The organism is Nocardia sp. NPDC060255 (assembly GCF_042727395.1).
Classification (GTDB): Bacteria; Actinomycetota; Actinomycetes; order Mycobacteriales; family Mycobacteriaceae; genus Nocardia.
In genome coordinates, this window is the sequence record NZ_JBHXAU010000035.1 from 1 (window position 1) to 57,671 (window position 57,671).

47 protein-coding genes and 1 pseudogene (1 of these 48 running past the window's edge) are annotated in these 57,671 nt (G+C 67.7%); 20 read left to right on the forward strand and 28 right to left on the reverse strand.

The window, feature by feature from the left end:
• Positions 1-305: 305 nt before the first annotated feature.
• Complete coding sequence (locus ACFWF1_RS39640) at positions 306-707, reverse strand: winged helix-turn-helix transcriptional regulator (protein WP_379290266.1); 402 nt, start codon at positions 705-707, stop codon at positions 306-308.
• Positions 708-774: 67 nt separating this feature from the next.
• On the opposite strand from ACFWF1_RS39640, the gene ACFWF1_RS39645 reads away from it, so the two are divergent.
• Positions 775-1,686 carry an NADP-dependent oxidoreductase gene (locus ACFWF1_RS39645; protein WP_379290268.1) on the forward strand — a complete coding sequence of 304 codons (912 nt, stop codon included), beginning with the start codon at positions 775-777 and terminating at the stop codon, positions 1,684-1,686.
• Positions 1,687-1,690: 4 nt separating this feature from the next.
• Here the strand turns inward: ACFWF1_RS39645 and ACFWF1_RS39650 are convergent, their stop codons facing one another.
• Positions 1,691-2,656 (reverse strand): TIGR03557 family F420-dependent LLM class oxidoreductase, encoded by a 966-nt coding sequence (locus ACFWF1_RS39650; protein WP_379290270.1) that lies wholly within the window; start codon positions 2,654-2,656, stop codon positions 1,691-1,693.
• Positions 2,657-2,724: 68 nt separating this feature from the next.
• Positions 2,725-3,384 carry a cyclodeaminase/cyclohydrolase family protein gene (locus ACFWF1_RS39655; RefSeq protein WP_379290272.1) on the reverse strand — a complete coding sequence of 220 codons (660 nt, stop codon included), beginning with the start codon at positions 3,382-3,384 and terminating at the stop codon, positions 2,725-2,727.
• Between the two features lie 121 nt (positions 3,385-3,505).
• On the opposite strand from ACFWF1_RS39655, the gene ACFWF1_RS39660 reads away from it, so the two are divergent.
• The gene (locus ACFWF1_RS39660; protein ID WP_379290273.1) at positions 3,506-4,543 is read left to right on the forward strand and encodes an LLM class F420-dependent oxidoreductase; all 1,038 of its coding nucleotides are present in this window, start codon (positions 3,506-3,508) and stop codon (positions 4,541-4,543) included.
• Positions 4,544-4,607: 64 nt separating this feature from the next.
• Here ACFWF1_RS39660 and ACFWF1_RS39665 read toward each other — a convergent pair whose 3' ends face one another.
• The 8 genes from ACFWF1_RS39665 to mftR all read right to left on the reverse strand — a co-directional run bounded on the left by ACFWF1_RS39665 (position 4,608) and on the right by mftR (position 10,854).
• Positions 4,608-4,946, reverse strand: coding sequence for an STAS domain-containing protein (locus ACFWF1_RS39665; RefSeq protein WP_379290455.1), 339 nt, complete (start codon positions 4,944-4,946; stop codon positions 4,608-4,610).
• A gap of 172 nt (positions 4,947-5,118) precedes the next feature.
• Positions 5,119-5,343 (reverse strand): hypothetical protein, encoded by a 225-nt coding sequence (locus tag ACFWF1_RS39670; protein WP_379290274.1) that lies wholly within the window; start codon positions 5,341-5,343, stop codon positions 5,119-5,121.
• Positions 5,344-5,390: 47 nt separating this feature from the next.
• Complete coding sequence (locus ACFWF1_RS39675; protein WP_379290276.1) at positions 5,391-7,736, reverse strand: SpoIIE family protein phosphatase; 2,346 nt, start codon at positions 7,734-7,736, stop codon at positions 5,391-5,393.
• Between the two features lie 13 nt (positions 7,737-7,749).
• A complete protein-coding gene (locus tag ACFWF1_RS39680) occupies positions 7,750-8,385 on the reverse strand; it encodes a SpoIIE family protein phosphatase (RefSeq protein ID WP_379290277.1) in 636 nt (211 codons plus the stop codon).
• Positions 8,378-8,803, reverse strand: coding sequence for an ATP-binding protein (locus tag ACFWF1_RS39685; RefSeq protein ID WP_150404521.1), 426 nt, complete (start codon positions 8,801-8,803; stop codon positions 8,378-8,380). The genes ACFWF1_RS39680 and ACFWF1_RS39685 overlap by 8 nt, the downstream gene beginning before the upstream one ends.
• Positions 8,781-9,170, reverse strand: coding sequence for an STAS domain-containing protein (locus ACFWF1_RS39690; RefSeq protein WP_107660644.1), 390 nt, complete (start codon positions 9,168-9,170; stop codon positions 8,781-8,783). Before ACFWF1_RS39690 ends, ACFWF1_RS39685 begins: the two co-directional genes overlap by 23 nt.
• A 14-nt stretch (positions 9,171-9,184) precedes the next feature.
• Positions 9,185-10,090 carry an STAS domain-containing protein gene (locus tag ACFWF1_RS39695; protein ID WP_040735778.1) on the reverse strand — a complete coding sequence of 302 codons (906 nt, stop codon included), beginning with the start codon at positions 10,088-10,090 and terminating at the stop codon, positions 9,185-9,187.
• Between the two features lie 128 nt (positions 10,091-10,218).
• A complete protein-coding gene (gene mftR, locus ACFWF1_RS39700; RefSeq protein ID WP_379290280.1) occupies positions 10,219-10,854 on the reverse strand; it encodes a mycofactocin system transcriptional regulator in 636 nt (211 codons plus the stop codon).
• 40 nt (positions 10,855-10,894) lie between these two features.
• Between mftR and mftE the strand changes: the two genes are divergently transcribed.
• Positions 10,895-11,650, forward strand: a complete 756-nt coding sequence (mftE, locus tag ACFWF1_RS39705; protein WP_379290282.1) for a mycofactocin biosynthesis peptidyl-dipeptidase MftE — start codon at positions 10,895-10,897, stop codon at positions 11,648-11,650.
• Positions 11,647-12,813, forward strand: a pseudogene (gene mftD / locus ACFWF1_RS39710) (pre-mycofactocin synthase MftD); the annotation flags it as partial. The gene mftE and the pseudogene mftD, both read left to right, overlap by 4 nt.
• Positions 12,814-13,909: 1,096 nt before the next feature.
• On the opposite strand, the gene ACFWF1_RS39715 reads toward mftD, so the two are convergent.
• Positions 13,910-14,380, reverse strand: coding sequence for a MarR family winged helix-turn-helix transcriptional regulator (locus ACFWF1_RS39715; protein ID WP_379290286.1), 471 nt, complete (start codon positions 14,378-14,380; stop codon positions 13,910-13,912).
• 297 nt (positions 14,381-14,677) lie between these two features.
• On the opposite strand from ACFWF1_RS39715, the gene ACFWF1_RS39720 reads away from it, so the two are divergent.
• Entirely contained in the window at positions 14,678-16,354 is a 1,677-nt protein-coding gene (locus ACFWF1_RS39720) for a fumarate hydratase (RefSeq protein WP_379290288.1), read from the forward strand.
• Positions 16,355-16,711: 357 nt separating this feature from the next.
• Here the strand turns inward: ACFWF1_RS39720 and ACFWF1_RS39725 are convergent, their stop codons facing one another.
• Positions 16,712-16,837, reverse strand: coding sequence for a hypothetical protein (locus tag ACFWF1_RS39725; protein ID WP_379290290.1), 126 nt, complete (start codon positions 16,835-16,837; stop codon positions 16,712-16,714).
• Positions 16,838-18,601: 1,764 nt separating this feature from the next.
• Positions 18,602-19,693 carry an alkane 1-monooxygenase gene (locus ACFWF1_RS39730; RefSeq protein WP_379290292.1) on the reverse strand — a complete coding sequence of 364 codons (1,092 nt, stop codon included), beginning with the start codon at positions 19,691-19,693 and terminating at the stop codon, positions 18,602-18,604.
• Positions 19,694-19,985: 292 nt separating this feature from the next.
• Between ACFWF1_RS39730 and ACFWF1_RS39735 the strand changes: the two genes are divergently transcribed.
• The 5 genes from ACFWF1_RS39735 to ACFWF1_RS39755 all read left to right on the forward strand — a co-directional run bounded on the left by ACFWF1_RS39735 (position 19,986) and on the right by ACFWF1_RS39755 (position 23,322).
• Complete coding sequence (locus tag ACFWF1_RS39735) at positions 19,986-20,858, forward strand: class I SAM-dependent methyltransferase (protein ID WP_379290294.1); 873 nt, start codon at positions 19,986-19,988, stop codon at positions 20,856-20,858.
• Positions 20,859-21,205: 347 nt separating this feature from the next.
• On the forward strand, positions 21,206-21,673 hold the full coding sequence (locus ACFWF1_RS39740) for a hypothetical protein (protein WP_379290296.1): 468 nt from the start codon (positions 21,206-21,208) through the stop codon (positions 21,671-21,673).
• 488 nt (positions 21,674-22,161) lie between these two features.
• Positions 22,162-22,422: a hypothetical protein gene (locus tag ACFWF1_RS39745; RefSeq protein ID WP_379290298.1), complete on the forward strand. Its 261-nt coding sequence runs from the start codon at positions 22,162-22,164 to the stop codon at positions 22,420-22,422.
• A 71-nt stretch (positions 22,423-22,493) separates the two neighbouring features.
• Positions 22,494-22,742, forward strand: coding sequence for a hypothetical protein (locus ACFWF1_RS39750; protein WP_379290300.1), 249 nt, complete (start codon positions 22,494-22,496; stop codon positions 22,740-22,742).
• 52 nt (positions 22,743-22,794) lie between these two features.
• On the forward strand, positions 22,795-23,322 hold the full coding sequence (locus ACFWF1_RS39755) for a M15 family metallopeptidase (protein WP_379290302.1): 528 nt from the start codon (positions 22,795-22,797) through the stop codon (positions 23,320-23,322).
• On the opposite strand, the gene ACFWF1_RS39760 is transcribed toward ACFWF1_RS39755, so the two are convergent.
• A complete protein-coding gene (locus tag ACFWF1_RS39760; RefSeq protein ID WP_379290304.1) occupies positions 23,323-24,159 on the reverse strand; it encodes an NAD(P)-dependent oxidoreductase in 837 nt (278 codons plus the stop codon). It lies immediately after the preceding gene.
• A gap of 142 nt (positions 24,160-24,301) precedes the next feature.
• Here ACFWF1_RS39760 and ACFWF1_RS39765 point away from each other — a divergent pair, with 142 nt between their 5' ends.
• From ACFWF1_RS39765 to ACFWF1_RS39780, 4 genes are all read left to right on the forward strand, one after another.
• Positions 24,302-24,952, forward strand: a complete 651-nt coding sequence (locus tag ACFWF1_RS39765; RefSeq protein ID WP_379290306.1) for a TetR/AcrR family transcriptional regulator — start codon at positions 24,302-24,304, stop codon at positions 24,950-24,952.
• Between the two features lie 53 nt (positions 24,953-25,005).
• A complete protein-coding gene (locus ACFWF1_RS39770) occupies positions 25,006-26,607 on the forward strand; it encodes an FAD-dependent oxidoreductase (protein ID WP_379290308.1) in 1,602 nt (533 codons plus the stop codon).
• Between the two features lie 136 nt (positions 26,608-26,743).
• Positions 26,744-27,751, forward strand: coding sequence for a hypothetical protein (locus ACFWF1_RS39775; RefSeq protein ID WP_379290310.1), 1,008 nt, complete (start codon positions 26,744-26,746; stop codon positions 27,749-27,751).
• Positions 27,752-27,779: 28 nt separating this feature from the next.
• The gene (locus ACFWF1_RS39780) at positions 27,780-29,171 is read left to right on the forward strand and encodes a serine hydrolase domain-containing protein (RefSeq protein ID WP_379290312.1); all 1,392 of its coding nucleotides are present in this window, start codon (positions 27,780-27,782) and stop codon (positions 29,169-29,171) included.
• A 56-nt stretch (positions 29,172-29,227) separates the two neighbouring features.
• On the opposite strand, the gene ACFWF1_RS39785 is transcribed toward ACFWF1_RS39780, so the two are convergent.
• From ACFWF1_RS39785 to ACFWF1_RS39815, 7 genes are all read right to left on the reverse strand, one after another.
• Positions 29,228-29,836 carry a type II toxin-antitoxin system HicB family antitoxin gene (locus ACFWF1_RS39785; protein ID WP_379290313.1) on the reverse strand — a complete coding sequence of 203 codons (609 nt, stop codon included), beginning with the start codon at positions 29,834-29,836 and terminating at the stop codon, positions 29,228-29,230.
• A gap of 245 nt (positions 29,837-30,081) precedes the next feature.
• Positions 30,082-31,413, reverse strand: a complete 1,332-nt coding sequence (locus ACFWF1_RS39790) for an FAD-binding oxidoreductase (RefSeq protein WP_379290315.1) — start codon at positions 31,411-31,413, stop codon at positions 30,082-30,084.
• The gene (locus ACFWF1_RS39795) at positions 31,410-32,420 is read right to left on the reverse strand and encodes a hypothetical protein (protein ID WP_379290317.1); all 1,011 of its coding nucleotides are present in this window, start codon (positions 32,418-32,420) and stop codon (positions 31,410-31,412) included. The genes ACFWF1_RS39790 and ACFWF1_RS39795 overlap by 4 nt, the downstream gene beginning before the upstream one ends.
• A gap of 23 nt (positions 32,421-32,443) precedes the next feature.
• Entirely contained in the window at positions 32,444-32,791 is a 348-nt protein-coding gene (locus tag ACFWF1_RS39800; RefSeq protein WP_379290318.1) for a RidA family protein, read from the reverse strand.
• Positions 32,788-33,885, reverse strand: coding sequence for an alpha-hydroxy acid oxidase (locus tag ACFWF1_RS39805; RefSeq protein WP_379290320.1), 1,098 nt, complete (start codon positions 33,883-33,885; stop codon positions 32,788-32,790). The genes ACFWF1_RS39800 and ACFWF1_RS39805 overlap by 4 nt, the downstream gene beginning before the upstream one ends.
• On the reverse strand, positions 33,882-35,303 hold the full coding sequence (locus ACFWF1_RS39810; protein ID WP_379290322.1) for an amino acid permease: 1,422 nt from the start codon (positions 35,301-35,303) through the stop codon (positions 33,882-33,884). Before ACFWF1_RS39810 ends, ACFWF1_RS39805 begins: the two co-directional genes overlap by 4 nt.
• Before the next feature lie 215 nt (positions 35,304-35,518).
• Complete coding sequence (locus ACFWF1_RS39815; RefSeq protein ID WP_379290323.1) at positions 35,519-36,688, reverse strand: hypothetical protein; 1,170 nt, start codon at positions 36,686-36,688, stop codon at positions 35,519-35,521.
• A 133-nt stretch (positions 36,689-36,821) separates the two neighbouring features.
• On the opposite strand from ACFWF1_RS39815, the gene ACFWF1_RS39820 reads away from it, so the two are divergent.
• Positions 36,822-37,403, forward strand: a complete 582-nt coding sequence (locus ACFWF1_RS39820) for a TetR/AcrR family transcriptional regulator (RefSeq protein ID WP_379290325.1) — start codon at positions 36,822-36,824, stop codon at positions 37,401-37,403.
• Here the strand turns inward: ACFWF1_RS39820 and ACFWF1_RS39825 are convergent.
• From ACFWF1_RS39825 to ACFWF1_RS39840, 4 genes are all read right to left on the reverse strand, one after another.
• On the reverse strand, positions 37,400-41,578 hold the full coding sequence (locus ACFWF1_RS39825) for a TIGR02680 family protein (RefSeq protein ID WP_379290327.1): 4,179 nt from the start codon (positions 41,576-41,578) through the stop codon (positions 37,400-37,402). The two genes, ACFWF1_RS39820 and ACFWF1_RS39825, sit on opposite strands and share 4 nt — an antisense overlap.
• Positions 41,579-41,582: 4 nt before the next feature.
• Positions 41,583-43,046 (reverse strand): TIGR02678 family protein, encoded by a 1,464-nt coding sequence (locus ACFWF1_RS39830; RefSeq protein WP_379290457.1) that lies wholly within the window; start codon positions 43,044-43,046, stop codon positions 41,583-41,585.
• A complete protein-coding gene (locus tag ACFWF1_RS39835; RefSeq protein WP_379290459.1) occupies positions 43,046-44,710 on the reverse strand; it encodes a TIGR02677 family protein in 1,665 nt (554 codons plus the stop codon). Before ACFWF1_RS39835 ends, ACFWF1_RS39830 begins: the two co-directional genes overlap by 1 nt.
• A 171-nt stretch (positions 44,711-44,881) precedes the next feature.
• On the reverse strand, positions 44,882-46,114 hold the full coding sequence (locus tag ACFWF1_RS39840; protein WP_379290329.1) for an XRE family transcriptional regulator: 1,233 nt from the start codon (positions 46,112-46,114) through the stop codon (positions 44,882-44,884).
• 236 nt (positions 46,115-46,350) lie between these two features.
• Between ACFWF1_RS39840 and ACFWF1_RS39845 the strand changes: the two genes are divergently transcribed.
• On the forward strand, positions 46,351-46,656 hold the full coding sequence (locus ACFWF1_RS39845) for a hypothetical protein (protein WP_379290330.1): 306 nt from the start codon (positions 46,351-46,353) through the stop codon (positions 46,654-46,656).
• On the opposite strand, the gene ACFWF1_RS39850 is transcribed toward ACFWF1_RS39845, so the two are convergent.
• Together ACFWF1_RS39850 and ACFWF1_RS39855 are read right to left on the reverse strand one after the other, a co-directional pair.
• On the reverse strand, positions 46,603-49,215 hold the full coding sequence (locus ACFWF1_RS39850) for an AMP-binding protein (RefSeq protein WP_379290332.1): 2,613 nt from the start codon (positions 49,213-49,215) through the stop codon (positions 46,603-46,605). The genes ACFWF1_RS39845 and ACFWF1_RS39850 overlap by 54 nt on opposite strands.
• A gap of 117 nt (positions 49,216-49,332) precedes the next feature.
• Positions 49,333-50,217 (reverse strand): PAC2 family protein, encoded by an 885-nt coding sequence (locus ACFWF1_RS39855; RefSeq protein WP_107657725.1) that lies wholly within the window; start codon positions 50,215-50,217, stop codon positions 49,333-49,335.
• 149 nt (positions 50,218-50,366) lie between these two features.
• Here ACFWF1_RS39855 and metH point away from each other — a divergent pair, with 149 nt between their 5' ends.
• The 4 genes from metH to ACFWF1_RS39875 all read left to right on the forward strand — a co-directional run.
• Complete coding sequence (metH, locus tag ACFWF1_RS39860; RefSeq protein WP_379290334.1) at positions 50,367-53,963, forward strand: methionine synthase; 3,597 nt, start codon at positions 50,367-50,369, stop codon at positions 53,961-53,963.
• Between the two features lie 476 nt (positions 53,964-54,439).
• Complete coding sequence (locus ACFWF1_RS39865) at positions 54,440-56,158, forward strand: protein kinase (RefSeq protein WP_379290336.1); 1,719 nt, start codon at positions 54,440-54,442, stop codon at positions 56,156-56,158.
• Between the two features lie 119 nt (positions 56,159-56,277).
• Positions 56,278-56,949, forward strand: coding sequence for an HAD family hydrolase (locus ACFWF1_RS39870; protein ID WP_379290338.1), 672 nt, complete (start codon positions 56,278-56,280; stop codon positions 56,947-56,949).
• Positions 56,950-57,098: 149 nt separating this feature from the next.
• Positions 57,099-57,671 carry the 5' portion of an arpA protein gene (locus ACFWF1_RS39875; RefSeq protein WP_379290340.1) on the forward strand. 291 nt of this gene lie beyond the right edge of the window, so the window shows 573 of its 864 coding nt (coding positions 1-573); its start codon is at positions 57,099-57,101; its stop codon lies off the right edge, out of view.

Consider the following 57,671-nt stretch of genomic DNA (forward strand, 5'->3'; position numbering starts at 1 on the left):
GGATCCAGTGTTTCGCTCATCATCGATCCTTCCCGCCAAGCAACGCTCGGCGTGTCAGACCAAGATCAAATCCACCGTTTCCCGGACACTCCCAATCTGCACCCTCACTTGGGATCTGCACTCAAAATAGGGCCCTATTCCGAGTGCAGATCCCGAGAGGGAGTGCAGATCTCGTCGCGGTGGGGCGGAGGGCCGTCGTTGATTGCCTCTGCGCGCTTTCTTGTCCGGCGCGTACGGAATTGCTGGCAATTCCGCGCGCGGCTGGATGATTTGCGCGCGGCGTGGTCCGGTTGTCGAGGAGGGGGTCAGGGGGTGAGGGGTTCGGGGGTGGGGCGGGTGTCGAAAGCTTTTCGGGCGGCGAGGATTTGGTGTTGGTGTTGGTCTGACCAGGTGCCGAGTGCTTGGCTGATGGCGGCGAGGCTTTCGCCGAGGGGGGTGAGGGAGTATTCGACCTTGGGTGGGACGGTGGGGTAGACGGCTCGGTGGACCAGGCCTTCGCGTTCGAGGGTGCGGAGGGTGCGGGTGAGCATCTTCTGGGTGATGCCGTCGAGGCGGCGGCGGAGGTCGTTGAAGCGGACGGGGGTTTTGTTGTCGCGCAGGACGACGAGGACGAGCAGGACCCATTTGTCGGCCAGCACGGCGAAGATCTCGCGGGCCGGACAATTGTGCACGTAGCTCTCGACCAGGGTCGGGGTCGCAGTATCCATTGGGTACCTCGGGATCATTAAAGTGCCTTCTTTCCAATAGATACTAGGTCGCCGCAGAATCGTGGGCATGTTGGTAATCATTCAACGCACATTCGGCGGTCCGGACGTTCTCGAAACGGTGGAGGTGGCTCGGCCGCAGCCGGGACCGGGGGAGGTGTTGGTGCGGGTCGTCGCGACCAGCGTCAATGCGGCAGACTGGAAGGTTCGGGTCGGACGGGTGCCCGATCTCGGAAGTCCGCCGCTGACATTGGGATTGGACGTTTCCGGGACCGTCGAGGAGCTCGGGCCCGGCGTGGCACAGTTCCAGATCGGCGCTGCCGTCTATGGGATGGTGATGGGCGGTGCGAACGCCGAATACCTAGTGGCACAGGCGCATACGTTGGCGCCGAAACCGGCGAGCCTGGACCACACCCATGCGGCGGCATTGCCGGTGGCGGCCTCGACCGCCTGGCAGGCGCTGGCCGCCGTCGGCGCGGGGCAGCGCATCCTGGTGCACGCGGCGGCCGGTGGCGTCGGTCACCTCGCGGTGCAGATCGCCAAGCATCGTGGCGCCTACGTGATCGGCACTGCCCGCGCCGCCAACCACGAGTATCTGCGGGAACTCGGTATCGATGAGGCGATCGATTACACCTCAGTCGATTTCGCCGACGCCGTCGGTGACATCGATGTCGTGCTCGACCTCGTCGGCGGCGAATACGGAGCGCGCTCACTGCGCGTGCTGCGCCCTAACGGTCGCTACCTCGACATGCTGGGCGATGCCGAGGCCGATCCGCGCGCCGCGAACGATCCGCGCTACGAACGCTTCTATGTCGAACCCTCGGGTGTCTCCCTGCGTGAGATCGCCACTGCGGTCGACCGCGGCCACCTGCGTGTCACGATCGATCAGGTCCTGCCCCTCGCCGATGTGGCAAAAGCCCACCAGCTCAGCGAATCCGGCCGAGTCCGCGGCAAAATCGTACTGACAGTGTGGAATTCGTAGCGGATCAGCTCGGCGTGAGCTGCCGGAGGCGGGGTTCGAGTTCCTGCTGATAGAAGTCGATGAACCCGTCCGGATCCGGCCCGGCATTCTGCATGACGAGGTGGTCGAAGCCCGCGTCGACGAACTGCTGGGCCACCTCGACATAGCGGGCCGGGTCCGGGCCGCAGGCGAACTGCTGCACCACGTCCTCGATGCGCACGGTCTTGGACGCGGCATCGAAGTTCACCGGATTCGGCAGCTCGCTCATCACCTTCCAGCCGGTCAAGGCCCAGCGGGTCGTCTCGAGCACGGCCTTGGCGGCGGTCTCCTCATCGGGCGCCCAAGCCATCGGAACCTCCGCATAGCGCGGCCCGGCACCGCCGGCCGCCTGATACCGCTCGACGATCTCGGATTTCGGTTCGGTGGCGAACAGCCCGTCCCCGAGCTCGGCGGCGATCCGCGCCGAGGGCGGCCCGCTGGCGGCCACCGCGATCACCGGAAGTTCGTCGGGCAGATCGAAGACCCGCGCGTCCGACAGCGACAGGTAGCGGCCGTCGTACGAGCGATACCCACCGCGCCACAGCAATCGAATGATCTCCAGCGCCTCACGCAACATCTCCTGGCGCTTACGCACCTCCGGGAACTCCCGCGCGACCACATGCTCATTGAGCCGCTCACCCGAGCCGACGCCGAGGGTGAACCGTCCATCGGACACCAGCGCCAGCGTCGCCGCGGCCTGCGCGATGATCGCCGGGTGATAGCGGACGGTCGGACAGGTGACCCCGGTCGCGAGGCCGATCCGCTCGGTCTGCGCGGCGATCGACCCCAACACCGTCCACGCGAACGGCGAATGCCCCTGGACGTCGAGCCACGGGTGATAGTGATCGCTCACCTCGACGAAGTCGAAACCGGCGGATTCCGCCCGAACCGCTTGACGCATCAGCTCTTTCGGCCCGAAGGCCTCTGCGGCCAACTTGTATCCGATCTGCACGGCTACCTCCTCGGCGTTGTCGGCTACCTGCCGCCGACATACCCGACCGTGCGGTGCGGAAACCAGGACTAACCGCGAACCGCGTGCACCACGTCGGCGTGCAGGCCGTCCGCGCGCGCCACGAGTTCCTCGATGCGCAGCAAAACGGGGGCGAATCGGTCGCCCTCCTCGGCGGGCAGCGAGGCCACGTTGATCTCGATATTGAGCTGCGAGCTGGCGGCCGCGGCCCGGCAGGCGTCGGCGGCGGCGCCGATATCGGTGACCACGTTCGGATTGCCGATCGGGAACAGCTCGGCGGCCAGCGAAAGCACCTCGTCGGCCTCATCGACCACCGCCGCGGGCACTCGCACGGCCTCGACCAGCGCGGCATTGATCGTCGCGGTACGCACGGCGACTTCCGCCGCGGTGTCCTTCGGCAGCTTGTAGGCGGCACCGACCGCGGTGAACGCGGCGGCATCGGCGTCGGCCAAGGCCAGCGCGCGAGCGCGGGCGGCGTCGGCGGCCTCGATGATCCGGTCGACCACCGGCCGGTTGTCCGCATCCTTGGCGCGGGTGGTGTAGCGCGCGACCATCGCGACGAGCGCGGCGGCCTGCGCGGCATGCAGCGCGGCGACGGCCCCGCCGCCCGGCGCCGGGATCTTGGCGGCCAGATCGGACAGGTACTGCGCGAGCGTGGCCTCGCCGAAGGAGGACGCAGTTTCCTGGGACGATGTGCTCGGCTGCGACACGGGTTGATGGCCTTTCATCGTGCGGCGCGGGTGGGGAGTGCGCGGTCAACGCTACCGGTTCGGCCGTCGCGGGACCCGGCCGGTGCGGCGCGAACCCGTAGCCGCCGTTATGTTGAGTGCTATGCGGATCGGATTGGGCATCAACTACTCGGGCGGTTTCAAAGAAGCGGCGGCCGAGGTCGCCGACCTGGAGCGGGCCGGCCTGGACATCGTGTTCGTCCCCGAGGCGTACTCGTACGACGCGGTGAGCGCGCTCGGCTACCTGGCGGCCAAGACCTCGCGGATCGAGCTGGCCTCGGGCATCCTGCAGATCTACACCCGCACCCCGAGCCTGACCGCGATGACCGCGGCCGGCCTCGATTTCGTCTCCGACGGCCGGTTCATCCTCGGCCTCGGCGCGTCGGGCCCGCAGGTGATCGAGGGCTTCCACGGCGTGCCCTACGACGCGCCGATCGGGCGCACCCGGGAGCTGGTGGAGATCTGCCGCAAGGTGTGGCGGCGCGAGCGGCTCGAATACCAGGGCAAGTACTACCAGATCCCGCTGCCCGAAGGTAAGGGCACCGGTCTGGGCAAGGCGCTGAAGCTGATCAATCATCCGGTGCGCGAACGCATTCCGGTGCTGCTCGCGGCGATCGGCCCGAAGAACGTCGAGCTGACCGCCGAGATCGCCGAGGGCTGGCAGCCGATCTTCTTCCTGCCGGAACAGGCGAACAAGATCTGGGGCGAGTCGCTCGAGGCCGGTTTCGCCAAGCGTGACCCGCAGCTCGGCCCGCTCGAGGTGTACGCGAGCCCGGCGCTGGCCATCGGCGACAACGTCGAGCCGCTGCTGGAATTCGTGAAGCCGCACCTCGCGCTGTACATCGGCGGCATGGGCGCCAAGGGCAAGAACTTCTATCACACGCTGGCCACCAAGTACGGCTACGGCGCCGAGGCCGACCGCATCCAGGAGCTCTACCTGGCGGGCAAGAAGGAAGAGGCCGCGAAGGTCGTGCCCGACGCCCTGGTCCGCGACATCTCGCTGGTCGGCCCCGCGAGCTTCGTCAAGGAGCGGGTCGCCGCCTTCGCCGAGGCGGGCGCCACCGTGCTGAACGTGTTGCCGATGGCGGCCACCCCGGCCGAGCGGGTCAAGCTGATCGAGCAGCTGCGCGAACTCTGCTGAGCGCGAACGACCGCGGCGTCTCGCCTCGAACGAGGGGAGACGCCGCGGTCGGTACGGATTCGGGTCAGCGGTCGCGGAAGCCCGCGAGCGCCGCCGCCAGGGTGGAATGCACGGCGAACACCTGATCGAGATTGGTCATCCGCAGCTGCCTGCTGGTGGCCGGGCCGTCGGCGACCACGGCGATCGCGGTCGAGTCGCCCGCGCGCTGGTGAGTTGCGACGAGCACCGCCATGCCCGCCGAGGCGAGGAAGCTGACCGCGGTCAGATCGATGATCAAGGCCGCGGGTTTGCCGTTGAGGATCGCCTCGATCGAGCTCTCCAGCGCGGGGGCCGTTGCCAGGTCGACCTCGCCTGCCACAGTGAGGACCGTCGCACCGTCTTGGGAAGCGACGGTGGTGGTCATCGTGTCCGCGAGGGGATACGCGTCTCCGGAAGTGTTGGTCACAACATCACAACACACAAGTAGCGGGAAATTCGCAACCTCGGCGCGTTCATAAGAACAAACACTACCGCAGGACGCTCACCGAAGTTGCCGTTGCGCCGCTTCAGAATAGGAGCGTTACCGGCGGGTCTGCTCAATGGCTGGTCGCGGGACTCGGGTTCTGCCACGCGGTGGCCGGCCGAGACGGATGCAACTGCCTGCCGTCGCCGAAGAACTCGCAGAACTTCATGATCAGCGAATCCCAGCCGACCTGATCGACATGCTCGGTGCCCGTAATGCTCAGCTCGTCGGCCACATGAGGGCGCCGGGTGCGCTCGGCGCGCACCTCGCCCTCGAGCTGAATCGGAGACTCGGGCACTGCGCGTGCACTCACGACACCGGGCGCGGCAGTAAAACGACGCGGCGTCAGCCCGAGGCGCGACGGTTGGTGCCGCGCAACGGGTTCGCCACCGGGAAGGCGATCGCGGGCAGCGTCACCGACATGCGGACGCGGGTGCCCGGTCCGGTGTGATCGATGTCGAGTTCCTCGGTGAGTGCGCGCATCATGTCGATGCCGCGGCCGCGGTAGCCGGGGTCGGCCGAGCGCGGCTTCCAGCTGCCCGTGTCTTCGACCGTGATCACCACCGTCTCGGTGTTGCAGGTGGCGGTCAGTTCGACGCGGTTGGTGTCGCCGGCCGGGTCGCGCAGGGCTCTGGCGACGCGGCCCATCGAGCGGTCGGTGCTCTCGGGGCGGCCGGTCGGCACCGCGCCGTTGCGGTAGGCGTGCTCGATGCTGTTGCTGCAGGCCTCGTTGGCGGCGGCCACCAGATCGGACGCCAGGTCGTGCGGCACCGCGGCGGCGGCCAGCCAGGCCTTGAGCGTACGGCGCAGTGCCGCAAGCTCATCCGCGTGCGCGGGGACCTCCAGCCGCAGCGGTGCGGGCGGTTGGCGATACACCACCATGGCGACGTCGTCGTCGTAGCCCGCGGCGGGCCGCAGGCGCGAGAGCACCGCATCGGCGACCTCGCGCGGCAGCTTGGCCGAGGTGTCGGCGAGCACGTCGGCGATCTTGGCGAAGCTGTCGTCGATATCGACGCCGCGCTGTTCGACCAGTCCGTCGGTGAACAGCACCAGCGTCGAGCCCGGCGTCAACGCGGTGGTCGCCTCCGGGCGGCGCGGGGTATCGAAGGTGGCCAGCGGGAACGAGCGCCCGCCCTCCAGCAGGCGGCCGGTCGCGTCGACATCGGCCAGGATCGGCGGCATGTGGCCCGCGCTGCTGTAGCGGACCAGGCCGCGCACCGGATCGAGCACCGCGGCGCACACGGTGGTGCACATCGCGCCCGGAATCCGGCCCGCGACGGTGTCCAGCTCGGCGAGCAGCTGCGCCGGACCGGCCCCGCGTATCAGCAATGCTCTTGCGGCCGTACGTAATTGGCCCATCACCACGGCGGCGGACAGGCCACGGCCGACGCAGTCGCCGACCACCACGCCGATGGTGCCGTCGCGCAACGGGACCACGTCGTACCAGTCGCCGCCGATCTCCAGCGGCGGCAGCGCGGGCTCGTAGTGCACCGAGAACCGTGGCGGCAGTTCGATCGGGCCGAGCATGGCCCGCTGCAGCGTCAGCGAGGTCGAGCGGGCCTGATCGAAGTTGCGTGCCCGCTGCACCGCGAGGCTGAGGTGCCCGATGAGTAGCGAGAACAACGTCCAGTCGGCGGCGCTGATCGCGCGCGGTGCGGCGAAGCGCAACCACAGTGCGGCATCACCGGTTTCGCCGAGCGGCGCGACGATGCCCTCGGAACTGTCGGTGCCCTCCGGGATCGCGAACAGGCTGCGGCCCGGTCTGCGTCTGGCTCGATCCAGCATTGCCCTTGCGCGCGCGTCCAATTCGGCGCTCTCGGGCCCGTTCGGCGTGCCCTCGGCACCGGAGACGTACACCTCCGGCTCGACGTGCCTGCTCGGCCACACCGACACCACCGCGGTCTGCGCGCCGACGGTGCGCCGCAATTCGTCGAGGCCGACCGCGAGCACCTCGACCACGCTGGTCGCCGCGCCCACCGCGGTGGCCAGCCGGGAGGCGGCCTGATCGCGGGCCTGCGCGTCGTGCTCGGCGGTGACGTCGCGGATGGTGCCGACGAAGATGCGTTCGTTGTTCTCCGGCTTGATCAGCGCGCTGGTGCTCACCGCCAGCCACACCGAGCGGCCGTCGCGGTGCCGGATCGGAATGACGAAACGCAGTGCCTCCGTGCCCAAATCGGGGTAGCGCGGCCCCTCCGGCATCGACCACGGATGCGGCAGCGGATAGGGCACATCGGCGGCGCCGTATCCGGTCAGCGCGCCGAACGCGGAGTTGACCTCGACGATCGCGCCGTGCGAGTCGGCGACGAAGAAGCCGTCCTGCAGCGACTCGACCAGGGCGGTGCGGAAGGCGTCCCGTCCGGCGAGATCGTCTGCGCGCGTGCGCTGTTGCTCGTAGCGGCCGACGCCGTCGAGATAGCCGCGGGTCGCGATATCAAGTGCGGCAAGGGTTTGCAGCAGGAACTCCAGCGCGGACTCGGCGAGGCGAACATCCCGCTCGGCGATGCCGGCGTCATGCTCGGCGGCCTGCACCACCCGGAAGTGGTTCTCGTTGAGGTCGAGCAGGCTGATGCCCTCGACCAGGGCCCGCCTGCCGAGCTCGTATCCTTCGGCGAGGGTGGCCTGGGTCGGTGAATCCAGGTGTCGCCGTAGTGCTTTCGCGTACTCGTCGAGGAAGTCGGCCAGTGCTGTCATCGGACACGGCCCCTCATGACGTCGGGCCCAGCGCAGCGCCGCGGTGCCGGGCCGCGAGCACCAACGCGTCGTCGGTGTCCTTGGCGTGCTTGCCGAGGATGTCCGCGGTGATGTCGGCGGTGGACTTCGACAGGTCGATCGCGTCGGCGGATTCGCTGACGATGCCGTCGGTGGACATCAGCAGCAGATCGCCGGGACGCACGTGAATGGTCTGCGGTTGCAGGTTCTGCGGCAGCCGGTAGCCGACGATCCCCGCCGTCAGCAGGATGGTCGCGCGGACGGCCAGCCCCGCCGGACTCACGGTGAGCACCCGGGACTCGACATTGCCGACGCCGAGCCAGCGCACCGTGTCGCTGGGATCGAACAGCGCCAGCGATACCGCGGCGCCTCGAGTGTCGGCCATGGCCCGATGACAGAGCACCATCAGCACGTCCAACGGTTCGGCGCGGTTCTCCGAGAGCACCTGCGCGGCTCGATCGGCGGCGTCGGCCGCGGCCGCGCCATGGCCGAGTCCGTCCAGCACGGCGAAAAGGACGGTGCCGCCGCCGGTATCGAGGATGAGGCCGCGATCACCGGAGACGCGTTGGCCGGGCAGGGCGCGACCGGCCACCGCCCACTCGATTCGGCCGATGAACCCGTCGTCATGCACCGTTGGGTACCCACTTCCACATCTCCACCAACGTGCCCTTGCCCGGCGCCGAATCGACGAGTAGCCGATCCATCAGCCTGCGGGCGCCGGGGAGACCGAGTCCTAGTCCGCGCCCGGTCGAATAGCCGTCCTCGAGCGCGCGGGGAATGTCGATGATGCCGGGTCCTTGATCCTCGGCCTGGACCACCAGTGCCTGACGACCCTCCCGGTCGTCGACCATCAGCCTGATCTCGCCGCTGCCCGCGTAACTGGTGATGTTGCGGGCGATTTCGGAGATGGCCGTCGAGATCATGGTGCGGTCTGTCAGTGTGAATCCGAGCTTCGCTGCCAGTTCGCGGCCTGCCTGACGTGCGATCACGATGTCGCCCGACACTCTGACCGCGATCACCAGGTTCTCAGCGGCCACTGTCACGACCATCCCGCTGGCGTGGGGAGGCGGTCTTCTTGTTGAGCCAGGCCAGGCCCTCTTCGAGGTCGAGGGCCGTGTGCATGTCCTCGAAGGTGAGCCCGAGTTGCACCATGGCGAACGCGACTTCCGGCTGCAGCCCGACGATCACCGTTTCGGCGCCGCGCAGCTGCGTCATGTGCGCGATGGTACGCAACGATCTCGCCGCGAAGGAATCCATGATGTCGATCGCGGTGACGTCGACGATGATTCCGTGCGCTCGATATTTGCTGACCTGTTTCATCAGGTCGTCCTGCAGGCGTTCGGTATCGGCGTCGGTCAACGCTGATTGAACCGACGCGATGAGATAGGTGCCCTGTTTGAGAATCGGTACCGGCATGTGCCCGCCCTGATCTAGCGGCCGTCGCGTTCGGTAACCCGTTCGGCGACTCGGGAAACCTCGTAACCCAGCAGACGTTCGGCTTCCTCGATACCGCCTTGGAGGTCGCCGACCGCATTCATCTTGGACAGATCGAGCCCGATGGTGACCAGCGTCAGCGCGATCTCCGAGGAGAGCCCGGTGATGATCACGTTGGCACCCATCAGGCCGGACGCGTCGACCGTTTGCACCAGGTGGTTGGCCACGGTCGAGTCGATCTGCGGCACACCGGTGATGTCGATGACGACCACCTTGGCGCGGTTGGCCCGGATCGCGCGCAGTAGCTGTTCGGTGAGCTGCCTGGCGCGTTGACTGTCCAGCACGCCGATGATCGGCAGGATGAGCAACTGTTCACGCACCTGCAGAACAGGCGTGGACAGCTCGCGGATCGCCTCCTGCTGCTGCCGGATCACGCGCTCGCGCTCCTGGACGAAGGAGACGCCCACGGTGTTGGCGATGCGGTTCGCGGCCGGCTCGTAGGCGTCGAGCACGGCGTTGAGTAGCTGGAAGTCGGCCTGGTACTTCTCGAACAGCGAGCGGGCCAGCACGTCACGCAGCAGCAGCACGATGCCGAGGACCTCGTCGGTCTCGACGCCTCGCGGAATGATGCGCTCGGACAGGTCGCGGGCGTAGGCCTGCAGCGCCTCGACGCTACCGGTCTCGAGCACCTCGACGTAGTTGTCGTAGACGGAGGTCGCCTCGGAGAAGATTTCCTCCGGGGTCATCGCGGTCAGGAGCTGAGCGTCGGTGATGCGGCGAGCCCACTCCTCACGCAGCGCGGTGCGGTTCTGACGCAGATGCTCGACCAACTGCGGAAGCAGGTTGTCGACCGGTCCCGCGGTCAGCGAATCCGCCGAAAGGCTCATGGACACCTCGGACATGGAAACTCCTGCCCCTTTCGACGGTTTGTTGAGTCGGATCATCGTGCGTTCGGCCGTGAGACCGACACCGAGCCTAGTCATACCCCAACCGTGTTGCGGATGAAACCTGCCCGTTGTTCGCTTGCGATTCACGACGGCCGTGTTTTTCCCGCCCCGCCGACTCCATCGGCTGCCGTCCCCGGCGCGAAACCGCGTTCCAGTCCACGCAGCGCTTCCTCCAGATAGACAGTGAGATCCGCGTCGGCGCGGGCCAGCCAGGCGTCGAAGGCGGCGCGCGCGGCGGCCAGTGTGGTGCGCCCGACGGCCAGCGGGATCAGGGCGTTGTTCGGTTCGCCGAGTCTGCGGGCGGCGAAGTCGCTGACCGCGCGTTCCCAGGCGTCATAGTGTGCGCCCGCGGTGGCGGCCAGCGCCGGGATGGTGGCGACCAGTTGCATGCGGGTGCGTAGCTCCGGCACGTCCTCGGCCCGATACCGATTGGCGTTCACGACAACTCGACGAACCGCGGTCATCATCGCAACATCGTCGGGCACTTCGGCGAACGCGGTGCGCAGAGCGGTGACTTCGTCATCGAACTGGTACCAGAGCACCTCGGCCTTGGTGGGGAAGTAGCGGAAGAACGTGCGGCCGCTGACGCCGGCCGCGGCGGCGATCTGCTCGACGGTGGTGTCCTCGAAGCCCTGCTCGGTGAACAGCCGCATGGCGATCAGTTCGAGTTCGCGTTTGCTGGTCCCGCGCGGGCGGCCGCGGGTGCTTCTTGCTGTCACGAGGATTGATTATGTCAGTGACTGACGATAATCTGGCGAGATGTTCGAAAGTGTCGCAGGCCACAGCCGCGTCGCGGCTGATTCGGCCCGCGCGGTGGCCGATCTCACCTGGCCCGAGGCCGGGAAGCGGGCCGCCGCCGATGCGATTCTGGCCGTCGCGATCGGCGCGACCGAACAGCACGGACCGCATCTGCCGCTGTCCACCGACACCGATATCGCTTCGGCCCTGTGTGCGCGGCTGGCCGCCGTGCGCTCGGATGTGCTTGTCGCTCCGGCGATTCCATACGGCGCCAGCGGCGAGCACGCGGGGTTTCCCGGCACGCTGTCCATCGGGCAGGCCGCGCTGGAACTGCTCGTCGTCGAATTGTGCCGCTCGGCAACGGATACCTTCGACCGCATCCTGCTGGTCAACTGGCACGGCGGCAACCTCGAACCGCTGCGGCGCGCGGAAACGCTGTTGCGCAGCGAGTCCCGCGACGTGCGCGTGTATCTGCCGCGCTACCAAGGTGATCTGCATGCCGGCCGCTCGGAAACCGGCGTTCAACTGGCACTTTCGCCGGATCGGGTGCGGCTGGACCGCGCCGAGGTGGGCGATGTCCGCCCGCTCGCGCAGCTCATGCCGCTACTGCGCGGCGCGGGGGTGCGCTCGGTCAGCGCCAACGGCGTGCTCGGCGATCCGACCGCGGCGAGCGCCGACGAGGGCGCGGCGCTGCTCGACCACCTGACCACCGACTTGCTCGACCGAACCCGGCTCTGGTGGCCGGCAGCTTCCTTGGAAAGGACCGTCCAACCATGAACCCGTGGTTCGAAACCGTTGCCGAAGCGCAGCGACGTGCGAAGAAGAGACTGCCGAAATCGGTGTACGGCGCGCTGATCGCCGGATCCGAGCGCGGGCAGACCATCGAGGACAATCAGCAGGCGTTCACCGAGCTCGGTTTCGCCCCGCACGTCGCGGGCAGCATCGGCGACCGCGATCAGTCGACTACCGTACTCGGCCAACACCTTTCGATGCCGGTGATGATTTCGCCGACCGGCGTGCAGGCGGTGCACCCGGACGGTGAGGTGGCGGTGGCCCGCGCGGCGGCGGCCCGCGGTATCGCGATGGGGCTCAGCTCCTTTGCCAGCAAGCCGATCGAAGAGGTGATCGCGGCCAACCCGGCGACCTTCTTCCAGATGTACTGGTGCGGAAGCAAAGACGAGATCCTGCAGCGGATGGCGCGGGCGAAGGCGGCGGGCGCGGTCGGGCTGATCCTGACCCTGGACTGGTCGTTCTCGCACGGCCGGGACTGGGGGAGTCCGGTGATCCCGGAGAAGCTCGACCTGCGCACCATGCTGAAGTTCGCGCCGCAGACCCTGGCCAGGCCGCGCTGGCTGGCGACCTACGCGAAGTCCGGGCACATCCCGGATCTCACCGCGCCGAACATGGCCATCGGCGACGGCCCGGCCCCCGGGTTCTTCGGTGCGTACGGCGAATGGATGGGCACGCCGCCGCCGGATTGGGCGGACGTGCAATGGGTTTGCGAGCAGTGGGACGGTCCGGTGATGCTGAAGGGTGTCATCCGGGTCGATGACGCGCTGCGTGCGGTCGATGCGGGCGTCGCGGCGATCTCGGTGTCCAACCACGGTGGCAACAACCTGGACGGGACCCCAGCGGCCATCCGGGCGCTCCCCGCGGTGGCCGAGGCGGTGGGCACACAGATCGAGGTGGTACTCGACGGCGGCATCCGACGCGGCAGCGACGTGGTCAAGGCCGTGGCGCTCGGTGCCCGCGCGGTGATGATCGGGCGCGGATACCTGTGGGGCCTGGCCGCGAACGGGCAAGCGGGCGTGGAGAACGTACTCGACATCCTCCGCGGCGGAATCGACTCGGCGCTGCTCGGATTGCGCAAGACGAGTGTCGCCGAGCTCGATCGCGGCGACATCGTGGTGCCCGCGGGGTTCGAGCGCGCGCTGGGGGTGCCGACTGGTTTTCGCGAATCGTTTGCTGGGGCAAGCGAAGTGGTGGTTGCCGCGGCTGGATCGAACGATGTCGGCACCGAATCAGCCGGTGTGGTAATCGAATCGAACGGCGAGGGAGCCGAGCCGGGGAGTGCGACAGCCGAATCGGACAGTGTGGCGGCCGAATCGGCCAGTACGGCCCGAGTCGGGTAGCGCGGCGGCCGGGTTGGGCAGTGTGGCGGCCGAATCGGCCAGTACGGCCCGAGTCGGGCAGTGCGGCGGTCGAGTCGAGCAGTGCGGCGGCCGAGTCGGGAAGTGCGGCAGCCGAATCGGCCAATGCGGCAGCCGAAACCGCCGACGTGGCAGTCGAGTCGGATAGTGCGGCAGCCGTATCGGCTAGTACGGCCTGAGTCGGTTAGTGCGTCGGCCAAATGCGGCCGAAGCCGCCGACGTGGCAGTCGAGTCGGTTAGTGCGGCAGCCGTATCGGCTAGTACGGCCCGCGTCGGATACCGCTGCGGCAGCGTTGGCCAGTGCGGCGGCCGCGTCGGATGGCGCGGCGGCCGAAGCGAGTAGTGCGGCAGCCGAATCGGCGGCGCAGCCGGAGGCGGCGAGTACGTCTGCCCGAGTGGTCAGTTAGTCGCTCGTCGTTTGGCGATGATGGGCGAGCAGTGTGTCGTAGATGTCGATGAGCGCGGTAGCCGAGCCGGTGGCGCGCTGGCCGAATTGGCCCGTGTCGCCACCCGGGTCGAATGACACTGCAGCCGAATCGGTGGGCACGGTGGCCGACTCAGCCCGTGTGGCAGCCGAGGATCCCAACGCGGTAACCGGATCAGCCAGTGCTGGATCGAATCAGGCGGCCTGGCAGCCGAGTCGGACGGTGCGATGACTGAATCGGGCAGCGCGGCAGTCGAACCGGACGGTGCGATCACTGGATCAGGCGGCACGGCAGCGAGTTGGGCAGCATAGTGACCTGATCGGGTCGCCAAGCAACCGAATCGAACGGTCCAGGCGTCGATTCAGCTGGCGCGGCAGCTGAGTCAGTGGTGCGGGTACCGAGTCGGGCGGCGCGGGAGTCCGCAGTGCGGCCGGAGGCGGCGAGTACGTCTGCCTGACTGGTCAGTTCTCGCTCGTCGTTTGGCGATGATGGGCGAGCAGTGTGTCGTAGATGTCGGCGAGCGCGGCCAATTGCTGGCGGTCGAGGATGTCGATCATGTGCTTGCGGACGCTGACGACGTGTGCGGGTGCGGCGCCGGTGAGGACCTCGGCGCCGCGTGGGGTGAGGCGGGCCGCGGTGCGGCGGGCATCGTCGGGGATCGGTTCGCGGACCACGAGTCCGCGCTTCTCCATCCGGGTGATCTGATGCGACAGCCTGCTCTGCGACCACTCGAGTTGCGCGGCGAGCTCGGCGAAGGTGCAGCGGTGTTCCGGGGTTTTGCTCAGGAACGCCAGCACCGAATATTCGACGTAGGTGAGGTTCGACTCGCGGGCCGAGTCTCGCCCGACCGCCGCGGCGATGAGGTCGCGGGTGCGCACAAAGCCCACCCAGGCACGCATTTCGACGTCATCGAGCCAATGGGGATCGGTCACGATAGCGCTCCAAACTCTGGCGTGTCATACATTGTCGCGCTCCGTTGTGCGGCACGCGACGGTGTTGCGGCGAACCGACGCTTGGACGTCCGAACGCTTTTGTGTGGAACGACAGGTAGCACCCTCGGGGTTGAACGTGCAACCTTTTGTGTCAACTGCCCGGGATAAGCCTTGCCTAACCATCGTGTGACGTAGCCGGGTGGATACGCTCGCTGTGCCTGTGACCAGCCCCGCTGAGCGCGCTCTGAAACCCGCGCCCAGTTTTTTGGCCCCGACCTGCCCGAAGGAGTGCGTCCCGTGACCGCGCCGGACTTCCACTATTCAGACCTGCTGCCGATCGGCGCCGACGACACCTCGTACCGGTTGCTCACCACCGAGGGCGTGCACACCTTCGAGGCCAACGGCCGGACCTTCCTGCAGGTGGAGCCCGAGGCGCTGCGCCTGCTGACCGCAGAGGCGATGCACGACATCAGCCACTACCTGCGGCCGACGCACCTCGCGCAGCTGCGCAAGATCATCGACGACCCGGAGTCCAGCGGCAACGACCGCTTCGTCGCGCTGGACCTGCTCAAGAACGTGAACATCTCCGCGGGCGGCATCCTGCCGATGTGCCAGGACACCGGCACCGCGATCGTCATGGGCAAGAAGTCCGAGGGCGTGCTGACCGGCGTGGACGACGCCGAATGGATCAGCCGCGGCGTGTTCGACGCCTACACCAAGCTGAACCTGCGTTACTCCCAGCTGGCCCCGATCACCATGTGGGACGAGAAGAACACCGGATCCAATCTGCCCGCGCAGATCGAGTTGTATTCCACGCCAGGCGATCCCGCGCAGCCGGCGTACAAGTTCCTGTTCATGGCCAAGGGCGGCGGGTCGGCGAACAAGTCGTTCCTGTACCAGGAGACCAAGGCCGTGCTCAATCCGACGCGGATGCTGGAGTTCCTGGACGAGAAGATCCGTTCGCTCGGCACCGCGGCCTGCCCGCCGTACCATCTCGCGGTCGTGATCGGCGGCACCAGCGCCGAATTCGCGTTGAAGACGGCCAAATACGCCTCGGCGCACTACCTCGACCACCTGCCGACCGAAGGATCGCTTGCCGCGCACGGGTTCCGGGATCTGGAGCTGGAGGAAGAGGTCTTCAAGCTCACCCAATCCTTCGGCATCGGTGCGCAATTCGGCGGCAAGTACTTCTGCCACGATGTGCGTGTTGTCCGGCTGCCGAGGCACGGTGCCAGCTGCCCGGTGGCCATCGCGGTGTCCTGCTCGGCCGACCGGCAGGCGCTGGCCAAGATCACGGCCGAGGGCGTGTTCCTGGAGCAGCTCGAGCGCGAGCCCGCGCACTACCTGCCGGAGCAGACCGAGTCGATCCTCGGCGGCGACGTGGTGCAGATCGACCTGAACCGGCCGATGTCGGAGATCCGTGCCGAGTTGTCGAAATACCCGGTGAAGACCCGGCTTTCGCTGACCGGTCCGCTGGTGGTGGCCCGCGACATCGCGCACGCCAAGATCAAGGAGCGCCTCGACGCGGGCGAACCGATGCCGCAGTACCTGCGCGACATGGCCGTCTACTACGCCGGACCCGCCAAGACCCCCGAGGGCTACGCGTCCGGCTCGTTCGGCCCGACCACCGCAGGCCGGATGGACTCCTACGTCGACCAATTCCAGGCCGCGGGTGGCTCTTTCGTCATGCTCGCCAAGGGCAACCGCTCCGCACAGGTGACCAAGGCGTGCCACGAACACGGCGGCTTCTACCTCGGCTCCATCGGCGGCCCCGCCGCCCGCCTCGCCCTGGACTGCATCAAGTCCGTCGAGGTCCTCGAATACCCCGAGCTGGGCATGGAAGCGGTCTGGAAGATCGAAGTCCAAGACTTCCCGGCCTTCATCGTCGTAGACGACAAAGGCAACGACTTCTTCGCCGAAACCCAGAAGCCCATCGCCCTACGCGTCCGCACCCGCTCAGCCGAACGGGTCTGAGCCGATATTCGCCGGTGATGCGCTCCGGCCGGGATCCTGGCAGTAGGGGAGCCGGGCGGCCGCGCGTTCCGGTCCCGCATTCGCGGCTTGCCAGCGCTCGAATAGCCCAGGCTGTCAACGGTTTCGATGGGTTAAGTGGTGGCTGTTGATGAGCGCGCCGGTGGGCGGGTTTCGTGATCGTCGACGGTGGACGCAGCGGATGTTGGACCGTGTCGGGTGACTTTCGTTGTTGGTTGCGTGCCGGGGTGTGGGGTGCGGTGCTGCCGAAGCAATAACCGTTCAGGAATGTCTGCTGGTCCGGGAATGATTGGGCAATGCTGGGCGCGTCGTGTGCCGTCCCCGGCCTTACCCTTACGGTCAGGCGCGCGACGTGATCTTCCAGCCTGGCTGGGTGGCTGTGGTGCTGTTCTCGAGATTCTCGGGCAGGTAGGTGTGTCGGGTGCGGTGTAGCCGGTGGTGCCGCGCGAGCCTGCGGATTGCCACTTGACGCACGGTGCATCGTCTTGATGCATGCTGCAGCTTGCGTCAAGAGGATGTCCCGTACGTCAAGTCGTCGTGGCCGCGTCGAGTCGAGTCACATGGCCGGGGGCAGTCCCGCTCGCGGAGATCGAGTCGAGTCGAATGGTCATTGTTGATGATCAAGTAGCGACCTTTTGACTCGGCTCGGTTCGTTGTCGGGTGGCGGCGGCTGCCTGGCGATGCTGGAACGGGCTATTGCACACCGAACTTGGGTTCTCACCGAACTCGGGGCAGTCCCTCAAGTCGCCGTGGCTGAGTTGAGTCGAGTCACATGGTCGTTCGCGGAGATCGAGCCGAGTCAAATGGTCGTTGCTGATGATCAAGTAGCGACCTTTCGACTCGGCTCGATTCGTTGCCGGGTGATGGCGGCTGCCGACGACGCTGAGACGGGCTATCGCACACCGAACTTGGGTTCCGAAGGTCTCGATACGCCGCCACGGCTGGCGACCCTGGCTGGCGGGCTGTGGTGCTGTTCCCGAGAGGTCTCGGGCAGGTGAGTGTGTCGTTGGTGGTGCCGAGCGAGCCTGCGGATTGCCACTTGACGTAGGTTGCATCGTCTTGATGCATGCTGCTGCCTGCGTCAAGTGGATGTTTCGTACGTCAAGTCGTCGTGGCTGCGTCGAGTCGAGTCAAATGGTCGTTGTTCAAGATCAGGTAGCGACATTTTGACTCGGCTCGATTCTTGGTTGCTCACCGGAGCTACTCGACAACGCTGGGAGTGGCTGTTGCGCACCGAACTTGGGTTCCGAAGGTCTTGAGAGGTCTCGGGAGGGGAGTGTGTCGGGTGCGGTGTCGTTGGTGGTGTCGAGCGAGTCTGCGGATTGCCACTTGACGTAGGTTGCATGGTCTTGATGCGTGCTGCAGCTTGCGTCAAGTGGATGGTTCGTACGTCAGGTCGGCGTGGCTGCGTTGGGTCGAGTCACATGGCCGGGGAGACCCGTTCGCGGAGATCGAGTCGAGTCGAATGGTCGTTGTTGAAGATCAACTGGCGACCTTTCGACTCGACTCGATTCGTTGCCGGGTGGCGGCAGCTGCCGGGCGATGCTGGACCGGGCTATTGCACACCGAACTTGGGTTCCCACCGAACTCGGGGTAGGCCCTCAAGTCGTCGTCGCTGCGTCGAGTCGAGTCAAATGGTGGTTCGCGGAGATCGAGTCGAGTCGAATGGTCGTTGTTGAAGATCAAGTAGCGACATTTTGACTCGGCTCGATTCTTGGTTGCTCACCGGGAGCTACTCGACGACGCTGGGAGTGGCCGTTGCGCACCAAAACTTGGGTTTCGAAGGTCTCGAGAACGGCACCACAGCCAACCAGCCAGGCTGGAAGATCACGTCGCGCGCCTGACCGTAAGGGGAAGGTCGGGGACGGCACACGACGCGCCCAGCATTACCCAATCATTCCCGGACCAGCAGACATTCCTGAACCGTTATTAGATCGGCAGCACCGCACCCGACCACCCGGTACGCAACCAACAACGAAAGTCACCTGACACCAGTCCAACACTCGCTGCATCCGCCATCGATGATCACGAATCCCAACGGACGTGCTCATCAACAGCCGACGCCCAGCGAAATCGGACACCACCCCTCCTTCGCGTAGGTGCTCAACCCTTTACACATCTCTCGGCACCTGAGGGATATGTGAACGATTAAGCAGGTGTGCGAAGAAGAACCTATCTGGCGCTTGGTTAACAGCTAGAGCGGTGCCGGACCCCGACGTACACCGTGGATCAGCCAGTTGCGCGACGGTATGCCAGAGTGGCGCGCAGCCGGCCTTGCTTGCGTGGTTGGACGTTGGCGAGGGTGATGTCGCCGCTGTAGTGGGCGAGGACGCGATGGTCCATCACCGCGCGCCACAGTGGCGGGATGGCGGCGAGCACGACCATGGTGGCGTAGCCGGCGGGCAGTTGCGGTGCCACTGCCGAACTGCGCAAAGTCTGGTACCGGCGTCCAGGATTGGCGTGGTGGTCGCTGTGGCGCTGTAGGTGGAACAGGAAGATGTTGGTCACCAGGCGGTCGCTGTTCCAGCTGTCCCGGGGAGAGCAGCGGGCGTAGCGGCCGTTGCTGCGGCGGGCGCGTAGTAGGCCGTAGTGCTCGACGTAGTTCACCGTTTCCAGTAGTGCGATCCCGATCACCGCCTGTAGGGCGAGCCAGGGCAGGATGTGCCAACCGAACAGGGCGACCAAGGTGCCGAAGAGGACGAGGCTCATCGTCCAGGCTTGCAGGATGTGATTGTCCACGTCCCACCAACCCCGATCTTTGCGGGCGAGGCGTTCGCGCTCCAGCCGGATCGCCGAGCGGAAACCGCCGGTCACGCTGCGCGGCAAGAACTCCCAGAGCGATTCGCCGAGCCGGGCGCTGGCCGGATCCTCCGGCGTGGCTACCCGCACGTGGTGGCCGCGATTGTGTTCGACGAAGAAGTGCCCGTACGCCGATTGGGCGAGCGCGATCTTGGCCAGCCAGCGTTCCAAATGCTCTACCCGGTGCCCGAGCTCGTGCGCGGCATTGATGCCGATGCCGCTGACGAAGCCGAGAGTTGCGGCGAGGCCGAGCTTGTCGACGCCGGTGAGCTCGTCGCCGGCCCACAGATAGCTCGCGATGCCGAGCCCGAACAGCTGGATCGGTAGGAACAGATAGGTGCACCAGCGGTAGTAGCGGTCGCCGGAGAGCAGCTCGTAGTCCTCGTCGCGCGGGTTCGCGCCGTCCTCGCCGACCACCCAGTCCAGCACCGGGATCACCAGCAACACGATGATCGGCCCGATCCACCAGAAGACAGGCGCGCCGGTGTGCAACACGAGCTGCGAGGGGAGCAGCGCACACATCGGTGCGATCAGACCGAGCATCCACAGCGGGCGTTTACGGTCCTGACCTCGGGGCTGGCGACGGTTGATCTTCCTGCTTCTTTCCGTGTGATTCCGGCCACGGGCAACCGTAATCTGTTGTGACCGCTGAATTATCCACGGTGCGTTTGTTGGGTTCGATAGCAGAGTCGCCGAGACCTCGGCTCTTGTTACGGATGTGGAGCGAAAGTGTTCCGAATCGTGACAGCCCGCTCCCGCCGGTGTGTCGGATCAGTCGCATCGCCGGTGGTCAGGCCGTGCCAGACTGGGCCGCATGGCTGGAGGGCAAATACCGATCGCGAATGTGTCGGACACCGCTCGATGGGTGGCCGCCTACCGTGCGCGCGAGTCCGCGCGCCCCGACGCGCTGTTCCACGATCCGCTCGCCGACCGGCTGGCCGGCGCGCAGGGACACACGATCGCCGAGATGGCGCCGCGGGTCATGCGCACCGGCTGGCCGGTGGTCACCCGCACCAAACTCATCGATGATCTCATCGCGAAGTCCATTGCCGAGGGCTGCGATCGAGTGCTGAATCTGGCGGCCGGGTTGGACACCCGCCCATACCGTCTGGCGTTGCCTGCCGACCTCGTCTGGGTCGAGGCGGATCTGCCCGAGATCCTCGCGGAGAAGGACAACGCGCTGGCGGGGGAGACTCCGCATGGCGTATTGATCCGCCGCGCAGTCGATCTCGCGGATCCCTCGGCGCGCGACAAATTCCTCGATGAGGCGCTCGGCGCGATCGGTCCGGTCAGCACGCCCGCGACCAAGGCGCTGGTACTTACCGAAGGCTTACTGTTCTACCTCGATCAGGCGACCGTGACCGATCTGGCTCGCACCTTGATCCGGCCCGAAATCGCTTGGTGGATGGCCGATATCAGTTTCCGAATGGACCGGGTGCGGGCCGGTTCGATGTTCGAGAACGCGCCGCGGAAATTCGATCCGCCCAACGGTCTCGCCTTTTTCGAGGAACTCGGCTGGCAGCCGATGGAGAGCGAGAACCTCCTGGTGCACGCGCGCAAGCTCCGGCGCGCGCCGTGGTTTTTGCGTCCGTTCACGTACCTGCCCCAGCCCGATCCGCGCAAGCCGCTGCGCAACCCGTGGTCGGCGGTGATCCGTTTCCGGCACGAAACAGGGCCGGTGACCTGATGTTTTCGCTAACAAAGCGATTGCTGGGCCGATGCGCGCTCGAATCGCACTCCGATCGGCCGTCCGGTCCCGGATAAGGCGAGTTTCTGCGCCAGATAATTTCCGGGCTTTGTCGATATCGTCGGCAAAATAGCGCGGCCGGTTTCGCTGAGCCGCTGGGAAATTACGGCCGTGCGGCGGCGAGTGTACGGTCTGAACTGGGCGTTCCATTTTCGTGGAGGCTTTTGTGCGGACACACAAATGTCACCCCGATCGCCGGAGTGACGTCGCCCTTTCGCGAGGCACCCTTAGCGATGAAGATCATTGATGCCGTTCATCGCAGATGCCATTGAAGGTCGAGGAGGGCAATGAGTACGTCCAGAGTCATCACGACAACACTGCGTCTCTCGCAATCCGCCAGCCGCCGGTTGGCCGCACGTGCCGCACGCGAGGGTACTACTTCTACCGCATTGCTCGACCGCCTCATCCGGGAGGGGGTCGACCAGCTCGATCATCCCGGCATTGTCTTCCGCGGACCGATGCACGATCGGCGCGCCGCGCTGGTCGCGGGTCCCGATGTCTGGGAAGTCGTTGCCCGCCTACAGGAATTGGACGGTCCGGTCGAGCGGCGCATCGAAATATTGAGCGTGAAGTCGAGCCTGCACAGCAGCAAGATCAAGATCGCCATCGACTACGCCCGCGACCACGGCAGCGAGATCATCGAGCGGATCGGGCGCAATCGCGAAGCGGCCGAAGCGATTCGCCGACCGGCGCCGGTGCGGACACCCGCCGTCGAACGGGACCACCTCACGCTGGTCACTCCGCTGCGCGAGTGATTCGGCCGAATTGTCCGGTGTCGGAGTCGAATTGTCCGTTGTAGTGGCTGTTCACATCACTGGGGAGCGAATGTGCACACACTTTGGTCGCCTGTGCACAAACCCCGCTCGGCCTGCGGACGAACACCCCTCGAGTCCGTCGGGGTGCCGTCCGCGGCCTGATCGGGGATGCGCGGCCGTAGCGGGGGGCCTGGCAGAAAACGGTACGGTCGTGAAACTTGGTAAACCACCGCAATTTTCGCGAATCGGACTGGTAGCACTCGCCCGCACATTGTGATCCACAGCACTGGGATAGATTGTGGATAACCCCCGTTCCTTGTGGATGAAGCATTTGCCAGACAACGGATTTCGGGTAAGCATGTGCCATGTCCATTGACTATGACCCCTCGTCGAACCGTCCAGCGCGCCGCACGCCGACCTCGAACGTGGCTGAACCGTGGCAATCGATGCCGCCGATCCACGGTATGGCCGGTGGTATGGTGAGGCATATGGCGACACGGAAGATCACCCTCACGGTCGATGAGGCGGTGCTCGCGGACCTGCAGCAGGGCGCCGCCGCTGCCGGGATGCAGCTGTCGCCGTATTTCGCGCGCTGCGCGCACAGTTGGATGCTGTATCAGGACGCCATCCGCTCGGCGGCGCGTGACCGCAGCCTCGGTATGCACGAGGTCGACGTGGCCGAGGCGGAACTCGCCAAGCTACACGCGGCGGATGCCGACGCTGAAACGCGTCGCGGCCCGCGCGCATGAGGCGGGGCGAGGTTTACGAGTTCGAGCGCGACCGGCCTTCCCGCGAGAACGATCCCCGCACGCCATACCGCGTGATCGTTTCGGCGGACTATCGGCTGCCCGACGAGCGTGTTCGGGTGCTGACCGCACCCGTCGAACGCTTGGACCCGCAGTCCATGGTCGCCGTCCTGCTCGGCAGCGCAGACCCGGTGCAAGGGTGGGTCCGGGTGGACCTGCTCACCAGCACCTATCGGCCGTGGCTGTCCGGGCCACTCGGCGAGCTCAGTGCCCAGACGATGGAGAGCCTGTCCTCGAAGCTCCGGATCGAACTAGACATCTGAGTGTCGGCGGCGACTTCGGTCGTCGCCGGCGTCGACCGTTACCATCGCCGACATGGTGTTGCGGAGTGATGTGCGGAATCGACTAGCGCTCGGTCTACCGGTGGCGGTGCTGCCCGCGCTGGTGGTGACGGGTTTGCTGGCACCGCAGGCGGCGGGGCAGGCGGCGCCGATCGATCAGCGGGAGGCGCTGGGGTCGGCGGCGGGAACCGAGGGGTTGGAGCCGGGGCTCGCGGTGGCGTATTCGCTGGCGGAGAGCGAGGCGCACGCGCAAGGTGTGCCGTTGTCGATCACCTCGGGGTATCGCACGCCCGCCGAACAGCAGCAGTTGTGGGACAACGGCGTGGCGACCTACGGCAGCCCGGAGGTGGCGCGCCGATGGGTGCTGCCGCCCGAGGAGTCGACGCACGTGTCGGGCCGTGCGGTCGATGTCGGGCCGCAGGCGGGCGCGCAGTGGCTGGAGGCCAACGGAACTCGCTGGGGACTGTGCCGGATGTACGACAACGAGTGGTGGCATTTCGAATTGGCCACCCGCCCCGGCGGAGTCTGCCCGCCTATACGGCCGGACGCCAGCAGCCGGTAATCAGCCTCTTTCGCGCAGTAGATCGAAGACCTTGGTTTCGTTGAGATCGCCATAACCGGCTTCGACGAGCCGGCTGAAAATGTCGTAAGCGGCATGGCCGAGCGCGGCCGGACCGGCCACGCTGTCGGATAGTTCGACGCCGATGCGAGTGTCCTTGAGGCGTAACTCGGCCGTGAAAGCGATATCGCGATCGTGCACTCCGTCGAGCATGATCCGGCCGACGCGCGCCACCGTCGGGCTGATCCGCGAGAGGGTGTCCACGACTGTTGCCAGCTCCAGCCCGGCAAGTTCCGCGACCCGCAGCACCTCCGCCGTCGCGGCGATCTGGATGGAGCCGTGCAGGTTCTGCAACAGCTTGTATGCGGTACCCGCGCCGACCTCGCCGAAGCGAATAATGTTGGTGCACAATGGTTCCAGCAGGGGGCGAGCCGCTTCGAGATCGGCAGGGTCGGCCCCGACGAACAGCGTCAACGCACCCGCCGCGGCCACCTCCGGCAGCCCGGTCACGGGGGAGTCGAGGTATCGAAGCCCTTGCGCGCCAGCCTGTTTCGCCAGCTCCAGCACCCACGGCCGGGAGATCGTCGAGCATTCGACAGCGAACGCGCCGGGTGCGAGGTCGGCGGCCAATGCGCCGTCCGCGCCGAGCCAGACCGTGCGTGAGGCCTCGTCATCGGCCACCATCGAGATGATCGCGTCGGCCTGCTCGGCCGCCGCACGCGGCGTCGCAGCCGGCATTGCTCCGGCTGAAATCAGTTCCGCCGCTTTGGCTGCCGACCGATTGAACACGGTCACCTGGTGCCCAGCGGCCAGCATTCGCGCCGCCATCCCCGATCCCATGCGCCCCGCCCGAGAAAGCCTATTTTCGCCATCCCGGCACCCTACCGAGCCCCGGTAAATCAAAGGTGATCTCGAGGCTGAGCTCGCCGGTCCTGGCCGCCGGGTCGTCAACGCCGGACGGTCGAGCTGTCAGACTGCGAAGATGAACGATTCGGTGCGGCGCCGCGGGCGCCCGGCCAGGCTCTCGCAGGACGCGATCCTTCTGGTCGCACAGGAGATCGTGGAGTCCGGCGGGATCGACGCGCTGACCATGCGGGCCGTCGCGGAGCGCCTGTCGAGCTCGCCGATGGCCATCTACCGGCACGTCCGCGACAAGGATGAGCTGCTGTTGTTGTTGCTCGACCGTGTCGCGGCCGCGCTGGAGCGTCCCGAATTGCCTGCGGATCCGCGGCAGCGGCTGGTGGTGTTGTGGCGGTTCCTGCATGACCGGTTGGTGGCGAATCCCTGGGTCGTCGGTGTGCTGGCGGGCGGCGACCTGGCCGGACGCTCGATTCTGTGGTTGATCGAGGAGATACTCCAGGGGTTCCTCGCCTGCGGACTCACCGCCGAGCAGGCGGGTGCCGCTTACCGGGCGGTGTGGCAGTACACCGTCGGCGTGCTGACCATCCGAATCGCGATGGCGCGCACCGACTCCGAGCTGGATCGCCCGCGCTTCCAGGCGGAGATGATCGCCTCGGTCGATCCCGGGCACTCCCCGGCCATCGCCTCGTTCGCGGGCGAGTGGCCGCACGCCTGGGACAACTTCGAGTTCGGCCTCAACGCACTGCTCGACGGGCTGATCCCGCGCTCTTGACAACCTCTCGCCTATTTTGTGTACTGATAAACAAATAGGGCGAGGAGACAGTCATGATGGAAGCCGACGTAGTCGTGATCGGCTCGGGTGCGGCCGGTTTGGCGGCGGCACTGGCCGCGGCCGAGGGCGGCGCCGAGGTGGTGGTGCTCGAGGCGTCGGCACGCTGGGGCGGCTCGACCGCGGTCTCCGGCGGGCAGGTGTGGGCCCCGGCCAACCATCGAATGCAGGAGGCGGGCTTCGCCGACACGGCCGAGGAAGCGCTGACCTACTGCCGGACCGCGGCGCCCGGGCGCGACGACACGCTGGTGGAGACGTTCGTGCGGACGGTGCCGGAGGTGATGCGTTTCCTCGAGGCGCATTCGCCGATCCAGTTCCTGCCGGTGCCGTCCTACCCGGACACCTTCGCCGAGCTACCGGGCGGCAAGACCGCCCGCCACGTCGAGGTGGCTCCGCAGGACCTCGGTGACCTCGGTGACCTGGCCGAATTGGTCTGGCCCGCGCCGTTTTTCGCGCCGGTGCTCACCAATCAGGAGGTGATGGAACACAATCTGTTCGCCGGGGGACCGCCGCCGATGGAGCTGATCGGCCGGCGCATGTCGGCCGGAGCGGTGACGATGGGCGCGGGGTTGATCGTCGGCCTGCTGCACGGTTGTCGGAAAGCGGGTGTGCACCTGATCCGCGACTGTCGGGTGACCGAACTGACGCGCGACGAGGACGGGCGCGTCACCGGCGTACGCACCGGCAACGTGCGTCGCACCGTTCGCGCGGACCGCGGGGTCGTGCTCGCCTCCGGTGGCTTCGAGCATGATCCGATCCTGCGGTCGCAACTGCTGTCCGGGCCGCTCACGCACCCGGTGACGCCGCCGATTCAGCACGGAGACGGGCTGCGGATGGCCGGGCGGATCGGCGCGGCCCTGGCTTACACCGGCGAGTATTGGTCCTGGCCTGCCTGTCAGGCACCGGGACGGACCTGGCCCGACACAACCCCGCAACCGCAACTCACATTGCCGGAACGCACACTGCCCCATGTGTTGTGGGTGAACGCTGCGGGCCGTCGCTTCGTCAACGAGTCAAGCCATAACTGTGCGAGCGCTTTCGCTGAACTCGATCCCAACACCCACCAGCCGCGGAACCTGCCTGCGTGGGCCATCGGCGACGCGCAATTCCGTGCCAAATACTCGGTCGCGGGCGTTCCCGCGGGCACGCCCGCGCCGGACTGGCTGATTCAGGCCGACAGTCTCGCCGAACTCGCTGAGCGCACCGGCATAGACGCGGTGGCACTCGAACACACCGTCACCCGCTTCAACGCGATGGCTGAGGCCGGACGCGACGACGACTTCCATCGCGGACGCACCCGCTACGAACACGCCTTCGGCGACCCGTCCGCCGCCCATCCCAATCTCGGACCGGTAAGCGCGCCACCGTTTTTCGCGGTGCCGGTGTACCCGGGTGCGGTCGGCACCAAAGGTGGCCCGCGCATCGATCAGCGTGCCCGCGTGCTCGACTGGTCCGGTGCGCCCATCCCCGGCCTCTACGCCGCGGGCAACGTCGCCGCCGCGGTTTTCGGTCCCGGCACTTTCGCAGGTGGTCTGACCGTCGCCTCCGCGCTGACGTGGGGCTGGATCGCGGGGCGCGACTTGGCGACTGCGCACTGAGGCAACCTGCATCACTTTTAACGCCCATTGTGTCGTAGCACACTCGGGCGTACCCTTCTGGAATTGCGAGACTGAACGGTCTCACTACCGAAACCAGTGGGTCCGGCGATGCGCCGGATGGATGAGGGAGCCCTCAATGACGAGGTATGGCGCTCGAATGCGTTCGGGGGTCGCGCTATTGGTGGCGGCGGTGGCGGTGTTGGCTGCTGCGGCGGCGCCTGCCGTCGCGGAGGAACCCGGAGCCACCGCGCAGAGCGTGTTCAACAAGCCCGGCCCCTATCCCGTCGCGACACCGGTGCGCACCAATCCGTGCCAGGAATCGGTGTGGGGCATGGTCGAACACATTGCCGTGCATATGCTCGGCAACCACGACGACATGACCTGCACCCAGGCTTTTCCCAACGGTCTCGAGTCGCCGATCGGCGTGAACACCTACTATCCGGCCAACATCGCCGAACTGCCCAACGCGCCACTGCTGGTGTTCACTTCCGGGTTCAGCGCCAATCCCGGCATGTACGACGCGCTCGCCCGGCAGTGGGCCAGCAACGGCTTCGTCGTGGTGATTCCGTACGAGTTCTTCAACTCGCTGTTGTACGTCCCCGCGCTCGGTGTCGCCACTGCGGTCACCGCCGATCGTGACCCGAATTCGCCGCTGTACAACAAGATCGATCTGAGCCGCACCCTCTTCGCCGGTCACTCCGGAGGTGGGCAGGCTGCGTTGCAGGCGGGCACGGCGTTCCCCGGCATCGCGTCGTTGATCGATCCGGCGATGCGGGTGCTCGGCGTGCTGGCGATCGAGCCGGGTCCACTCGCCGTGGGTGCACTGGTTTCGGTGCCGACGCTGTTCCTCACCGGCTACAACGATTTCGTGGTGCCCGACTTCGCCTGGGTGCGCTGGTGGCAGTACAACCTGACCTTCCAGGCGCCGGCGTGGATCGCCAATGCTCGTGGGGTGAGCCACTTCTCGCCGGTCGATGGGCTGGACAACTACCTGTCCGCGGGCACCGCGCTGGCCTGGCTGCGCTATCAGGCGTTCGGTGACGAGGTCGCCAAGGACTACTTCGTCGGCCCAGGCTGGCGGCTGTCCGCCGACAAGACGTACTTCAGCGTGGACCGCAACACCCTTGCCAACGCGCTGAATTGACCAGGGGAGCAACAGAAATGGGTCGAGTATGAAATTCCGTCGCGCGTGGGCAGGTGGGCTCGGCACCGCCGCTGTGGTCACCTTCTCGCTGGTTTGCCCCGGTGCGGTGGCAGGACCCGGCGTCGAGTGTGCCGAACCTGCTGCGGGCCAGGCGGTTCAGCGCGCCGATCCGGCCGCCGCCGGAATCGATTCCGCCGCACTGGCCGACGCGATCGACTTCGGAACAGCCAAGGGTGCGTACGCGATTCAGGTGTACCGGCACGGCTGCTTGGTCGGTGACCGCACCGGCACCGGCAACCTGCCGATGCCGCTGGCCAGCTCGTCGAAGGGCGTCGCCTCGGTCGCGGTCGGCCGCGCGATCACTCTCGGCTACTTCGGCCTGGACGATCCGCTCGGCAAGTTCTTCCCGCAGGCCGATGCCGCACATGCCGCGCTCACCGTGCGCCAAGTGCTGAATCAGACCACCGGCCTGCGCTTTACCTGGGCCGCCGATATCGCGGGCATCGCCACCGACGAGGTGTGGCAAACGCTGGAGACCCCGCAGGCCTTCGAACCGGGGACCACCTTCCAATACGCGCAGGCCGTGCTGGCACTGCTGCCGAAGATCGTGGAAATCACCACTCGGATGGACTTCCAGGACTTCGTCCAGCGAGAAGTCATGCAGCCGTTGGGCATCGCCCGCGACCAGTGGGTCTGGCTGCGCGACCGCAGCGGAAACACCGCCGTCAACGGAGGTCTCGCCATGCGCGCCGACGACCTGGCGCGCTTCGGCCTGCTCCTGCTGCACGAAGGACGTTGGGGCGACAACCAACTCATCGATCCCGACTACCTCCGGCAGGCGCGTCAGCCCACCGACGCCAACGGCGGCTACGGATTCTTGTTCTGGCTCAACGCCGGTAACTCCTACAAGACCGCGACCGTGCCTACGGCCAAGGTCTTCGACCATCCGATGTTCCCCGGCGCACCCCGCGACCTGTACGCCTTCGTCGGCGCACTCGGTCAGTTCAACGTCGTGATCCCCAGCCGCGACATGGTGATCGTCCGCCTTGGCGTCCCCGGCGGCATCGACCCCGCCAACGTCCAGACCTCCCTCGCCGCCGAATCGAACCCGGACAACAAGGAATTCCTGCGCCGCGTCGTCGCCGCGGTCACCGACGTCCCCGCCGAACCCTTCGACGACCCCTACCGCTACGGCGACAACTTCGGTCCCGTCCTCAGCAACCTCGACGACCTGGCCTTCTGGGCAGACCCCGAACACACCGCCCAAATCCTGTTCGGCGTAGGCCCATACGCCCCCTCGAACTGCAACGTCCTGTGGTGCAACGGAAAACTGATCCCCCAAGACATCTTCACCGCCATGCTCGACTCCGCCAACCAGATCGTCACCGCCCTCCTCGGCCTCGGACACGGACCTCGGTAGAACTCAGCCGCTAACCGACCAACCGCCGATAAGAGGGTCTTACCGGCGGTCAGTCGCTACTTCTGGGGAACCGGTACGTCAACGGTCGAAGGGACCTGATGATCGGTGTCCTCGTTGGCGGCTATCGGTTCGCCCGAACGCGGTGCCTTGCCGCTCTCACCCAACCTCGCATGAAGCTGTTTCAAGACGGAATACTGCAACTCGAGGTCGAAGTCATTGATGATGTTGATGCCACTACGCGACCAAAACACTCGATTCAGCGCGGCATTCGGCCATACCGTATCGAAGGCGGGGCGTGGTCGCTCGAGCCTGGTCGGAGACGGCACGGCCAAGCGTTGGTTGGCCAAGAGGTTGAGCGATACGCCCTGCTCGGCGGCCTCACGAACCAACTGGGCATGCAGCTCAGGTGGTACCCGAACCATGAACTTGCCGCTGTAGGTCCGCTCCGAAAGTGGTTGCGGTATAGGCTCGTTCTTCTCGGCCAGCTCCGTGATGACCTCGTGTACGAGATTCATGATTCCCGTAAGTGCCGCAGCAGGCTCGGGCTCGAGCCAGGACAGGGACGGAAACTCTGTACAAAGACCAACGTGCTCTTGGTCCTCTGCGGACCAGATCACCCGATATGTGTAGTGGGAATGGTCTGGGAGTTCTGGCAGGCTGGACATCTATCCCTCCTCCTGTCCTGCTGCTGGCAGCTTTTCGACAACTCGGCCTTGCCGTCCCGGCCTTGCTGAAGGTTGATACGCGGATCTCCCGGCCACGGCATCGTGAAAATGATGTGGCTGGTGCCGTTCTGGCGCCAAGTGCCGAAGTAATGCTTGCAAACCTTGACTAGGTCGTCGTAGCTAACTGATCGTGTCGGCGGCGAGCGGCACCAGCGCTGCGGGGATGGCGCCGAAGCCGCTGACGATCAGTCGAGGATTTTGCCCGGATTCAGCAGGCCGAGTGGATCGAGCGCGCGTTTGACCGCGGTCATCAGTTCGACTGCGGCGCCGTGTTCGGCGCGGAGGTACTGCTTCTTGGCCAAGCCGATGCCGTGTTCGCCGGAGGCGGTGCCGCCGACCGAGAGGGCGTGGCGGACTACCCGGTCGGAGAATTCGTGGGCTCGGTCCGCGGTTTGGTCGGTGTAGGGGACGACTACGTGGACGTTGCCGTCGCCGATGTGGCCTGCTACGGCGATGTCGAGGGCGAGTTGTTCGCCGAGGAGTTCGGCTGTTGCTACCGCGTCGGTGATTCGGGAGTAGGGGACGGCGGTGTCGGTTACCAGGAAGCGGTGGCCTGGGTGGCCGGCCTTCAGGGCGAAGAAGAGGTTGTGTCGGTCCTCCCAGAGGCTGTGCTGTGCGGTGTGGGTTTGTGCGGCAACGATTTCGAGTGCCCCATGCGCGGTGCAGAGGTCGCGGATCTCGGCCTCGTCGAGGGCGGCGGCTGCCTCGGAGGTGGCTGACAGGTCGAGAAACAGGGCGGGGGCCACCGGGTGTCGGGTGCCGCGGTAGGCGTTGATCGCCGCCATGCTGGTGGCGTCGACGAGTTCGGCGCGTGTTACCGGCAGTGCGTGCCCGAGCATCTGTACCGCTGCGGACACGGCCTCGGCGATGCTGGGGAACGAGATGCGCAGGGCGCGTTGCCATGCCGGGATCGGATGCAGTCGGACGGTGAGCTCGGTGATGATGCCGAGCGTGCCCGCCGACCCGATCAGTAGGTCCTTCAGGTCGTAGCCGCTGCTCGACTTGCGGACCGCGCGACCGAGCCTGGTCACCGTGCCGTCGGCGAAGACCGCCTGCAGCGCAAGGGTATTCGCGTGCATGCCGCCGTATCGGACGGTGGTGGTGCCGCTGGCGTTGGTGGCGGCCATGCCGCCGAGGCTGGCATCGGCGCCGGGGTCGACGGTGAACTGCAGGCCGTGAGCGGCCGCCGCCGCGTTGAGCCGGGTTCTGGTGACGCCGGGGAGCACGGTCGCGGTGAAATCGGTGGGGGAGATGGCTCGAATCGTGTTGAGCGCGGAGAGATCGAGCACGACCTCGTCGCCGCGGGCCAGCAGGTGACCCTCCAGGCTGGTGCCCGCGCCGCGGCAGATGATGGGAGTGCCGGTGTGCCTTGCCCATTCGACGGTACCGAGTACGTCGTCGAGGTCGGCCGCCCGGACGATGCCGCGCGGGCGCTGTCCGGCACGGCCGGTCTCGTCGACGGTGTACTCGTCCAGCGCGGCCGCGCGAATGTCGATCCGGTCGGCGACCGTGGTCACGAGCGCTCCAGGATCGAGGTCACCAGCATGGTGTGGTCGTCGAAGGTGCGCGCGATGGTCCAGCCGAGCTCCGCGAACGCCGCCTCGTACTCCTCTTTCGTCCACAGCCGCACTCCGGTGATGGTGTGGTAGATCTCGTAGGTCGGGGAGAACCACGGCTGCCCGGACCAGTGCGGCGCCTCCAGCAGGTAGCCGTCGCCGATGACGAGCCGGTGCAGGTTCGGGAACCAGCGCATCCATTCGCGCAGCACCGCGATGATGCCGCCGCCGTCGCTGGCGAGCTGGTGCAGCAGGAAGAACGACATCGCGGTGGTCACCTTGCTCCGGTCGATCGCGCCGAGCCACTCGGGATCGGTGGATTCGGGTTGAACCGAGCCGGGCAGCAACGTGATTCGATCGGCGAAGCCGCTCTGCACCACCTCGGCCGACGCGGCGGCGACCACCTCGGCCTCGATGTCGACGCCGATGAACTGTTCCTCGATAGCGACCTGCGCGAGTGCGCGTACCCGGCCCGCGTCCGCGCAGCCGAGGTCGACGGTGCAGCCGGGACCCGTTGCGGCGATGGCCTTTCCGATGCCCTGCAGGATCTCGGGGCGGCGGCGCGCGATATCGGTACAGCCACGCGCCACCGCGCCGGCATCGGTGGCCGCGGGGATGAACGCGCGGTCGGCGCTGTCGGTGAGCTGGCGGAAGGTGGGTTCCCAACCGCGGGTGACCATCCGGACGAAGCCGCGGTTCTTGGCGACGTCGTGGCCGGTGTGTGTCAGCTGGAAGCGGTGGCCGCGGCGGGTGAGGAACCCGGCGCGGATCAGCCCGTCGGTGACGGTCTGCTGGATGCCGCTGGTCGGCGCGATCGGGTCGCCGCTCAATAGTGTTGCCCACCAACCCCAGTCGTCGGCGGCGACCACCAGCTGTGCGGCGGTCTGGCCCTCGATGACGTCGCGGATGGTGAGTCCGGCCGGCGATGGATGGTTGAACAGTGCGACGGTAGTCGTGGCAGCGGTCATGATGTGTCCTCCTGAGATGCGGGTTAATCGGCGAGCGCGATTACCTGGATTTCGATGAGCAGCCCGTCGATGGGCAAGGTGGTGACGGTGGTGGTGCGGGCGGGCACGGTGGCACCGAAGAACTCCGCGAACGCGGCGTTCCAGGCCGGGAACCAGTGGCGGTCGGCCAGATAGCAGTCCAGCTTGAGCGTTTGGCCGCGGGAGCTGCCCGCCTCGGTGAGGGCCTTGTCCAGCTGGTCGAGCACCGAGTCGACCTGCTCGGCGAAGCTGGTCGAGGTCGGGGTCAGTGTGTCCGGATCGATCGCGGCGAGCCCGGAGGTGAACACCAGGCCGGAACCGCGGCGCGCCGACGGGAAAGGTGTGCTGGTCATGACGGCGCTCCGATCAGCCGGGTGGTGTCGAGGTGGTCGATGGTGGCGGCGCCGGACAGCGTCATCAGCGTCCGGAGTTCCTCGGTGAGCAGCTCCAGTACCCGGCTGACACCGGCTTGACCTGCGGCCGCCAGCCCGTAGATCGCCGCCCGCCCGATCACCACGGCACTCGCACCCAACGCGAGGGCGAGGAAAACATCGCTGCCGGTGCGTATTCCGCTATCGAACAGGATCGGCAGCTCGGGGCCGACCGCGGTCCTGATGCGCGGCAGCATGTCCAGGCTGGCCGGTGCCGGATCGAGTTGTCGGCCACCGTGATTGGAGACCACGATCGCGGCCGCACCCGCGGCGAGCGCCCGTTCGGCCGCGTCGGGGGTGAGAATGCCTTTGGCGATCCACGGCAGCCGGAAGTGCCTGGCGGCCTGGCGGAGGTCGGCCCAGTTCCACGCCGCGGCACCGTGTTTGAGCAGCTGCCCGAATACCTCCGCGACGCCGGGTGCGCCGTCGCGTCCGGTGAGGTTGCCGCCGAACTGCCGCATGTCCGGCGCGAAGCGGTTGGCCATGTTGCGGGTCCGGAAGCCGCCGATCGGGCAGTCGACGGTCACGCACAGCGCGGAATAGCCTGCGCGCTGGATGCGCTCGGCGACGGCGGGTGCGTGCGCGAACGGATGCAGCTGGGCGATCCGGGCCGCGTCGGGCGCGACCGCGCGGATCTGCTCGTAGGAGTAGCTGCCCGCCTCCGGCACGATCGTCACCGTGCCGTGCTGCTGCACCGCCCGCGCCACCGCGAGGTGACCGTCGGTGTGGAACATCGCGTCACCGCCGAACGGCGCGGTGAGGATGGGCGTTTCGAGCGTCATGCCGAGCAGTGAGGTGCGGGTGGACGGGTTCGCGACACCGCTCATCGGGTCCGGCAGAATTCGCCACCGCTCGAACGCGTCCCGGTTGGCGCGCAGCGTGATCTCCTGTCCCGCACCGCCTTCCACGAAGTCGAACACGTCGGCGGGCAGCGCGGTCCGCGCGGCTCGATGGATCTCGTCGAGCGTGCCGAAATCGACCGTGGTGGGATACATGCTGTCGAGCTGGGCGGTCATGCGGTGCCTTCCTGCGTCGCGACAAGGGAATGACGGCGGCCGTAGCCGAAGTACACGGCCGCACCGATCACGCTCCAGACCGCGAAGCGCAACCAGGTGAGGCCCTCGAAAGTCGTTGCCAGCCAGACGCATCCCGCGATCGCCGCGAGCGGCACCACCGGCAGGAACGGCGTACGGAACGGGCGCGGGCGATCTGGCGCGCTGCGGCGCAAGATCATCACCCCCAGCGCGACGACGATAAAGGCAAACAGGGCACCGATATTCACCAGCTCGGCTACGGTCCCGATCGGCAGCAGCGCGGCCACAACCGCGATGGCCGTCCCGAGGAGCAGGCTCAACCGCACTGGTGCCCCGCGACGGCTGGTGCGGCACAAGGCACGCGGGAGCAGTCCGTCGCGGCTCATCGCGAAGATCAGCCGGGTCTGCCCGTAACACAGCATCAACAGGCCCTTGGTCAGCGCGATCACCGATGCGGCCAGGATGACCTTGCCGATCCAGCCCGCGCCGATCGCGCTGAGCGCGGTGGCGACGGGGGCCGCGTTGTTCAGGCTCTGGTAGGGCGCGACGCCGGTGAGGACCGCGCTGACGGCCACATACAGACCGGTGGCGACGACAACCGAACCGATGATGCCCCATGGCAAATCGCGCGCCGGGTCGCGGGTTTCCTCGGCGGAGGTGGCGACGATATCGAAACCGAGGTAGGCGAAGAAGGCGAGCGCGGCACCGGCCGCGATGCCATGCACGCCGAAGGGCATGAACGGCGTCCAATTGGCGGTGTCGAGATGCGGTGCGCCGATGGCGATCACGAGTATCAGCACGACAATCGTCACGGCCACCAATGTTTTCACCACCGCGGCAGTCAGTTCGACGTCGAATATCAGCACGGCGATAATCGCGCCGGTGATGAGCAGCGCAGGCAGGTTGATGATGCCGCCGTCGGCCGGGCCTGCGGTTATTTCATGCGGAAGCGTCACGCCGAAAAGGGAATTCAGCATCGCGGTGAACAGTCCGGACCAGCCGATGGCCACCGCCGCCGCGGCCACCGCGTATTCGAGCAGCAGATTCCAGCCGACCAGGAACGCGGGCGATTCGCCGAGGGTCGCCCTGGTGTAGGTGTAGGCGCTGCCGGATTGCGGTGTCATCGAGGCGAGTTCGCTGTAGCACAGCGCAACGAGCACACAGATCGCCCCGGCCAGCACGAACGACAGCACGATCGCCGGACCCGCCTTGGTAGCGGCGGCGACGCCGGTGGTGACGAAGATGCCCGCGCCGACAATGGCGCCGACGCCCATCGCGACGAGGTCGAAACGGCCGAGCGTGCGTTTGAGTGCCGGCGCCGAATCCGTGCCACGTGCGGCGAATCGAGACGGGCCGAAACGGCGGCGAGCTGAGGGGCGAAGTTGTGTCGGTGCGGCCATGTCGGTCCCGTTCGCTGTTCGAAATATGAATTACCCCGGCACATCTCGCCGGATTGCAATTCAGTAGATCAGCGGCCCTTTGTGTTCTGATGAACTCAGGTAACGTGTCTGTTTCGCGATTTCCGCGAAATCGATGGGCTGTCAAAACAATTGGCAACGCCGAAATGCGCAGCCGGTCGCTGCGCGAATTCGAGACGTTGTCGACGAATATTCGGTTATGCGGTTGTCGTGGTCGCTTCGGTGGGTGCGGGCGTATCGGTGTGCGGCACTGCACGTTTGCGGACGAGTACGGTGGCCGCCGCGACGGCGAGCAGCACCAGTGCGGCGGCGATGACGGCATCCTGCATGGTGCCGACGGTGGCGACGACGCCGAAGCCGATGGTGGCGACGGCCGCGCAGAGATAGGCGACGGCGGCATAGCGGGAGGCCACCCGCGCATGCTGGTCGGGCGGGGTCGCGGCGCTGACGATGCGCAGCCCGGTGCGGTAGGCGATGCCCTGCCCGCACCCCGCGACCACCGCGCCTGCCAGCAGCAACGCGAGGCTCGGCGCCGCGGCCACGGTCGCGGCCAGCGCGACGCCGGCGATGATGGTGAGCTGCCCGGCGATCGGTTCGCCGGGCAGCGTGCCCGGTGGCACGGCGCGCTGCACGATCCACGCGCTGACCAGATACAGCGTGACCGGCAGCGCCAGCAGCGGCAGGCTGGTGGTGTCGAGCAGCTCGGCGCCGTAACTCGGCAGCAACGCGACGACCAGACCCGCAGACACCCAGGCGGCAATTCCGTTGAGGTATCCCGCGATTCGCGGTTCGGCGGATCGCTGCGCCGAACCGTGCGCGGCGACGGCAACGCGTGCGCGGGCACTCCGATCCAGCACGACGACGATGGCCACGGTACCGAGCAGCACCGCATGGCCGAGATAGACCGTCACACCGGGCAGGGGTAGATACTGGGCCACCCAGGCGGCGGCGATGGTGCCGAGCGCCGAGCCGAGCACGGTCGCGGTGGCCATCGCGGTCCGGCCCCCTTCGCCGGACCGCTCCAGGATCAGCCCGGCCAGCGAGCCGGTGACCAGCCCGACCGAGAGCCCGGCCAAAACCCTTGCCACGCAGGCGGGTCCGGCCGAATTCGCCATGCTCATCGCGAGATCCGCGCCGATGCCGCAGGCGCTGCCGAGCCCGATCCGCCACCACCAGGCCGCGCGCGACGGCGGGGTGCCGATGAACGAGAGGGTCGGCGTCAGCGCGAACAGGTACGCGGCGAAGATGACGGTGATCAGCAGCGGCGCCAGGTCCCAGGCATGGCGGTAGTACGGCATCATGCCGGTCGCCATGTTGGGCTGAGCCATGATCAGCACGAGCAACATGCCGGGAGCAGCTGAGCGCATCCACCCTCCCAAGTGAGGACATCTTCTCGATTGATAGCGTAGCGAACTGAGAAGATGTTCTCTACTCGACCGGGTCGATCCGGTTCGACGGCGCTGCCGCCGGACCTGCGGGCAGGATGGAGGCGTGCCAGCGGTGAACACCAGAAGCGATGCCCAGCGCAGCCGAACCGTGCTGGTCGACGCGGTCGGCAGCCTGCTCGACCAGGGCCGGATCGGCTTCTCGATCCCCGAGCTGGCGGGGGCGGCAGGTGTCGGCGTGGCCACCGCGTACCGGCACTTCCCGACGCCGCAGGACGCGATGCAGGCGTTCCACCGCAGGGCGATCGAACAACTTCTCGAGGCGCTGTCGGCGATCGATCCGACCACCGACGCCGTCGAGCGGTTCCACCGGTTCTGCCGCACCTGGGTGACGCAGGCGCGGCAGTGGGGCCCCGCCGTCCGCCACATCCGCAGCCACCTCGGCTTCATCGAACGCCTCGCCGCGGGCGATCCCTCGATCACCGCGATGCACGACATCCTCGCCGACGTGCTGGACGCCCTGGTCCGGCAAGGCAAGACCGAACCCGCCGACCGGACCTTCGCCGTGCTGCTGTGGATCACCATCTTCGACGAACGCGTCGTCTACGACCTCAGCGTGCACCAGCACTGGTCGGCCCAGCAGGTCACCGACCAGCTCACCCGCGCCGCCGCGGGCGCGCTCGGCATCCGCGTCTAGCTGACGGGCGTCAGTTCGATGGCGCCCTCGATGGTGTTGTGCACGCGGCGGCGGTTGGGGGAGCCGAGGGCGGCGGTGAGGTCGGTGCCGTCGTGTTCGGCGAGCAGGTCGCCGCTGTCCCAGACCAGCAGCGTTGCGCTGACGGTGTTTTCGGCGGCGGCGTGTGCGAGGTCGTAGTGGGCGCAGCCGGGGACGTGGGCGTAGGTGATCCAGAGGTCGTAGCCGGTCATGAACAGGTCGAGGTCGAATTGCACGCTGAGGCCGAGCAATTCGCTGCGGCCGTTGTCGTCGACACCGGCGAACGCCTCGTCGAGCGCGAGCAGGCGCGGGGCCTGCGGGTCGGCCGAGTCCAGCATGACGTGCGCGGCGGCGAACAGCGGCAGGTGCAGCGAGACCGACTGCTCGCCGCCGGAGAGCGCGCTGTGCCTGGCCACGGTGAGCTTGTCCTCGCTGCCGTCGGCGGAGATGAGGGTGAACGAGAACACCCGCCAGGTGCGGTAATCCAGGGTGGCCGCGAGGATCTCGGGGTAGGAGCGCTCGGGATGCGCGGCCCGGGCCGCGCGGATCTCGGACGCGAAATGCGCACGGATGGTGGCGAGTTCGTCCGCGCCGAGGGCCGAGGCGTCCCGGTCGAGCAGCTTGCACATGGCCCGCGCCGGATCGGAGAGGGTGTCGGCGAGCACCCAGTGCACGCCGATGGTGTTGCCGGAGGACATCCGGCGCTGCTTCATCTCCGCGCCCATCCTGGCGATGAGATCGCGTGCGTCGCTGGTGCGTTCGTAGATCTGCTGGGCCAGACCGGTCAGCAGCGCATCCTCCAGGATGCGCCGCTCGGCGTCGGTGAGCAGCAACTCCTGATCCTTGCGGGCACCGTCGATGCGGGCCGCGAAATCGGCGAGCGCCGACATGCCGTCGTCGTCCTGCACCTGCACCACGGTCAGCCCGTCGGCGGCGTCCCACTGCAACCGGTAGTCGCGACCGGACCCGGACAGCGCGGCATCGAACTCCTGCAGCGCCGCCGTCACCGCACTACGGGTGGACTTGCGGGTCGCCTCGCTGGCCCGCACCGAAGACGTTGCGGCGGTGAGGCTCTCGAAGAGTTCGGCGACCTCGTCCGGCAGCACCTGCGGCTCGGCCTCCGGTCCCGCCTGGGCGATCCGGTACAGCAGCTGCTCGGGCGTGGACCACGCGGCCTCGCTGCTCGGCCAGCGGCCCTCGGCCGACGCGCCGAGCAGCCGAAGCAGGTCCGGGCGGGCGTACGGGGCAAGGGCTTTGACATCGGCGAGCACCTCGGTCAGTGCGGTGCCCAGTGATTCGTGCGCGGTCCGGTAGGCCGCCTCGGCGTCACCGATCGCCTCGATGGCCTCGTTGGCGGCCTTGCGCGCCGCCTTCTGCTCGGCCTTGGTCGCCTCGATCTTCGCGCGGGCCTTCTCGAGTTCCTGATCGATGTCGGCGGCACCGGCACCCAGTGCCTCGCGCAGGGTTTCGAGCTTGCGCAGCTGCTCCTGGTAGCCGGACTTGGCCGCCTCGGCCTCCTCGGCGAATGCCTCGGCCAAGTCCTTGGCCTCGTCGTGCCGGTCGCTGCCCTCGCGTTCGCGTTCGCGCTCCCGCTCGTGTTCGGTGCGCAGCCGGAGCAGGCCGGTGCCGGTGTTCTCGAAATGCCGGATGGCGGCGGCCAATGCGTCGAGCTCGCGTGGTTCGCGCGGGGTCCGGTGTTTCGTGGCGGCCGCGCGCAGCTTCTTCTCGACCGCGGTGGTGTCGGCGACGGCCTGGTCGAGGTCGCGCTCGGCCTGGGTGGCGGCCTCGGAGCGCGAGCGCATCATGCCCGCGGTCTCCGAGACGGCACGCAAGGCGGTGGTGACCGCGGTGGCCCGCGGCAAAGCCTTGGCGGCGGCCGAGATTCGCGCGAGCTCGGCGGTGGCGTCGGACTCCTGGTCTCGCGCCCCGCGCTGAGCTTCACCTGCCGCTTCGAGTGCGGCGGCGAGTTCGGTCAGCCGCAGCTCGCGACGGCGGGCTCGGGCAGTGGCACCGATGAACTCGGCGTCGTCCTTGTGGTGCCTGCCTACCTGCACGCCTTGGCGGAAACCGCCCGCCGTGCTGACCCCGGACGCCGGGTCGCCCTTACCGTCGTGCAGCGCGATGGAGGCGAGCACGTCGGCGACGGCCTGCCGCGGCACCGTGAGCTCGTCCGAATCCTCCTCGACGACAAGGACATCGGCGAGGGTGCGGCCCTTCGGCCGTTCCTTCTCCGGCAGCGGGACGAGGAACAGATCGGAGTCGTACTTCGCGGGCGGCTCGGCACAGATCCAGCCGTCGAGCAGATCGGCGGCGTGCAGCGCGGCCTCGATACCGGCGGCGACGGGTGGTTTCACGTTGTCGGCGAAGCGGACCAGCCGCCACAGCGGGGCACCCGGGCGGTCCTCGGTGTCGCGCGCGCGAGCGGCGAAAGCCGGTGGCGCGTCGTCGCTTTGCGCGGCGACCCGGTCGCGTTCGGCGGTCAGCTCGGCGATCTGCTCGCCTGCCGTCGCCGCGCGGCCGCGCGCCTCCTGCCGGTCGTTGCGGATCTCGTCGATCAGCGCCTCGGTGCGCTCGGCGAGCACCTCCGCGACGGTCGCCTCCTCCGAGCCCGCCTGCGCGAGCGCGGTATCGAGGTCCTCGAACAGTCCGTTGCCGAGCGGGGAGTAGACCTCGCGGTGCTCCTCCCACCAACTGCGCAGCGCGCCTGCGGCTTCGGTGCGGGCCAGCACCACCGCCGCCTCGGCGTGCGCGACCTCGGCGGCGGCCGCCTCGCTCAGCTCGCGGGCGCGTTCGGCGAGCCGCTCGGCCCTGGTGCGTTCGGCGGCCGCGGTCTCCATGACTCCCATGGCCTGCCGGACCGCGCGCACGTCGGCGTCGCGTTCCTCGGCATGCGCACGCACCGTCGCGGTGAGCTGTTCGGCGCGCGCACCCTCGGACAGTGCTGTCCAGTCGATCCCGGCTTCCTCTGCGGCGGAACGTAATTCGTCTTCGCCGCGGGCCAATGCGGCGGCGGCCGTGCGGACCGCGGTGCGCGCGCGTTCGGCCTCCTGCGCCCGCTGATCGAGGGTCTGCCGGGCCTTCAGCGCCTTGTCGCCGTGTACGCCCGCCGAGGTCTCCAGTCGGCGGACCGCGTCGGCGAGATCGTCGAGCTGCTGCTTGCCCTCGTAGGCGCTGGAGCGCTGCAGGTTCTCCCGATCGCCGAGCGCGTGCTCGTAGGCGCGGTCGGCATCCTCGGCGCGCGCCTCCGCGGTGGCGCGTTCGCCCTCGCGGCGTTCGCGCAGCGCGGTCGCGGCGAACAGCGCGGTGCTGGCGTGGGTGACCGCGTCGAGCCGGGTGCGCAGCTGGTCGACGTCCGTCTTCGCCTGCACCGCAAGGTATTTGCGGTAGACGTCGACGAACGTGCGGGTGGCGCTGTCGGCGTGCACCAGACCCTCCAGGGTGCGGCCGACCTCCTCCATATCGCTGAACGACCGCGCCGCGTCCAGGATCAGCTGTTCGTCGAGGGGCCGCAGGCCGTCGGTGAGCGCCTGCGAAAGTCCGCGCGGGTCCAGGTTTTTCGCCAGCTGCGGGCGGCGCAGCGTGAGGATGAGGTTGATCAGCTGGTCGTAGCGCTGGGTGCCGAGCCCGAACATCCTGGCGTCGATGGCGTTCCGGTATTCCACCGGACGGTCCACGATGGCGTCGGTGCCGATCTGCTCGGCCAGCTGCTTGCGGGTGAACGGCCGGTCGTCGGGTCCGATGAGCGAGAAGTCCACGCCGACCCGGCCGTCGGCGACGAAGTACCAGCGCGTCACCTTGTCCGAGGAACGGGTGGCGCGCATGCCGATGCCGACGGTCACCGCCTCCGCGTCGTCCCAGTCGCCGCGCGCGAACTCCATCCAGACGTAGGAGTAGGCCGATTCCTGCTTGCGGTACAACAGGTTCGACTTCATCGTGCGTTCTTCACCGGCGAACGGGTTGAGCCTGCGCGGCTCGATCCGTCCGTCCAGCACGAACGGGAACAGCACCTCGAGTGCCTTGGTCTTGCCGGACCCGTTGGGGCCGCGCAGCACCAATCTGCCGTCGGCGAAGCAGAATTCCTGGTCGCGGTAGTCCCACAGGTTGACGATTCCGGCGCGGGTCGGGATGAACCGCACTCCGCCGTGAATGAGCGACATCGCCTCAGTTCCCTTCCGTGCCAGTGCCGTCGGACGCAATATTTACCCACCCCGTCGGCTCCGCCGACTGCCGTCCCCCGGCATAGGTATCGGCCGCGGTGACGAACAATTCCTCGGTGCGCTTGGTGCGCACCGTGACGACCGCGCCGCGATAGCGGGCGAGCGCGGGCATGATCAGCAGCCCGTCCTCGACCGCCCGCACCAGGCGCAGCCGCTCCAGCAGGGCGACCACCTCGCTGGTCAGGCCGGGCACGTCGGCCTGCCACTGGGCGGCGAAGGTGGCGCCGTACCGATCGGCGAGCGCCTGCACGGTCTCGCGCACCCATGCCGCGTCGATCAACGGATACGTCGTCTCGACCGGTTCTTCCGAGTCGTCCTCGAACGCCGAATCCGATTGTGCCGACAAATCATCGAGCGCCCGCAGGTCGGCCAGCGGCGCGAAGACCGTCGACTCCGGGATCGCACCGTCCAACTGCGCGGCGAGCGCCTCGCCCGCGTCCGGTGCGGCCGTTCGCCGTTCCACCGGACTGTCGATATCGAGCACCCGGTCGGCGATCTCACCGGCGAGCAACAACCCCACCTGCGCCAAGGTTCCGGTGCTCGGGAATCGAATGTCCGAGAGCCGCCCGGAGGTGTCGATCAACGCGACCCCTTCCGCCCGGCGTTCCGCCTTTAGGCCGGTGAACATTTCGACATCGGCGACGATCCGATCCTGCCCGAGCACCGGTCGTTCGTTCGGCGCGAGGTCGTCCAGATACACCACCGGCCGCTCGACCAGCGTCCGGCGCACCCGCCGCGCCAGGTCGGCCGCGGTCGGCGCGTGCGCGGGACCGGTTGCGCCCGCGGCGTCTTCGGTGAGCAGCCCGCGCACGCTGTGCAGATGTTGCAGCGCCCGCGGCGGCCGGAACAGCGCGAACACCACCGGCCGGTCGATGTCGTAGAGCGCCTCGCCCGCCTCGGGATCGCTGGCCCAGCCGCCCGCGTCGCCGTCGGCCAGGGTGAGCGCGCCGCGATGGGTCAGCCAGCCGACCGCGTCGACGAAGGCGTCCCGGTCCGCCGCGCGATCGGTAGATAGCTCCAGTCCCTCGACCCGGCCCGCGTAGGCGGCGACCTGATCGGCCAACTCCGACAACGTGATCTGGTCACCGGCCCGGCCGAGCGCGGCGATCGACAGCGCCAGGTACGCGTACCTGCGCCGATCGAAGAGGCGGTCGGCGGGCGTGCGCGCGGGCTTGCCCGCGTCCAGCCGGTCGATGATCGGGAACACCCGCGCGGTGGTCTCGGTGACCTCCAGCCGGTAGCCGAACAGCTCGGCCAGGTCCTCCCGCAGCTCGGTGGCCCACCGGCGGATCAGCGGCAGCGCGATCCGATCCGGATAGGTCCTGGTCACCAGGTGATTGGCGAGGATGACCCGGGCGGCGCGCTGATAGTTGTCCAGCGCAAGGGAATCGATCTTGCGTCCGTGCATCATGCGCGTCCCCCACGCGGCCGGGTCCTGGTGGTTTCCCGCACCTCGAGCCTGCGGTTGTTCAGATGCAGCAGACCGTGCGCGGTCTGCACCGCCGTTGAACCGTCGTGTTCGGAGACGGTCAGGGTGACGCCGCTGTCGGATCCGGTGGTCCCGGCGACGCGTCCGCTCACCGGCACCCACGCGGTGGACGCGGCATCGAGCAGTCGCAACAGCACCTCGGTCTCCCGTTCGTCGAGCACCCGATCGTGCACGTCCGCGGACGCGAGGGATTTGGCCGCGTCGGCGCGGGCCCGTTGCGCGTCCAGCTGTATCTCGCGCAGCCTGCGGATGCTCGCGTCGTTGCGATGGATTCGGGCGGGCGCGCCGGCCGAGGGCGGCCGCCCGGTTTCGGCCAGCGTGCGGGAGATCTCCAAGGGCGGTGCCTCCCACCAGGATCGCTGCGCCGGGATGAGATCCGCGTCGGGATGTTCCATCGCGAGATGTCGCGGCCTGCCGAGGCCGAACACCGCGTCGAAGAGGGCGTGCGCGCTGTCCGCGGTCGGTGCGGCGGTGAACCACCCTGCCAGATGCCGCAGCGCCGATTCGCGGCTCACCCCGCCGCGTCGAGTCTCGGTGACCCGCCGCAGCAGCGAGAGCACGGCCGCGATGGCGCTCATGGTCGCCTCGCGCAGCCGCTCCGCCTCGGTGGTGCCCGCGTGCTCGCCGCTGCCCGCCGCGACGAACCAGGTCCGCAGCCCGTCCCAGCGCGCCTGCCAATCCGCCTGCCGCTCCGCGAAACTCAGCAGCACCCGTTCGTCGCAGCCCGCGGCGCGTTCGATCAGCTCATCGACGCCGGTCTCCTCGATCTCGGCGATCGCGCCCGCCAGCCGCGGCACGAATCTGGCCAGGTCCAGGCTGAATTCGCGCATGTGCGCGAGCAGCGCGTCCTTGTGCGCCAGAAACGATTCCGGGGTGATCTCGGTGGTCCGCACCAGGTCGCCGAGCGAGAGGTAGAAGTGGGCGGCGCGGGCCGCCATATCCGTCAGCGCCGCGTCGAGACGACGCAGCGTGCGGTAGACCCGTTCGGCGTCGCCCTCGCGATTGGCCGCGGCGAGGGTGTGCAGGTCGGCCAGCAACTCCGGCAGCACCAGACGCGACAGCGAGGCCTCGTCGAGTCGGGCATTCAGGACACCGGCGACCGCGCGATAGGCCTGGAACCCGGCCTGGGAGAACTGGTAGACGAAGTGCCGGTTGCGATATTCGGCCAGCGTCGCCGCGCGCGTTCCGTCGTAACTGCGCTCCAGCACGCCCCATTGGTGCAGTTGATCGAGTAGCGGGCCGATTTCGGCGGCCGTGAGGTGCGGCGCGTTCAGGCGGGTGCCGCGTTCACTCGACCAAGCCTGCGCGCTGGCCGGACCGTCATCGGTCTGCGGTTTCACAGCAGACTGACTGGTCTCCTTGTCCTCTGTATGTTGCTGGCCCTCGACGTCAGGCGCAGGGTCGGACTCGGCGAGGTCGAGCAGGTCGGGGGTGCGCAGGCTGTGCCCGTTGCGTTCGATCCATTCCGCCACATCGTCGGCGTGCAGCAACACCACATAGGCGGCCCGCGCGCTGTCGAAGGCACGCAGCACCCAGAGGTAGTCGGCGCGGCGCTCGGCGGTGGCGAAGGAGAACAGCCGCAGCCGGTCGTCCCACAGGACGGAGGCGCTCGCGGCGGCGTCGACGGAGTCGGTCACCGGGAACAGGGTAGTAGCGGGCCGGTCGCCGACAGCGGGTACATGCCGGTTCGGCGTGGCCGTGTCCTGTTTGCCGGGTGTTCGCCGACGAATCGGGCTGTGCCGGTTCGCTACCGGTCACTCGCTAGAGAGCGAACGCAGCTGGTCGAGGTATACGCGGGCGCGCGGATCGCCCGGGTAGCGGGCGATGATTTCGCGCGCGGTCTCGCCCGCGATCCACATCAGCGAGGGCAGCGAACGGCGTTTACCCGCGAACGCGCGCAGTCCCTCATCGACCGCGAGTTCCAGATCGCGATTGCGGACCGCGACGACCGCTAGGGTCAGATGCGCCTCGGACACCCGCATCGGATTGCGCACGGTGCCGTCGGCCCGCGTCGAGTTCCGGATGACCTCGTTCGCATACGTCTCGGCCAGCCGATCCTCGCCCGCGACACGGCAGCAGTCCATCGCGTAGAAGTCGAATTTCTGCGGATCGACCACGAAATGGTTGTCCAGGTTGATCGGATGATCAAGTCGCTGCAAAATTGCCCGACCCTCGTTCAGTGCCGTTTCGACCTCGCCCCGGTCGCCGAGACGCGCCCACGCCTTGGCCCGTTGCGCGGCGAGTTGCACACCGACACCCAGGTTTTGGCTGGTCGACAGCACCTGGTCGACCGCGTCGATCGCGCCGCGATAGTTGCCCTGGGTTAGCGCGAACCAGGCTGCCATTTCCGCACTCCACCCGGTGATTTCGGCGTTCTCGGCCTCCTGGCCCAGTGACAGTGCCGCGCGCCGGGTCGCCTCCGCGGCGGTCCGGCGGCCGAGGTCGTAATCCACGCAACCCACCAGCAGCGCAACCCATCCCGCGAGCACGAGGATGTCGCGGTGCTGCGCGAGAGTCAGTCGGCCGTCCAGCAGCGAGGTAATCCGGCGCAACCAGCCGGTTCCCTCGGCGTGCAGCTCGTGCGGATCGGCGTAGGAGTACTCGCAGCACAGGCGTTCCGCGGTGATGCGGATGGCGTCCAGGGTGGCGGGGGAGACGTCCGACATGCGCAGGCGCCCGATGAATTCCAGCGTGTCCATGCCAGTTGCCGAGAGCACCTCGTCGTCGCGATTCGGCCTGGCCTTGGGGAAGAACGCGGCGGTGACTGTGTCGAAGGCGGCGGAGATGATCGGTGCGTAAAAATCATCCGGCCGCGACTCGCCCGATTCCCAGCGGCGCCAGTTACGCAGCAGTGTACTGTCTGTCGGCAGGTTGTGGGATGACTTGGCGCGCATCACGCGGACGGCATCGGCTTGTGACCACCCCCGCGCATCGCGTTCGGAGCGCATCCGGACAGCCCAGACGGGTCGATCGTCTCCAGCGGCCACGTCAGTAGTATCGCACCAGTTAACGCCCGGTGGCCGAGATAGGGCATATAGGTGTCACTGGGTTGACATCTACATTCGCAAGTTGGCGTTGTACATGCTGGACCATGAGAGCGGAAAGTTAGCCGGACACGTATCGTCTCGACCAGATGCAATTGCATCTGTCCTTGCAAGGCGCAGTGCCCCACAATGGGGAGATCCACATAAGGACAGCGGTACCCAATCCAACGGAGGTTCGGGTGGAAGCGTTGATCTATGGATACTTGCGTGACGATTTGGCCGATGGCCACAGCGAAGAGCTAGAGGATGCGATGAGCACCCTCGCCCGGGAAGAGGGGCTCTGCTTCGCCGCAACGTTCCATGAATCGACTTCCGGTGACGGCGCGGCATTTGTCGAGCTGACCCAGGAGCTCAAGCGGGCAGACGCGCACCACGTCGTGGTTCCGTCGCTCGATCACCTTGCCGGCCAGACGATCCCGCGGGATATTCTGCTAGCGAAACTGGCGCGCGAGGCGGCGGCGCAGATCTGGACCATCGAGACCTGATCGACCCGACGGCAGGCCCGACCGCAGGGACACCACCCAGCGCTGGGGCGCCTCGCACCGCCGTCGCATTCCCGCAAGCACCCTCGTCGCGGCCACACCGGCCAGCAGCGAGGCGAGCAACGCCGCAACATGGTGTTGCCCGAACAGCGGATATACCTGCCAATGCAGGAGATACACGAACAGTGAGCTGTCGGCGAGGATCGCCGCGGCGATGGCCACCAGGGCGGGCACCCGGATCGCGGGCAGCCAGATCAGCACCAGCAGCCCGGCCATGACCAGTCGTTCCCGGTCCAGTGTGTCGAAATAGCCGGGCACACAGGCCAACACGGCGGCGCTCACCAGCAGCCGCTGCCACACCGACGTCGCCTTCGCGGCGGCCCAGCCGATGGCGAAGAACCAGGCGGCCAGCGGCGAGTACGGCACATCCGTTGCGGGATAGAGCCCGAACGGCTGAAAGCGCAGCAGCACAGTGATGGCGAGCAGGCCCATGGCGAACCAGAACGGTTCGCGCCGCTCGAGCAGGTCCACCAGCGGAATCCGGATCAGCAGCGCCGCGGCGACCATGAAATACCCGAGCACCTCGATGAACCAGAGGTGCCCGGCGGTGTCGCTGTCGAACGGACCCAGAATCTTGTTGAGCAGCAACACGTTCTGCCAGCCGTAGTAGTCGGTGAACAGCAACGTGATGGCTACCCAGGCGGCGGTCGGCACGGCGATCAGCGCGACCGTGCGCAGCGCGTGTCGCAACCGTTCGGCACGCGTCGCGGTGGTCACGGCGAACCTGGCGAAGTTGAAACCGGCGACCCCGAGCAGCACGTGCGCGGCGCCCAGCAGCACGTAGAGGCCGATGTGTGAGCTCACGACCAGCACGATGGCGGCGGCGCGCAGCAGCGTGCCGGTGTCGAGGGTGCGGCCGAACCGGCTGCCGCCGTGCGGGATCCGGTCGAGCTCGGCGATCGTCATGGTCGGCCAGCCGGTGGGCAGCTTGCCGAGTGCGCGTTCGACTCTCGCCGCGGTGGTCACGTAGGTCAGCGAATTGCCGCCGAGATCGACGAAGGTGCGGTCCGGGCGGATCAGTGCCGGGTCGAGGCCGAGGGCGGTGGCGTAGAGCGCGCGGATGTCCCGGGTCTGCGGCGCGGGCACGGACAGCATGCGCACGGCGGGGTAGTCCGGCTTGCCGCTGGGCAGTCGCGGCAATTCGGCGACGGGGCAGACCCGTACGGACGCGGCGGGCAGCCCGGCCAGTTGGGCCGCGGTGTCGGTCGGGTCGGTGGCGGGGCTTTCCACGGCGACGACGAGTAATTCGTCGTCATCGGTGCAGCAGACGGTGAAACCCGCTGCGGTGAGCCCGGTTTCGAGGCGCTGCAGGTCGATGCGCAGGCCGAAGATCTTCGCGAATCGGCTGCGCCTGCCGATCACCTGATACAGGCCCTCCGGGGTGCGGCGCGCGAGATCGCCGGTGCGCAAGGCGGTTACCGTGCGACCGAGCGCGAGATCGGCGGGGCAGGTGGCGTAACCGAGCATCACGTTGGGTCCGTGATAGACCAGCTCGTGCGGTGTTTCGGTGTTGCCGTACCCGCCGAGGTCGACGCCGCGTTCGTGCCCGCCCGTCTCTTCGATCGGTGCCAGGCTGAATGTGCCGCCGGGGATCGGCACGCCGATGCGGTCGGGGTATTCGACTGCCAAATCCGGTGGCAGATAGGCCATTCGGGCGGTCGCCTCGGTCTGGCCGTACATGACGAAGAAGTCCCAGCCCGAATCCTTGCCGAGCCTGGCGTACTCGCGGACCCGCTCCGGCGCGAGCCTGCCGCCCGCCTGGGTGACGTAACGCAGATCAGGTAACTCCATGCCGGAGAAGCCGATTCGGTCCAACAGCTCGATGGTGTACGGGACGGCCGCGAAAGATGTTGCGCGGCAAGCGCGGAACTCGTCCCAGAAGGCGGCGTCGAGTACCGACCGTTCGGTGAGCAGCAGGCTCGCACCGCACAGCAGATAGCTGTGCACCACCGACAGCCCGTAGCAGTAGAACATCGGCAGCGTCGTCGACGCCCGATCGTCCGGGCCGATGGTCAGATACTCGGCGATCGCGGCGGCGTTGGTCAGCAGGTTCGCCGAGGACAGCCGAACGAGTTTCGGCGACCCAGTGGAACCCGAGGTGCTCAAGAGCAGCGCGAGATCCGGATGCAAAGTGTGCGCGGAGGTTTCGCGCCGCACGTCCGGCCTGCCGTGCTCGATGACGACATCGGGATCGTAGGTGCGCACCAACTCGTCGGTGACCGCCGCGGTGAGCAGCACGACGCAGCCCGCGCTGAGCGCGCCGAGATACCCGACGAGCGAGGCGAGGTCGTTGCGGGCCGCGAGCGCGACGAGTCGCCGGGTCGGTCCGAGCTCGGCCGCGAACTCCTCGACGAGCGTCGCCAGCTGCGCATAGGTGACCTGCCGCAAATCTTCCGCCACCGATTCCGCTGCCATGACGTTCGCCGGTGGAGATAGCGTGCAGAGGACGGCGATCCGGTCGTCGAAACTGCGAAGGTGCGCGACGATCCGGGGAAAGGTCACCGGAAAAAGGATAGGGGGCAGCCACTTTCCGGCCGACGAGCGACCCCCGGTGAATACCGAGCAAACCGCCTCGATGTCGAGTCTGAAGCCGCCGGCGCCGAGTCCGAAGCTGCCGACTCAGAGCCCGAAGCTGCCGGGACCTCGCCTGCGCAGGTACTTCTCGAACTCGGCCGCGATGGCGTCGCCGTCGATCTTGGCCATCGCCTCGTTCACGTCGACCGCCGCGTCGCCGCGCTCCTCGAGCGAACGCACGTATTCGCTGACCTCGTCGTCGCCCGCGGTCATCTCGTTGACCGCGGTCTCCCATTCCTCGGCCTGCGTGGGCAGTTCGCCGAGCGGTACTTCGATATCGAGCACGTCCTCGACCCGGTGCAGCAGCGCGATGGTGGCCTTCGGGTTCGGCGGTTGCGAGACGTAATGCGGCACCGCAGCCCAGAACGAGACCGCGGGCACGCCCGCCTTCACGCACTGGTCCTGCAGCACCCCGGTGATGCCGGTTGGTCCCTCGTAGCGGGTCTGCTCGAGGTTGAAGCGTTCGGCCGCTTCCTTGCTATAGGCGGAGCCGGTGACCGGAACGGGCCGGGTGTGCGGGGTATCGGCGAGCAGGGCGCCGAGGATGACGACGGTTTGCACGCCGAGTTGTTCGATGAATTCCAGCAGGTCTTCGCAGAACGAGCGCCAGCGCATGTTGGGCTCGATGCCGCGCAGTAACACGATGTCGCGGTCGCTGCCCGGCGGCGAGCAGACCGACAGCATGGTGGATGGCCACTGGATTTCCCTGGTCACGCCGTCGACCTGCCGGACCGTCGGCCGGTTGACCTGATAGTCGTAGTAGTCCTCGGAATCGAGTTCGGCTAGCGGCTCGGCGTCCCAGATCAATTCCAGATGCTCAACGGCGCCGCTTGCGGCGTCGCCCGCGTCGTTCCAGCCTTCGAAGGCCGCAACCAGCACCGGTTCCCGCAATGTAGGCAGTTCCGGATCGGGAGTTTCACTGGGGTTCACTCGGTCAGCCTAATGTGTGCGGGGAAGTGGCGTGTCGTATGCCGGGGCCGGGCCCGGCGTGTTCGACGGCTGCGGAGTTGGCCAGGTGTGTCCCTCCACACGCGACGCGCCGAGCTGCACTGTCGCACCCGACCATTACGCTTGATCGCATGTCTGCGTCTGTCCCCGCCGAGTTCGACACCACGCTACTCGACACGTTGCGCCGCCGCGTGGTGATCGGCGACGGTGCGATGGGCACCATGTTGCAGGCGGCCGATCTCACCCTGGACGACTTCCTCGGTTTAGAGGGCTGTAACGAAATCCTCAACGACACCCGCCCCGACGTGCTGCGCAGCATTCACCGCGCGTATTTCGAGGCGGGCGCCGACGCGGTGGAGACCAATACCTTCGGCTGCAACCTGCCGAACCTGGCCGACTACGACATCGCGGACCGCATCCGCGACCTGTCCGAGCGCGGCACCCGGCTGGCCCGCGAGGTGGCCGACGAGATGGGGCCGTCCGCCGACGGGACCCCGCGCTATGTGCTCGGCTCGATGGGCCCCGGCACCAAGCTGCCCACGCTGGGCCATGCTCCTTATACCGCGCTGCGCGACGCGTACACCGAATCCGCGCTCGGCATGCTCGAGGGTGGCGCGGACGCGATTCTGATCGAGACCTGTCAGGACCTGCTGCAGGTCAAGGCGGCGGTGACCGGCAGCCGGGCGGCGATGCGTCAGCTCGGGCGTCGCATTCCGATCATCACGCACGTGACCGTGGAGACCACCGGCACCATGCTGGTCGGCAGCGAGATCGGCGCGGCCCTCACCGCGCTGGAGCCGCTCGGCATCGACATGATCGGGCTGAACTGCGCCACCGGCCCGGCCGAGATGAGCGAGCATCTGCGGCATCTGTCCAGGCACGCGCAGATCCCGGTGTCGGTGATGCCCAACGCCGGCCTGCCGGTGCTCGGTAAGAACGGCGCCGAATACCCGCTCACCCCGGAGGAGCTCGCGGTCGCGTTGAGCGGCTTCGTCTCCGAGTTCGGCCTGGCACTCGTCGGCGGCTGCTGCGGCACCACGCCCGAGCACATCCGGCAGGTGACCGAGGCGGTCCGCGAGATCGAGCCGAAGCTGCCCCCGGTCGACGAGCGCCGCAGCCCGTTGCACGAGCCCGCCGTGTCCAGCATGTACACGGCGGTGCCGTTCGAGCAGGAAGCGTCGGTCATGATGATCGGCGAGCGCACGAATGCCAACGGCTCCAAGGCGTTCCGCGACGCGATGCTGGCCGAGGACTGGCAGAAGTGCCTGGACATCGCCAAGGACCAGACCCGCGACGGCGCGCACATGCTCGATCTGTGCGTCGACTACGTCGGCCGCGACGGCGCCAAGGACATGGAGGCGCTGGCCGCCCGGCTGGCCACCTCCTCGACGCTGCCGATCATGCTCGACTCCACCGAAACCCCGGTGCTGAAGGCGGGTTTGGAGCATCTCGGCGGCCGCTGCGCGGTGAACTCGGTGAACTACGAGGACGGCGACGGCCCGGAGTCCCGTTTCCAGCAGACCATGCGGCTGGTCGCCGAACACGGTGCCGCCGTGGTCGCGCTGACCATCGACGAGGAGGGCCAGGCCCGCACCGCCGCGAAGAAGGTGGAGATCGCCGAGCGGCTCATCGCGGATATCACCGGCAACTGGGGTGTGCTGGAAAGCGACATCATCATCGACACGCTGACCTTCACCCTCGGCACCGGACAGGAGGAGTCGCGCAAGGACGGCATCGAAACCATCGAAGCCATCAGGTTGCTCAAGAGCAGGCATCCGGCGGTGCAGACCACGCTCGGCCTGTCGAACATCTCGTTCGGCCTGAATCCCGCGGCCCGCCAGGTGCTGAATTCGGTGTTCATGCACGAATGTGTCCAGGCCGGGCTGGATTCCGCGATCGTGCACGCGTCGAAGATCCTGCCGATGGCGCGCATCCCGGACGAGCAGCGCAAGGTCGCGCTGGATCTGGTGTATGACCGTCGCGGCGATGACTACGACCCGCTCCAGGTACTGATGGGCCTGTTCGAGGGCGTGTCGACGTCGTCGTCGCGGGCGTCGCGGGCCGAGGAGATGGCGTTGCTGCCGCTGTTCGAGCGGCTGGCGCGCCGGATCGTCGACGGCGAGCGCAACGGCATGGAGGACGACCTCGAAGCGGCGATGCAAGAGGTGCCGCCGCTGCAGATCATCAACGAGACGCTGCTGTCCGGCATGAAGACCGTCGGCGAGCTGTTCGGCTCCGGCCAGATGCAGCTGCCGTTCGTGCTGCAGTCGGCCGAGGTGATGAAGGCTGCGGTCGCTTACCTGGAGCCGCACATGGAGGCCACCGACGACAGCGGCAAGGGCCGCATCGTGCTGGCCACGGTCAAGGGCGACGTGCACGACATCGGCAAGAACCTGGTCGACATCATCCTGTCGAACAACGGGTACGAGGTGGTGAACCTCGGCATCAAGCAGCCCATCGCGACCATTCTCGATGCCGCCGTGGACAAGAAGGCCGACGTCATCGGCATGTCCGGGCTGCTGGTGAAGTCGACGGTGATCATGAAGGAGAACCTGCAGGAGCTCAACACCAAGGGTGTGGCCGAGCAGTTCCCGGTGCTGCTCGGTGGCGCGGCGCTGACCCGAGGCTATGTCGAGAACGACCTGACCGAGGTGTACGAGGGCGACGTGCACTACGCCCGCGACGCCTTCGAGGGGCTGCGGTTGATGGACGACATCATGACCCGCAAGCGCGGCGGCGGCATCGACCCGGACAGCCCGGAGGCGATCGCCGAGCGGGAGAAGGCGGCCCAGCGCAAGGCGCGCCACGAACGGTCGAAGCGGATCGCCGAGCAGCGCAAGGCCGAAGAGGTGCCGATCGAGGTGCCCGCGCGGTCGGACGTGGCCGCCGATGTGCCGGTGCCGACGCCGCCGTTCTGGGGTACCCGGGTGGTGAAAGGCCTGGCGCTGCACGAGTATTCGGGTCTGCTCGACGAGCGTGCGCTGTTCCTCGGTCAGTGGGGCCTGCGCGGCCAGCGCGGCGGCGAGGGACCGAGCTACGAGGAACTGGTGGAGACCGAGGGCAAGCCGCGCTTCCGCGCCTGGCTCGATCGGCTGAGCACCGAGGGCGTGCTCCAGCATGCCGCGGTGGTGTACGGATACTTCCCCGCCGTGTCCGAGGGTGACGACGTGATCGTGCTCACCGAACCGAATCCCGGTGCGCCCGAACGCTATCGGTTCACCTTCCCGCGTCAGCAGCGCGATCGCTTCCTGTGCATCGCCGACTTCATCCGGTCGCGCGAGCGGGCCGAGCAGACCGGCCAGGTCGACGTGCTGCCCTTCCAGCTGGTCACCATGGGCCAGCCGATCGCCGACTTCGCCAACGAACTCTTCGCGGCCGACAACTACCGCGACTACCTCGAGGTGCACGGCATCGGCGTCCAGCTCACCGAGGCTCTGGCCGAGTATTGGCACCGCCGGGTCCGCGAGGAACTGACCCTGGACGGGCACGCGGTCGCCGACGACGACCCCAGCGACGTCCTCGAATACTTCAAACTCGGCTATCGCGGCGCGCGCTACTCCTTCGGTTACGGCGCCTGCCCGGACTTGGACGACCGTGCCAAACTGGTCGACCTGCTCGAGGCCGACCGCATCGGCGTCGTGCTGTCCGAGGAACTCCAGCTGCATCCGGAACAGTCCACCGATGCCTTCGTCCTGCTGCATCCCGAGGCGAAGTACTTCAACGCCTGAGTTCCGCGGGCGGACCTTTCCCGGCGGCGCCGCCGTCGCGTTAGCCGCGCGCTCGCTACGGCGGGTGTGCGGCTGACGCGCGTGCGGTCGCCGCCGAATCGGTTATTGAACCGGTCGGTGGATAGTGATCGTGGTCACGGTGGCACGGAACACTGTTCGCGTACCGCAAGGACCTTGGCTACCTGCTCGTATGCCATGATTTGGGCAAATCCCGACGCGCCGAGCGGATTTCATGTCTCGGCGTGGCGGGGCGCTGACCTGGGGTATCGCCCGGGGACTTTTGGTGAGGTGGATGTGTGTCGGGTGGGTATGCCATTGTCGGAAGCATTGCAACTGCATCCGGGGCAGTCGGCGGGTGCGTCGCCATCGCTGCTTACGGGTGTAAAGAACTACGGCGCGTAGCGTTTTCGGGGATTTCCCGGCGTTTCGCGCCACTGCAGTACCAGCTCGGCGCGTAAGCAGGAAGGCACAACAGCATGACGGCGGACCGATTGATCGCGGGACGGTATCGACTCACGGATCCGATCGGCACAGGCGCTATGGGCGTGGTCTGGCGCGGCACGGACGTCCGCCTGCGCCGCACGGTCGCGGTGAAGCAGCTCATTCTCGGGCCCGGATTGACGCGCACCGCGGCGCTGGAGGCCAAGCTGCGCGCCATGCGCGAGGGCCGCATCGCGGCCAGGCTGCACCATCCGCACGCGATCACCGTCTTCGACGTCGCCGAGGAAGACGGCCAGCCGTGGCTGGTGATGGAATACATGGACGCGCCGAGCCTCGCGGCCAAGCTCTCCGGCAAGCGCACCCTGTCGCCGGTCGAGGTCGCCCGCATCGGCGCGCAGGCCGCCGGCGCGCTGGCCGCCGCGCACGACGCGGGCATCATGCATCGCGACGTGAAACCCGCGAACCTGCTCGTCGGCGACGACGGCACCGTGAAGATCACCGACTTCGGCATCTCCCGCGCCGTCGGCGACGTCACGGTGACCGCCACCGGCTTCCTCGCCGGCACTCCCGCCTACCTGGCGCCCGAGGTGGCGCGCGGCGAGAACCCGGAACCCGCTTCCGACGTATTCGCCCTCGGCTCAACGCTTTACGCCGCCGTGGAGGGCCTGCCGCCGTTCGGGGAGGGCGACAACCCGCTCGCCGTGCTGCACGCGGTCGCGCGCGGACAGGTACCGAACCCCGAGCACGCCGGTGCGCTCGGTCCCGTCCTGCTGCGACTGCTCGCACCGACCATCGACGCGCGCCCGACCATGCGGGAGGCGCAGAAGGCGCTGGAAGCCGTTGCGGAGGGCCGGGTTCCGAGTCTCGGCACGCCCGCGCTCACCAAGGCGCTGCCCGCGCCCGGCGCCGACAACGCGACCACCGTGCTGCCGCAACCGAGTTCGCCGACGGGCGCCGACGCCGCGGGCAGCAACGCGAACGACGCGACCACCGTGGTGCCGACCGCCGCGCTGACCAATCCGCCTGTCGCCGAATCCGTTTCCGCGCAGCCACCGCTCCCGCCGCGCAGCAGTGCCACCCTGCCGGGTAGTCCGGGCAGCGGACCGTCGCGCAACCGTTCGCTCGCCATGGCGGCGGCCGCGTTCGTCGTGGTGCTCGCGGTGATCGGGCTCATCGCCTTCGTCACCAACGATCGCAAGAGCGCCGACACCGCGACGCCGCCGGGGAATACAAGTACGTCCTCGTCCGGCGAGGTCCCGGCGCAGCCGCCGAACGCGGCGGGCCCCGGGCAGCCCGAGTCGCCCGTGCCGGTCACCAGCCCCGCGCCGTCGCAGCAGCCGAGCGGCACGCCGACGCCGTCGTCGGCCCCGCCCTCCTCGTCGGTCCCGCCCTCGTCCGCGCAGCCGACGACGCCGTCGCCGACCATCACCGCGGCGCCGTTCGGCGTGCCCACCGCGGCCAACGTCACCCAGTTCGTGCAGGGCTACTACGGCATGCTCCCCGGCAATCCCAGTGCCGCGTGGTCCCAGCTCTCGCCCGCGTATCAGGGCGTGGCCGGTGGCTACAACGAGTACGTCCGCTGGTGGGGCACGATCAGCTCGATCACCGTTCGCTCGGTGACGCCGAACGGTGACAACCGCGCGGTCGCCTCGCTCACCTATGTGAAGAAGAGCGGCGAGACGGTGAACGAGACCCGCTGGTTCCAGGTCGCCTCCGAGAACGGCCGGATGTTGATCACCGCGTCGGGAACGTAAGCGCAGCGCTCTCGTCTCGACGTGGTAGAGGCCACAACTACGCAACTGGCCACGGCGGTGCGTCGGGTGCGGCGGTTATCGTGGCTACGGCCTGATCGGTAACTCGAACGAGGAGATGTGTGACCGCGCGACCAGTCGCTGTTCTGTGGGATATGGACGGCACGCTCCTGGATTCGGAGAAGCTCTGGGATATCGCCATGCGCGAACTCGCCGGCCAGCACGACCGGGAGCTGACCGACGAGCTCCGGCACACGTTCATCGGTGCGTCCGGACCGGACGCGCTGCGGCTGCTGTTCACCGGCATCGGCATCGAGCCGACACCCGAGGCGGTGCGCGCCGCGGGGGAGTTCATCGAGCACCGGGTGACCGAGTTGATGACCGGCCCCATCCCGTGGCGGCCGGGCGCGAAAGACGCGCTGGGGTTGGTCCGCGCCGCTGGGTTGAAGTCGGCGCTGGTTACCAATACCAAGCGGTCGCTCGCTGAGTTCGGGCTCGACACCTTGGGCCGCGACTTCTTCGATGTGTCGGTCTGCGGCGACGAGGTGGCGCGCGGCAAGCCGGAACCGGACGTGTATCTGCGGGCCGCCGAGCTGCTCGGCGTCGATCCGCGCGACTGTGTCGCGGTGGAGGATTCACCGACGGGCACCCGTGCGGCGCAGGCCGCGGGCTGCGCGGTGATCGTGATCCCGTGCGAGATTGCGGTGCCGGACGAACCCGGCCGCAGCTTCCGCGACACCTTGGTCGGGCTGACGGTCGACGACCTCGCGCAAGCGCTGAAGCAGCGCGGCTGAACGGTCGCGGTTCGACACTCCCGACCGCGCGCCATCGAGAGTTACTGTGCCGCAACGGGAGTGCGTGCTGCTGGTAGGTGTGACCGCGATCACCGGCAATCTCGCCCAATCCCGGGCGTGTCGGTGGTCGGCTCTACCAGAATATCGCCATGGCAGCGTTGGGTGTCCTCGACGAGATCGTTGATACCGCACGGTATCCCCTCGCGAATTCCGCGGACGCCGATCGGCGCGCCGCGGTGGAACTCGCTCGGGCGGAATTGGCCGCGAGCGGCTGTACCGTGCTGCGCGGCTTCATCCGGCCGGAATTGACCGAAACGCTGCGGGCGCAGGGGGAGGCGATGGCGCCGCACGCGTACTACGAGGTCGAGCGGGTCAACGCCTACAACATCCCGCTGGATACCGAACTGCCAGAAGACCATCCGGGGCGCATCGTGCTGGACCGCGGCAACGCGTTCGTGCCGCGCGACCGCATTCCCGGCGACGCGCTGATCCATCAGCTGTACACGGACACGCGCTTCCAGCGTTTCGTCGCGGACTGCTTCGGCCTCGCCGAGCTGCACGAGTTCGCCGACCCGCTGGCGGGCCTGTGCCTCAATGTCGTCGCGCCCGGCATGTCGCACCCGTGGCACTTCGACACCAACGAATTCACCGTCAGCATGCTGACCCAGCCCGCGGAGTCGGGCGGAATCTTCGAGTACTGCCCCAACATTCGCACGCCGCAG

What these genes read in the sequence shown, in the direction of transcription:
- ACFWF1_RS39785 (WP_379290313.1), bottom strand. Translation starts at nt 29,836, where the DNA reads ATGTCCAGCCTGCCAGAACTCCCAGACCATTCCCACTACACATATCGG.
- ACFWF1_RS39745 (WP_379290298.1), top strand. Translation starts at nt 22,162, where the DNA reads ATGGCGACACGGAAGATCACCCTCACGGTCGATGAGGCGGTGCTCGCG.
- ACFWF1_RS39645 (WP_379290268.1), top strand. Translation starts at nt 775, where the DNA reads ATGTTGGTAATCATTCAACGCACATTCGGCGGTCCGGACGTTCTCGAA.
- ACFWF1_RS39690 (WP_107660644.1), bottom strand. Translation starts at nt 9,170, where the DNA reads ATGCCGGTACCGATTCTCAAACAGGGCACCTATCTCATCGCGTCGGTT.
- ACFWF1_RS39795 (WP_379290317.1), bottom strand. Translation starts at nt 32,420, where the DNA reads ATGACCGCTGCCACGACTACCGTCGCACTGTTCAACCATCCATCGCCG.
- ACFWF1_RS39825 (WP_379290327.1), bottom strand. Translation starts at nt 41,578, where the DNA reads ATGTCGCTCATTCACGGCGGAGTGCGGTTCATCCCGACCCGCGCCGGA.
- metH (WP_379290334.1), top strand. Translation starts at nt 50,367, where the DNA reads ATGTCTGCGTCTGTCCCCGCCGAGTTCGACACCACGCTACTCGACACG.
- ACFWF1_RS39640 (WP_379290266.1), bottom strand. Translation starts at nt 707, where the DNA reads ATGGATACTGCGACCCCGACCCTGGTCGAGAGCTACGTGCACAATTGT.
- ACFWF1_RS39800 (WP_379290318.1), bottom strand. Translation starts at nt 32,791, where the DNA reads ATGACCAGCACACCTTTCCCGTCGGCGCGCCGCGGTTCCGGCCTGGTG.
- ACFWF1_RS39665 (WP_379290455.1), bottom strand. Translation starts at nt 4,946, where the DNA reads ATGACCACCACCGTCGCTTCCCAAGACGGTGCGACGGTCCTCACTGTG.
- ACFWF1_RS39805 (WP_379290320.1), bottom strand. Translation starts at nt 33,885, where the DNA reads ATGACCGCCCAGCTCGACAGCATGTATCCCACCACGGTCGATTTCGGC.
- ACFWF1_RS39660 (WP_379290273.1), top strand. Translation starts at nt 3,506, where the DNA reads ATGCGGATCGGATTGGGCATCAACTACTCGGGCGGTTTCAAAGAAGCG.
- ACFWF1_RS39740 (WP_379290296.1), top strand. Translation starts at nt 21,206, where the DNA reads ATGAGTACGTCCAGAGTCATCACGACAACACTGCGTCTCTCGCAATCC.
- ACFWF1_RS39685 (WP_150404521.1), bottom strand. Translation starts at nt 8,803, where the DNA reads ATGGTCGTGACAGTGGCCGCTGAGAACCTGGTGATCGCGGTCAGAGTG.
- ACFWF1_RS39735 (WP_379290294.1), top strand. Translation starts at nt 19,986, where the DNA reads ATGGCTGGAGGGCAAATACCGATCGCGAATGTGTCGGACACCGCTCGA.
- ACFWF1_RS39830 (WP_379290457.1), bottom strand. Translation starts at nt 43,046, where the DNA reads ATGCACGGACGCAAGATCGATTCCCTTGCGCTGGACAACTATCAGCGC.
- ACFWF1_RS39730 (WP_379290292.1), bottom strand. Translation starts at nt 19,693, where the DNA reads ATGTGTGCGCTGCTCCCCTCGCAGCTCGTGTTGCACACCGGCGCGCCT.
- ACFWF1_RS39810 (WP_379290322.1), bottom strand. Translation starts at nt 35,303, where the DNA reads ATGGCCGCACCGACACAACTTCGCCCCTCAGCTCGCCGCCGTTTCGGC.
- ACFWF1_RS39780 (WP_379290312.1), top strand. Translation starts at nt 27,780, where the DNA reads ATGAAATTCCGTCGCGCGTGGGCAGGTGGGCTCGGCACCGCCGCTGTG.
- ACFWF1_RS39760 (WP_379290304.1), bottom strand. Translation starts at nt 24,159, where the DNA reads ATGGGATCGGGGATGGCGGCGCGAATGCTGGCCGCTGGGCACCAGGTG.
- ACFWF1_RS39865 (WP_379290336.1), top strand. Translation starts at nt 54,440, where the DNA reads ATGACGGCGGACCGATTGATCGCGGGACGGTATCGACTCACGGATCCG.
- ACFWF1_RS39770 (WP_379290308.1), top strand. Translation starts at nt 25,006, where the DNA reads ATGATGGAAGCCGACGTAGTCGTGATCGGCTCGGGTGCGGCCGGTTTG.
- ACFWF1_RS39815 (WP_379290323.1), bottom strand. Translation starts at nt 36,688, where the DNA reads ATGCGCTCAGCTGCTCCCGGCATGTTGCTCGTGCTGATCATGGCTCAG.
- ACFWF1_RS39695 (WP_040735778.1), bottom strand. Translation starts at nt 10,090, where the DNA reads ATGTCCGAGGTGTCCATGAGCCTTTCGGCGGATTCGCTGACCGCGGGA.
- ACFWF1_RS39775 (WP_379290310.1), top strand. Translation starts at nt 26,744, where the DNA reads ATGACGAGGTATGGCGCTCGAATGCGTTCGGGGGTCGCGCTATTGGTG.
- ACFWF1_RS39755 (WP_379290302.1), top strand. Translation starts at nt 22,795, where the DNA reads ATGGTGTTGCGGAGTGATGTGCGGAATCGACTAGCGCTCGGTCTACCG.
- ACFWF1_RS39675 (WP_379290276.1), bottom strand. Translation starts at nt 7,736, where the DNA reads ATGACAGCACTGGCCGACTTCCTCGACGAGTACGCGAAAGCACTACGG.
- mftE (WP_379290282.1), top strand. Translation starts at nt 10,895, where the DNA reads ATGTTCGAAAGTGTCGCAGGCCACAGCCGCGTCGCGGCTGATTCGGCC.
- ACFWF1_RS39765 (WP_379290306.1), top strand. Translation starts at nt 24,302, where the DNA reads ATGAACGATTCGGTGCGGCGCCGCGGGCGCCCGGCCAGGCTCTCGCAG.